47 protein-coding genes and 1 tRNA gene (1 of these 48 running past the window's edge) are annotated in these 57,671 nt (G+C 45.9%); 23 read left to right on the top strand and 25 right to left on the bottom strand.

The genetic code is table 11. From position 1 onward, the window contains the following. The 3 genes from ACN0W5_RS00240 to amt form a co-directional block, all read right to left on the bottom strand. Positions 1-1,705 carry the 5' portion of a DNA translocase FtsK gene (locus ACN0W5_RS00240; protein ID WP_417452285.1) on the bottom strand. The gene continues 680 nt to the left of window position 1, outside the view, so only the first 1,705 of its 2,385 coding nucleotides appear in the window; it begins with the start codon at positions 1,703-1,705; its stop codon lies beyond the left edge, outside the window. Then, positions 1,705-2,988, bottom strand: coding sequence for an aminotransferase class I/II-fold pyridoxal phosphate-dependent enzyme (locus ACN0W5_RS00235; protein ID WP_417452284.1), 1,284 nt, complete (start codon positions 2,986-2,988; stop codon positions 1,705-1,707). The genes ACN0W5_RS00240 and ACN0W5_RS00235 overlap by 1 nt, the downstream gene beginning before the upstream one ends. 310 nt (positions 2,989-3,298) lie before the next feature. Beyond that, complete coding sequence (gene amt, locus ACN0W5_RS00230; protein ID WP_417452283.1) at positions 3,299-4,687, bottom strand: ammonium transporter; 1,389 nt, start codon at positions 4,685-4,687, stop codon at positions 3,299-3,301. Positions 4,688-5,072: 385 nt separating this feature from the next. On the opposite strand from amt, the gene ACN0W5_RS00225 reads away from it, so the two are divergent. Both ACN0W5_RS00225 and ACN0W5_RS00220 read left to right on the top strand, forming a co-directional pair. Next, positions 5,073-6,923 (top strand): autotransporter assembly complex protein TamA, encoded by a 1,851-nt coding sequence (locus ACN0W5_RS00225; protein ID WP_417452282.1) that lies wholly within the window; start codon positions 5,073-5,075, stop codon positions 6,921-6,923. Between the two features lie 18 nt (positions 6,924-6,941). Next, positions 6,942-11,357, top strand: a complete 4,416-nt coding sequence (locus ACN0W5_RS00220) for a translocation/assembly module TamB domain-containing protein (protein WP_417452281.1) — start codon at positions 6,942-6,944, stop codon at positions 11,355-11,357. A 111-nt stretch (positions 11,358-11,468) separates the two neighbouring features. Here the strand turns inward: ACN0W5_RS00220 and ACN0W5_RS00215 are convergent, their stop codons facing one another. From ACN0W5_RS00215 to ACN0W5_RS00200, 4 genes are all read right to left on the bottom strand, one after another. Continuing rightward, on the bottom strand, positions 11,469-12,242 hold the full coding sequence (locus tag ACN0W5_RS00215; RefSeq protein ID WP_417452280.1) for a copper resistance protein B: 774 nt from the start codon (positions 12,240-12,242) through the stop codon (positions 11,469-11,471). A 3-nt stretch (positions 12,243-12,245) separates the two neighbouring features. Then, complete coding sequence (locus tag ACN0W5_RS00210) at positions 12,246-14,042, bottom strand: copper resistance system multicopper oxidase (protein ID WP_417452279.1); 1,797 nt, start codon at positions 14,040-14,042, stop codon at positions 12,246-12,248. A 152-nt stretch (positions 14,043-14,194) separates the two neighbouring features. Continuing rightward, positions 14,195-14,770 (bottom strand): cupredoxin domain-containing protein, encoded by a 576-nt coding sequence (locus tag ACN0W5_RS00205; RefSeq protein ID WP_417452278.1) that lies wholly within the window; start codon positions 14,768-14,770, stop codon positions 14,195-14,197. Positions 14,771-14,903: 133 nt separating this feature from the next. Continuing rightward, positions 14,904-15,281, bottom strand: a complete 378-nt coding sequence (locus tag ACN0W5_RS00200) for a hypothetical protein (RefSeq protein WP_417452277.1) — start codon at positions 15,279-15,281, stop codon at positions 14,904-14,906. 312 nt (positions 15,282-15,593) lie between these two features. Between ACN0W5_RS00200 and ACN0W5_RS00195 the strand changes: the two genes are divergently transcribed. From ACN0W5_RS00195 to ACN0W5_RS00185, 3 genes are all read left to right on the top strand, one after another. After that, a complete protein-coding gene (locus tag ACN0W5_RS00195; protein ID WP_417452276.1) occupies positions 15,594-16,844 on the top strand; it encodes a UbiH/UbiF/VisC/COQ6 family ubiquinone biosynthesis hydroxylase in 1,251 nt (416 codons plus the stop codon). Positions 16,845-17,070: 226 nt separating this feature from the next. Continuing rightward, positions 17,071-17,769, top strand: coding sequence for a hypothetical protein (locus tag ACN0W5_RS00190; protein WP_417452275.1), 699 nt, complete (start codon positions 17,071-17,073; stop codon positions 17,767-17,769). 18 nt (positions 17,770-17,787) lie between these two features. Continuing rightward, the gene (locus ACN0W5_RS00185; RefSeq protein ID WP_417452274.1) at positions 17,788-18,360 is read left to right on the top strand and encodes a TetR/AcrR family transcriptional regulator; all 573 of its coding nucleotides are present in this window, start codon (positions 17,788-17,790) and stop codon (positions 18,358-18,360) included. Between the two features lie 26 nt (positions 18,361-18,386). Here ACN0W5_RS00185 and ACN0W5_RS00180 read toward each other — a convergent pair whose 3' ends face one another. The 5 genes from ACN0W5_RS00180 to ACN0W5_RS00160 all read right to left on the bottom strand — a co-directional run bounded on the left by ACN0W5_RS00180 (position 18,387) and on the right by ACN0W5_RS00160 (position 21,398). After that, positions 18,387-18,785 carry a gamma-butyrobetaine hydroxylase-like domain-containing protein gene (locus ACN0W5_RS00180; protein WP_417452273.1) on the bottom strand — a complete coding sequence of 133 codons (399 nt, stop codon included), beginning with the start codon at positions 18,783-18,785 and terminating at the stop codon, positions 18,387-18,389. Positions 18,786-18,811: 26 nt separating this feature from the next. Then, positions 18,812-18,994, bottom strand: a complete 183-nt coding sequence (locus tag ACN0W5_RS00175) for a Trm112 family protein (protein WP_299379315.1) — start codon at positions 18,992-18,994, stop codon at positions 18,812-18,814. A gap of 45 nt (positions 18,995-19,039) precedes the next feature. Further along, a complete protein-coding gene (locus ACN0W5_RS00170) occupies positions 19,040-19,711 on the bottom strand; it encodes an LON peptidase substrate-binding domain-containing protein (RefSeq protein WP_417452272.1) in 672 nt (223 codons plus the stop codon). Positions 19,712-19,789: 78 nt separating this feature from the next. Further along, positions 19,790-20,704 carry a tetratricopeptide repeat protein gene (locus ACN0W5_RS00165; protein WP_417452271.1) on the bottom strand — a complete coding sequence of 305 codons (915 nt, stop codon included), beginning with the start codon at positions 20,702-20,704 and terminating at the stop codon, positions 19,790-19,792. A gap of 160 nt (positions 20,705-20,864) precedes the next feature. Further along, positions 20,865-21,398, bottom strand: a complete 534-nt coding sequence (locus ACN0W5_RS00160) for a prolyl-tRNA synthetase associated domain-containing protein (RefSeq protein WP_417452270.1) — start codon at positions 21,396-21,398, stop codon at positions 20,865-20,867. 166 nt (positions 21,399-21,564) lie between these two features. Here ACN0W5_RS00160 and ACN0W5_RS00155 point away from each other — a divergent pair. The 4 genes from ACN0W5_RS00155 to ACN0W5_RS00140 all read left to right on the top strand — a co-directional run bounded on the left by ACN0W5_RS00155 (position 21,565) and on the right by ACN0W5_RS00140 (position 28,493). Beyond that, positions 21,565-21,639, top strand: a tRNA-Gly gene (locus ACN0W5_RS00155). Positions 21,640-21,940: 301 nt separating this feature from the next. Further along, a complete protein-coding gene (locus tag ACN0W5_RS00150) occupies positions 21,941-22,147 on the top strand; it encodes a DUF2842 domain-containing protein (RefSeq protein WP_417452269.1) in 207 nt (68 codons plus the stop codon). Then, positions 22,147-22,542 carry a hypothetical protein gene (locus ACN0W5_RS00145; protein ID WP_417452268.1) on the top strand — a complete coding sequence of 132 codons (396 nt, stop codon included), beginning with the start codon at positions 22,147-22,149 and terminating at the stop codon, positions 22,540-22,542. The genes ACN0W5_RS00150 and ACN0W5_RS00145 overlap by 1 nt, the downstream gene beginning before the upstream one ends. Positions 22,543-23,657: 1,115 nt before the next feature. Continuing rightward, positions 23,658-28,493 (top strand): NAD-glutamate dehydrogenase, encoded by a 4,836-nt coding sequence (locus ACN0W5_RS00140; protein WP_417452267.1) that lies wholly within the window; start codon positions 23,658-23,660, stop codon positions 28,491-28,493. Positions 28,494-28,666: 173 nt separating this feature from the next. On the opposite strand, the gene ACN0W5_RS00135 is transcribed toward ACN0W5_RS00140, so the two are convergent. Continuing rightward, positions 28,667-28,987 (bottom strand): YbjQ family protein, encoded by a 321-nt coding sequence (locus ACN0W5_RS00135; RefSeq protein WP_417452266.1) that lies wholly within the window; start codon positions 28,985-28,987, stop codon positions 28,667-28,669. A 142-nt stretch (positions 28,988-29,129) separates the two neighbouring features. Beyond that, complete coding sequence (locus tag ACN0W5_RS00130) at positions 29,130-29,981, bottom strand: substrate-binding periplasmic protein (RefSeq protein ID WP_417452265.1); 852 nt, start codon at positions 29,979-29,981, stop codon at positions 29,130-29,132. A 198-nt stretch (positions 29,982-30,179) separates the two neighbouring features. Here ACN0W5_RS00130 and ACN0W5_RS00125 point away from each other — a divergent pair, with 198 nt between their 5' ends. Both ACN0W5_RS00125 and ACN0W5_RS00120 read left to right on the top strand, forming a co-directional pair. Continuing rightward, on the top strand, positions 30,180-30,809 hold the full coding sequence (locus ACN0W5_RS00125) for a YaeQ family protein (protein WP_417452264.1): 630 nt from the start codon (positions 30,180-30,182) through the stop codon (positions 30,807-30,809). 125 nt (positions 30,810-30,934) lie between these two features. Next, positions 30,935-31,519 (top strand): helix-turn-helix domain-containing protein, encoded by a 585-nt coding sequence (locus ACN0W5_RS00120; RefSeq protein ID WP_417452263.1) that lies wholly within the window; start codon positions 30,935-30,937, stop codon positions 31,517-31,519. A gap of 217 nt (positions 31,520-31,736) precedes the next feature. On the opposite strand, the gene ACN0W5_RS00115 is transcribed toward ACN0W5_RS00120, so the two are convergent. Next, a complete protein-coding gene (locus ACN0W5_RS00115; protein WP_417452262.1) occupies positions 31,737-32,138 on the bottom strand; it encodes a rhodanese-like domain-containing protein in 402 nt (133 codons plus the stop codon). 223 nt (positions 32,139-32,361) lie between these two features. Between ACN0W5_RS00115 and ftrA the strand changes: the two genes are divergently transcribed. Next, positions 32,362-33,315, top strand: a complete 954-nt coding sequence (ftrA, locus tag ACN0W5_RS00110; protein WP_417452261.1) for a transcriptional regulator FtrA — start codon at positions 32,362-32,364, stop codon at positions 33,313-33,315. Between the two features lie 338 nt (positions 33,316-33,653). Here ftrA and ACN0W5_RS00105 read toward each other — a convergent pair whose 3' ends face one another. Next, positions 33,654-34,052, bottom strand: a complete 399-nt coding sequence (locus tag ACN0W5_RS00105; protein ID WP_417452260.1) for a GFA family protein — start codon at positions 34,050-34,052, stop codon at positions 33,654-33,656. A gap of 232 nt (positions 34,053-34,284) precedes the next feature. Here ACN0W5_RS00105 and ACN0W5_RS00100 point away from each other — a divergent pair, with 232 nt between their 5' ends. The 8 genes from ACN0W5_RS00100 (at position 34,285) to ACN0W5_RS00065 (ending at position 43,188) form a co-directional block, all read left to right on the top strand. Then, positions 34,285-35,475, top strand: a complete 1,191-nt coding sequence (locus ACN0W5_RS00100) for a glycine C-acetyltransferase (RefSeq protein WP_417452259.1) — start codon at positions 34,285-34,287, stop codon at positions 35,473-35,475. 325 nt (positions 35,476-35,800) lie between these two features. Next, positions 35,801-36,829 carry an L-threonine 3-dehydrogenase gene (gene tdh, locus ACN0W5_RS00095; RefSeq protein ID WP_417452258.1) on the top strand — a complete coding sequence of 343 codons (1,029 nt, stop codon included), beginning with the start codon at positions 35,801-35,803 and terminating at the stop codon, positions 36,827-36,829. Between the two features lie 98 nt (positions 36,830-36,927). Next, positions 36,928-38,547 (top strand): AAA family ATPase, encoded by a 1,620-nt coding sequence (locus ACN0W5_RS00090; protein WP_417452257.1) that lies wholly within the window; start codon positions 36,928-36,930, stop codon positions 38,545-38,547. A gap of 4 nt (positions 38,548-38,551) precedes the next feature. Then, a complete protein-coding gene (locus ACN0W5_RS00085; protein ID WP_417452256.1) occupies positions 38,552-39,616 on the top strand; it encodes a hypothetical protein in 1,065 nt (354 codons plus the stop codon). Positions 39,617-39,728: 112 nt separating this feature from the next. After that, complete coding sequence (locus tag ACN0W5_RS00080; RefSeq protein ID WP_417452255.1) at positions 39,729-40,631, top strand: LysR family transcriptional regulator; 903 nt, start codon at positions 39,729-39,731, stop codon at positions 40,629-40,631. A gap of 298 nt (positions 40,632-40,929) precedes the next feature. Next, positions 40,930-41,493 (top strand): cysteine hydrolase family protein, encoded by a 564-nt coding sequence (locus ACN0W5_RS00075; RefSeq protein ID WP_417452254.1) that lies wholly within the window; start codon positions 40,930-40,932, stop codon positions 41,491-41,493. A 37-nt stretch (positions 41,494-41,530) separates the two neighbouring features. Continuing rightward, positions 41,531-42,016 carry a cupin domain-containing protein gene (locus tag ACN0W5_RS00070; RefSeq protein ID WP_417452253.1) on the top strand — a complete coding sequence of 162 codons (486 nt, stop codon included), beginning with the start codon at positions 41,531-41,533 and terminating at the stop codon, positions 42,014-42,016. A 266-nt stretch (positions 42,017-42,282) separates the two neighbouring features. Next, on the top strand, positions 42,283-43,188 hold the full coding sequence (locus tag ACN0W5_RS00065) for a hypothetical protein (RefSeq protein ID WP_417452252.1): 906 nt from the start codon (positions 42,283-42,285) through the stop codon (positions 43,186-43,188). 63 nt (positions 43,189-43,251) lie between these two features. Here the strand turns inward: ACN0W5_RS00065 and ACN0W5_RS00060 are convergent, their stop codons facing one another. Next, entirely contained in the window at positions 43,252-44,175 is a 924-nt protein-coding gene (locus ACN0W5_RS00060) for an AraC family transcriptional regulator (protein WP_417452251.1), read from the bottom strand. A 29-nt stretch (positions 44,176-44,204) separates the two neighbouring features. Here ACN0W5_RS00060 and ACN0W5_RS00055 point away from each other — a divergent pair, with 29 nt between their 5' ends. Continuing rightward, on the top strand, positions 44,205-44,612 hold the full coding sequence (locus ACN0W5_RS00055; protein ID WP_417452250.1) for a DUF2000 family protein: 408 nt from the start codon (positions 44,205-44,207) through the stop codon (positions 44,610-44,612). Positions 44,613-44,756: 144 nt separating this feature from the next. Beyond that, a complete protein-coding gene (locus ACN0W5_RS00050) occupies positions 44,757-45,131 on the top strand; it encodes a hypothetical protein (RefSeq protein ID WP_417452249.1) in 375 nt (124 codons plus the stop codon). Positions 45,132-45,212: 81 nt separating this feature from the next. On the opposite strand, the gene ACN0W5_RS00045 is transcribed toward ACN0W5_RS00050, so the two are convergent. After that, entirely contained in the window at positions 45,213-46,106 is an 894-nt protein-coding gene (locus ACN0W5_RS00045) for a LysR family transcriptional regulator (protein WP_417452248.1), read from the bottom strand. Positions 46,107-46,268: 162 nt separating this feature from the next. Here ACN0W5_RS00045 and ACN0W5_RS00040 point away from each other — a divergent pair, with 162 nt between their 5' ends. Next, positions 46,269-47,537, top strand: a complete 1,269-nt coding sequence (locus tag ACN0W5_RS00040) for an NAD(P)/FAD-dependent oxidoreductase (RefSeq protein ID WP_417452247.1) — start codon at positions 46,269-46,271, stop codon at positions 47,535-47,537. Positions 47,538-47,623: 86 nt separating this feature from the next. Here ACN0W5_RS00040 and purH read toward each other — a convergent pair whose 3' ends face one another. From purH to ACN0W5_RS00005, 7 genes are all read right to left on the bottom strand, one after another. After that, a complete protein-coding gene (gene purH, locus ACN0W5_RS00035; protein ID WP_417452246.1) occupies positions 47,624-49,198 on the bottom strand; it encodes a bifunctional phosphoribosylaminoimidazolecarboxamide formyltransferase/IMP cyclohydrolase in 1,575 nt (524 codons plus the stop codon). Positions 49,199-49,450: 252 nt separating this feature from the next. Then, on the bottom strand, positions 49,451-51,409 hold the full coding sequence (locus tag ACN0W5_RS00030; RefSeq protein WP_417452245.1) for a polysaccharide biosynthesis protein: 1,959 nt from the start codon (positions 51,407-51,409) through the stop codon (positions 49,451-49,453). A 125-nt stretch (positions 51,410-51,534) separates the two neighbouring features. Further along, complete coding sequence (locus ACN0W5_RS00025; RefSeq protein ID WP_417452244.1) at positions 51,535-52,545, bottom strand: MraY family glycosyltransferase; 1,011 nt, start codon at positions 52,543-52,545, stop codon at positions 51,535-51,537. Continuing rightward, positions 52,542-54,338: a heparinase II/III family protein gene (locus tag ACN0W5_RS00020; protein ID WP_417452243.1), complete on the bottom strand. Its 1,797-nt coding sequence runs from the start codon at positions 54,336-54,338 to the stop codon at positions 52,542-52,544. The genes ACN0W5_RS00025 and ACN0W5_RS00020 overlap by 4 nt, the downstream gene beginning before the upstream one ends. A 12-nt stretch (positions 54,339-54,350) precedes the next feature. Then, positions 54,351-55,013 (bottom strand): ribulose-phosphate 3-epimerase, encoded by a 663-nt coding sequence (rpe, locus tag ACN0W5_RS00015; protein WP_417452242.1) that lies wholly within the window; start codon positions 55,011-55,013, stop codon positions 54,351-54,353. A gap of 134 nt (positions 55,014-55,147) precedes the next feature. Further along, positions 55,148-56,329 carry a diaminopropionate ammonia-lyase gene (locus tag ACN0W5_RS00010; RefSeq protein WP_417452241.1) on the bottom strand — a complete coding sequence of 394 codons (1,182 nt, stop codon included), beginning with the start codon at positions 56,327-56,329 and terminating at the stop codon, positions 55,148-55,150. A gap of 45 nt (positions 56,330-56,374) precedes the next feature. After that, positions 56,375-57,544 (bottom strand): amidohydrolase, encoded by a 1,170-nt coding sequence (locus tag ACN0W5_RS00005; protein ID WP_417452240.1) that lies wholly within the window; start codon positions 57,542-57,544, stop codon positions 56,375-56,377. Positions 57,545-57,671 lie beyond the last annotated feature (127 nt).

Raw genomic sequence — 57,671 nt, 5'->3', positions numbered from 1 at the left:
CAAATGGCTGTTCTTCGTGAATTGGCTGCCCTGTATCCGGATCAAATCCAGTTTGAACCTTTCGTGTTAGAATCTCACCGTTCTTGCGTGCTTCTGACATGCGTGCGTTGTAGCCGTCGATATTCCGGACACCTAGCTTGGACATGGCGCGATATCTGTCTTCCATCTCACGCACCGTCCATTTCAGAGCAACTACAGCCTTTTTAGGTTCGGTTACCACTGGTGCCAACAAATGTGGAATATTGTCGTAAACGGAGAGTTCCAGCATTTTGGGGTCTATCATGATGAATTTACATTCATCAGGCGTAAAGCGGTATAACAGGGAAAGAATCATGGCATTTACAGCCACTGATTTACCTGATCCTGTTGTACCGGCAATAAGCAAGTGTGGCATTCGGGCAAGATCTACGATTGAAGGAATACCACCAATATCTTTCCCTAATATAATGGGCAACTTGCCTTTGTCTTTGTCGTAGTCGCTGGACCCCATCAGTTCTTGCAAATAGACGGTTTGCCGTTTGCTGTTTGGTAGCTCAATACCAATAGTCGTTGAGCCGGGAACAACAGCTACACGAACTGAAATTGCTGACATTGACCGGGCGACATCGTCTGCAAGACCAACAACCCGGCTGGTTTTTGTACCAGGGGCAGGTTCAAGTTCGTAGCGTGTGACAACTGGGCCGGGTCGGATTGTAACGATCTCGCCTTTGACGCCAAAGTCATCAAGAACGGTCTCTAGTAAACGGGCCGTTTTTTCCAATGCATCTTTGCTAAGGCTATTTTTGCCTGAATCTCCGGGGGGATCATTGAGCATGGAAATTGGCGGAAGTTCGTATTCACCATCAACGGTGTCCAGATTAAGTCTCCCCTGTTCTTCCGCTTTAATGCGTTTACTTGGCTTCGTGGATTTAACTGATGTTTCAACGCGTGCGTTGGTAATTTTTTCGTCTTCTAGGGTTGGTTCTATTCGATCTTTTTTGGCGCGTTTGCGAATAGCTTTATCTCTTTTCCCACGAATATCGGGCGTTTCATCATCTTCGTTTCGGTTTCTTTTGAAAGGGTTGGGCGCGTTGAAGACATATTTAAGCTGTCCGGTTGCGGAAAATCCAAACTTTAACCCCCGACCGATCGTTTGCCATTCTTCTTTTCTTAGGCCGATGGCAAAGAGAAAAAGAGGAACTGAGATGAGGAAAGATACGAGCGAAGCGACCCAGAATAGCCCGCCTAGGTAAGGCCGGGATTCTGTAACCGTTAATTGACCAAAAGTCCCGCCCAAATTTGATGTATGTCCTTGTCCTAACCATCCTTCGACTTGTGGTAAGCCAGCAAAGGCAATCACGAGAGCAATAATCACAAGGGGTAGGCTTATGACCCGAAGCCATGGGCGGTTAAGGCTGTGATCTTTGAAGCACCTCCAACACCAGCCTGCGAATATGAGAGGCATACAATAGACAGACAATCCGACAAATGGCAGCATAAAGCTTGCTGTTTGAGCTCCATAATTGCCTAACAAGTTTTCTACAGGCCCATCTGTGGCTCTGTTGAATCCTGGATCTGCGGGGCTATAGGTAATGAGAGAAAGAAATAATAAGACCCCACCTAGTAAGAGGAGGATACCCAAGCATTCAATCAGACGCTTTTGAAAAAATACACCTGTTCCCCGGGGAAGAAGTTGAACTTTATCTGATTTGGCGGATCTTGCCATTAACCATTAATCCCTACGTCTTGTTTTTCATCTAGTATGTTACGAATACTTATAAAGGCTTTTTTCATAAAGCTTGGATCATAAACCAAAGCAAGGCGGATATAGCGATCCCCCGGCGTAACGCCATCATCGTTAGCGTGACTCATAAAAGCTCCGGGCATGACGCGAATACCTGCATCTTTCCAAAGCTTTTTGGTAACCTCTATGCCGTTGCCAACATTTAACCATAAACAAAAACCACCTGCAGGTATTTCGACAGAAAGACTTGGACTAAGGATTTTTTGGGCGAGATTAAAATTTTGTTGATAAAGAGCCCTGTTAATATTGACGTGTTCTTCGTCTTGCCATAGTCGAGTACCTGCTGCTTGCACAGGTATAGGCACACCTGCACCGCCAACCTGACAGGTTGTGTTGATCATTGATATCCATTTTTCATCCCCGGCTATAAAGCCACAGCGAAGGCCCGCGGCACTTGATCGTTTGGAAAGGGAATGGAAAACCAGAATATTCGCAAGGGGGTCGTGTTGCGCATTATTCTTGGCCGCATCTGATTCAGCCTCCATTTCGCGAGCTATCTCCAAAGCCGACTGTGGTGCTGTGTCTGTGTATATTTCGGCATAACATTCATCAAAGACAACAACAAAGTCATGTTTGCGAGCTAGGGAAATAAGGTCTTTGATGCGCTGTGGTTCTGCGACGGCCCCTTCGGGGTTTGAGGGACTGCAAAGTACACAAAGTTCAGTACGTTCTAATATCTCTTCCGGTACTGTCGTATAATCTGGCAGGTAGCCGCTTTCTTTTGTCGCATTAACGGTTACAACCTCTGCCGCTGCGGCCGCTGCGGCCCCGGTGTATACATGATAGCAAGGGTTTGGGGTGAGAAATACTGGGGCTTCAGAATTTTTTTTTGGTGACGAAAGTACCGTGAGGGCTGTCATGAACAGTCCTTCCCGGGTGCCGGGTACTGCTAAAATATGTTTGGTTGGATTGATAAAATTTTCTGGTAATTTGTAGCGTTGTCCAAGCCAGTGAGCACAAGCCGCAAGGTAATCCGGCGTGCCTTTTGAAAGAGGGTATTTAGACCAGCCTTTTGCAGCCTTTTCTATCTCTTCAGCGACAAAAGCCGGGGGTTGTGTTTGTGGCTCACCAATAGAGAGGTTGATCACCTGCCCATCTTCCAGACATGAGCGGCCGGCCGGGATATCTTCGAGTAAGGTACGAAGACGAGTAAAGGGATGAAATTCCTGTAATTTTTGTCGGTCAACAAACTGGCGGGTAATCACGTGAACTCTTAACCTCGGACTCTTTTATTTTATGGTTGGCATGAATTGGTTTTCATTAATGTAACTAAATACCAATTCGGGCAAGAGCGTGGCTAGAGAAAAGAATTTTTTTTGAGCTTTCAATAAAAAAGACCGCCTATCACGTGATGTGATAGGCGGCAAGTTAAGACCCTACTAGGAAAGAGCTCGGATAGCGGTCTGTAGGGCCTAAGGAGGATGAGACGTACCGGAAAAGGGATTAACCAGTTTGTCTCAGGTGGTTTCACGATAATCTGTAAAACCACCAGTTTCAGTGGGGAGACTGAAATCGTTAGACGAGTTTCTGAGATCCTCGTCCAAATTCTGGGTAGGCTTCGAGACCGAGTTCGCTTACATCAAGTCCGTTGTATTCTTCGTCCTCGGAAATTCGGATGCCAATGGTGATCTTGAGAAGGAACCACAGGGCCGCACTACAGATAATTGTAAATGCACCAATTGCTATGATTCCTGTTAGCTGTGAAACGATGGTCCCTGAACCGAAAATGCCAACGGCTAGGGTTCCCCAGATACCTGCACAAAGGTGAACTGGGATGGCGCCGACAACATCATCAATCTGAAGGCTATCGAGCAAGGGAACTGCAAAGACGACAATCAGACCGCCAATACCGCCAATAATTATGGCCATATATGCGTGGGACACATCTGGTCCTGCGGTGATTGCGACCAACCCTGCAAGTGCACCGTTAAGGGCCATTGTAAGATCGACTTTTTTGTATAGAAGCTGTGTCAGGATCATGGCTGCAACAACGCCTGCTGCGGCTGCAATGTTTGTATTTACAAATACGATCGCCATGGCAACGGCATCTGCTGCTGACCCAAGGGCAAGTTGTGAGCCGCCATTAAATCCGAACCATCCCATCCAAAGAATAAAGGTTCCAAGTGTTGCAAGCGGAAGGTTAGCGCCTGGAATTGGTTTTACCCGACCTTCGGCTGTGAACTTGCCTTTGCGAGGGCCTAGGATGATAGCGCCAGTTAGGGCTGCCCAACCGCCGACGGAATGAACGATACTTGATCCGGCAAAGTCACTGAAACCAAGATCAGCCAACCAGCCGCCACCCCAGCTCCAAGAAGCTTGAATTGGATAGATGATGGCGGTCAATACAGCAATGAATAACATGAAAGGCCAGAATTTAATGCGTTCTGCCAAAGTGCCTGAAACGATAGAGGCAGTTGCAGCGACAAAGACCATTTGAAAGAACCAGTCAGACATAACGGAATAACCGTTTGAAGTGACGGCAGTAATCAACTCTTCGGTACTTGCATCTGCAGAAAGCAAGGCTACTTCTGCTTCGCCTGAATCATAGAAGAAGCTGAAAGTTCCTATAAAACCGCCCTCTTCTACGCCAACGTATAATAGATTATAACCGACGAGGTAGAACATCAGTCCTGCGATGGAATAGAGTGCTATGTTCTTTAGACATATCGCGGCGGTATTTTTACTGCGAACCAGGCCAGCCTCGAGCATAGCAAAACCAGCTGCCATCCACATCACGAGGACGCCATTTACCAAAAAAGAGAATGTGTTAAAAACAAAAGCGGTTTCTTCGGTTACTGCTGCTTGTGCTGGCGTAGGGGCCGTAAGCAATGAAACCGTTAGAATTGAAGCTGTAATCGCGGACAGTGCGATAGATTTTTTGTTGGAACTAAGAAAGCTGGACATTATTTCTTCCATTATTTGCGTTCTGGGACTGGTCTACTAGATCCAAGAAACGTGCCAACTTTTAAAAAATAAAATTACCATATATAACAATAGGATAGAAGTTGTATATGACACTTGGGGGTGGATTCAAATTGTGCAATGCAAAATAAATTATGCCTAAAAATTAATCATCAATGTATTGTTGATTAAAAAATGAGCTTTTGTGCTGTTCGGAAAAATTAAAGTAGGTAAAAGCCACGATTGAACAATAGACCATAAAGCTATAGTCATTAATACAGCAGCGTTTAAGCTGAACTGTTGTCCTTTTGTGCTGAGGCTAGGCTAAGGTATTCTTGGGTCAGGGATTAAGGTATCATCACGTAGATAAAAAATGGGTACGCCCTTTATGAGACGATTAAAATTTCTTGGGAACGCTCAAAAATCCCCAAGGATTAACATAGCTTTTGTTGCTTTTGCCCTGTTGTCTCTCGGGATGTTTAGCCGTGCAGGTGCGCAGGACTTGGGAGTGTCAGATACTGCTGAAGCCTATAAGTATGATATCTCTATCGTTGGTGACATACAAAATGATCTACTGAGCCTTATCGAAAAGTCATCGCGGTTGGAGCAGTTAAAGGATAAACTGCCCTCAAGCCTGGCGGCACTCAAGCGCAGAGTTAAGGAGGACAGCGAAGGTTTTGATAAGGTCCTGCGTTCTGAAGGGTATTACGATAATAAGATCTCTTATAGCATTGATGATAGCCAGAAGCCCATCGGCGTTGCTTTTGAAATTGAGGCAGGCCCTCAATTCCACCTCAATACATTCAGTGTTGTGTTCAAATCCGGAAAGCAGATCCCGGCAGCGTTAAATAATGCGAACTTAGGAATTTCAACTGGTGTTGCTGTCCGCTCAGAGGCGATTGTACAGGCAAAAAATCAAGCGATAGTCATTCTTGCGGATCATGGTTATCCCGATGCGAAATTAGCAGATCAGGAAGCGATAGTTGATTTTGCAACGCAGAAAATGGATGTAACGCTTATTCTGGATGAAGGCCCGAGACTGGTCGTCGGAAATTTGGAATTCGAAGGCTTAAAAGAAGTTGATTCCGTTTATCTACAGCAATTAAGTCAGTGGAAAGCAGGTATTCTCTACAACGCGAAGATCATAGATGAGCTGCGCCGTAAATATCTGCGTACCGGGTTGTTTGAAGCTGTCCGGATGAAGCCCTTGGACACAAGCAATGCGGCCAGGGATGGCACCTATGTAACCCCGATCACCATCGTTTTTGTTGAACGGGAACATAAATCTGTGGGGGTCGGCGCCAGTTATTCAACAAGTGAGGGCGCTGGTACCCAATTCTATTGGGAAAACAGGAATACCTTTGGTCAAGGCGAAAAGCTTCGGGCTGATTTAACGGTTGCAGAAATTCGACAGCAATTAAAATTGGGATTCACCAAGCCTAATTATCTTAGAAATGATCAAAATTTTAATGCCAATACAAATATAAAACATGAAGACACCGAAGCCTACGAAGAGAAGTCTGTTAGTGCTTTTGTTGGCATTGATCGTAAATGGGGCAACCATTGGACTGTTGGTGGTGGTCTTGAACTGGAACTGTCTGAGATCCAAGATGAAGACGATACAGAATCATATGCCTTTGCAAGCGTACCACTTAGCGCGCGGTATGATTCAACAAACGATTTGTTGGACCCTACATCAGGTTTTCGTTTCGGTGTGACAGCAACACCGTTTTACGGTTTAACAGCGGCTTCCCCGGATTTTTTCAAGACAGAAATTGATGGATCAACCTATTATTCAATTCTGGATGATGACAGGCTGGTCTTTGCGACGCGTGGCAAAATTGGTCTGTTGGCGGGGGATAGTGCCAGGGATATTCCTGCGACCAAACGGTTTTATGCTGGTGGTGGGGGATCAATTCGGGGCTATGAACACCAGACAGTTGGTCCGCTAAATTCCAGTGATGACCCAGTTGGGGGACGATCCCTTGTTGAGTTTGGCGCTGAAGCAAGGGTTCGGGTAACAGAAGACATTGGTCTGGTTCCTTTCATCGAAGGCGGTAACGTCTATGACAGTGCAGTCCCTGATTTTTCTGAAAACTTTCAGTGGGGTGCCGGTATTGGTCTTCGGTATTATACCGCCATTGGGCCGATCCGTTTGGATGTGGCCGTTCCTTTGAGCAGGCGGAAAGAAATTGATGACGCCTGGCAGTTCTACGTCAGTATAGGGCAGGCTTTTTAAGATGAAGATCAGCCCAAAATGAAAGTACGCAAGGGCAAGGTTATTGCCGCGATCATCTGTTCACCACTGATTTTTGTTCTGTTACTGATATTTGGTGGTTATATTTATCTGCAAACGGATAGCGGACGTGCGACCTTGTTGGCGCAGATAGAGTCAGCGGTAAATGACCCTGCTGGTTTGACGATCGATTTGCAGCAGCTTGATGGCAATGTTTTTTCAAGTGCCCACCTCGAAAGAATTATCCTGCGTGATCCCAAAGGAAACTGGTTTGAAGGGACCGATCTTGTTTTGGATTGGTCGCCGCTGGATTTGCTGTTTGGCCAGTTGAAGATAAACAAGATCTCTCTTGATTCTCTGGCTGTAACACGTAACCCAGAACTGCCATCCTCACCGGAAGAGGGACAAACCACATCATCGCTTCTGCCTTTGCCAATAGATATAAGTCTGGGTCAGCTTGATATTGCCAAGATTGACCTTGCCGAGAACATCGTGGGGCGAAAGGCTTTGTTGGCTTTGTCCATGAAGCTTTCTGCGCATGATGAATCAGGAATTCTAAGCGCGCTTAATATTGATCAGCTTGATGCTCACCAGGGATCTGTTAGCGCCAAGGTTAATTACCAGCCCGATGCAGATACGTTGTCCATTGATGCGCAGCTTACAGAACCTCAAGGCGGCCTGATTGCACGGGCATTGGATCTTCCCGGCTACCCCGAAGTTAATTTGACGATTAGCGGGCAGGGGCCCTTGGTGGATTGGCAGGGGCAGCTCAAAGGATATGCCGGAGAGTTATTTAAAACTGACCTTACCCTTTCTGGCCGGGGGCAGGATACGATCACTTTTGATCTATCTGGTAGCACAGAATTTTCGGATAAGTTAGCCGCTTCCCTTCCTTTGGTGGATAAGAACCCGATTGATCTTGCATCGACGGTTTTGTGGGACAGGGAAAATAACCTGATTAATTTGTCATCTCTGGATATCACCAATACAAACCTTAATGTCTCTGTCAGCGGTAACGTAGATCTGGATAATGAGAAGATTGATATCTCGGCCAGCACTGCGTTGTTAGAGGTTGGTGCTTTGAATCAGATGATTGCGCCAGCTTCCCTTGCTCGGGGAGTTGTTGATTTAGACGTTATCGGTGATTTTCAATCAATGAATATCAGCACAACTTTTCAGATGGGTGGGATAAAGATTAATCAGGCTGAACCGCTTGATACCGCTGCACAGGGTACTTTGAGTGTTGGGGACATCATCGGGAGTATCAGTTCTGATATCAACTTGATTCAGTTGGAGATGATTCCTGTTAATGCTTCTGCGGCTCTAACAGAAGTCATGGGGCTGCCTCCGCCAGCAGAAAAATTGCTGGGGCGCAACCTACGTCTAGAGCTTGAGAGTCATTATGTGCTCGAAAGTGGGCTCTTAAATGTTCCTATGTTCCGAGCGCGGGGGGCTTTTTTTAGCGCGGATATCAGGGCGGCGATGTCAACCCGTGACAACACAGCGAGCTCAAAGATTGCAATCGTTCTGGATGATTTATCCCAACTGGCGCCAGTAAAGGGAAAGCTTGTCACAGAGCTAAGCGTGCAAAGTCTGGATATTGCCAATCAAATGATGGGTAGTGTCACGATTACCGCTCAAAACCTTGATTTGGGTAATGCCGACCTTCAAGAGCTTGTGAGCACGGACCCCTCCTTGAGCGCGAATTTTAATTTGGATGATACGGCATTTAAGGTATCGGATATTGCTCTCCCCCTTCCGGTGGCACAAGTCGCTGGGTCGGCAGAACTTCCTGCCACGTTTGAAAGTCTTTTGGCAGATATAAAGATCGAGGCGCCGGATCTTTCGCAACTTAGTAAAGTTACCGGGCTTGCTCTATCTGGTTCTGCAAACTTTGAAACAGTTCTAAGTGGGGCAATTGCGGATCCGGGGGCAGAAGGAAAGTTAACCGTATCGGGTCTGAATCTAGATCAGAATGCAATTGGTAATCTGACAACAACCTTTAACGCGACAACATTAGCGATTGGGGCAAATGGTGTTTTTGACTCAGAGCTTCGCGGTGGAATTTTGCCTCTTGATCTGACGTTTGGTTTTTCTTTGCCAGACTATGCACAGCTCCAAGTCGACGATATTCTTTTGCAAACGGGTCAAAACAATATCTCGGGTACAGCAACAGTTCCATTCGATGGGACACCGCTTGTTGCTGATATTCGTGGGAACTTACGTGACCTTTCTTCTCTGGGGGCTGCCTTCGGGGCTGATATTGCGGGCCCAGTGTCTATCAACGCAATTCTGGGTGAAAAAGAGGGGACGCAACATCTGGCTTTGAGTTTGGTGGGAAATAATCTTTCCCCTGATTCAGGCGCCACTGTTATCAGAAATTTGGATGTTACGGCCACTTCGCAGGGGGCTTTCAATGATCCACAGTTGTCGATGACAGCCAATCTCGCTGATGTTTCTGTGCAGGACCGTTTGATTGAGCAGGCACGTTTGAACGTAGAGGGCGGACTGTCTAATGCTGATTTCACCTTTGCGCTGAACAGTTCAATGGCACCAGCTGTTGCATTGGGTGGCGGAGGTAGTTTGGCGTTTCCGGTGGCGGGCAAACCGTCATATACGCGTTTTCAATTGTCACAGCTCGATGGCACGATTGCAGAAAAGGTGATTACTTTACGCCAAGCTCTTGTCGTACTTCAGGATCAGGATAAAACCAGTATTGATCCTTTCGAGCTTTCATTTGATCGTGGATTGATTGCGGGTTCTGGTGAGCTGACAAAATCCAGTGCAGATGCGCAGATAGAAATAAAAACTTTTCCTGTGGATTTGGTCAGTTTGGTTGCCCCTGATCTAGAAATCAAGGGGATGCTGGCTGGACAAGCAAACCTGTCTCTACGCCCCGAAAATGCTCAGGGAAATCTTTTCTTTAAGGCTGAGAACATCAAATTTACAGATGACCCGAATTCAACGATGCCCCCTTTACAAACGACCTTATCCGGGACGTTAAGTAATAATCGATTTGACTTTCAAAACGATGTAACAGGGTTAGAGAAATCAACTGTACAAGCCAAAGGTTCCGTGCCTCTACAGGTTGGTTTTTCACCTTTCTCTGTTATTGTACCTGATAACCAACCTTTGACTGGGGACCTTTTAATCAATAGCGAAATTGAAAGCCTATGGTCAATTCTGGCGCTGGATACACAGGAAATGCGTGGGCAGCTCGCTACTGACCTCAAAGTTTCCGGTACGATAGCGACCCCACAAATAATTGGCTCGGCAACGATACGCGAAGGCCGTTATGAAAATATCGAATTGGGGACGTTGCTCAAAAATATCACTCTTGATGCCGGGTTGGAAAATAGTCAGTTGTTGCGATTGAACTTGCAGGCAAATGACAACAAGCAAGGCATCTTGAGATCTGAGGGGACTGTTCGCTTTGAAAATTTAAGTAATCCACTGATTGATTTGGCTATCCAGCTTGATAATCTCGCCGCTCTCGATCAGGATCAGATCGCGGTACAAACCGATGGTAACATCGTAATCAAGGGATCTCCGGCAAGTATGACTGTTGCGGGTGATATTACGACACGGGAAACAAATATTAATATTGGCAGTGCCGTTGCCCCAAGTGTTGTGGATCTTGAGGTAACTGAAATCAATCGTCCTAACCGTTTAGGGCAGCGGAACGCAGCGGATGTAAATGCTGAGAAGAAAGAAAAGCCCTCAAAAATTTCGCTGGATTTGCTGCTGAATATGCCACGTAAGGTATTCATTCGGGGCCGAGGGCTTGATTCTGAATGGGAAGGCAAGTTTACCATCAAGGGCGTTGCCAATGCTCCCGTGATTGAAGGTTACTTGAGCCCGGTCAGAGGGCAGTTCTCTTTTGCAGGTAAAAACTTTAATCTACGAAAGGGAAAGGTCGCGTTGCTGGGGGGCACACAAATTGATCCCGATCTCGATCTTTCCGCAGTTTATGAAGCTGACAATGTGACAGCGATTGTATCTATTCAGGGAACAGCATCTAATCCCAAGATTAGTTTTTCTTCTCCCGATGGGTTGCCAGAGGATGAGGTGCTTTCTCAGGTTCTGTTTGGGAAAGCTTCAGGTAAACTCTCTGCGGTAGAAGCTCTGCAACTGGCATCGGCGATTGCATCCTTGTCCGGGGCGATAGATTCCGGCGGTGGCGTTCTGGGGTTTGCCCGGGATTCTCTGGGTGTGGATGTTCTTACAGCCGGTACGAATTCTGATACGGGATCTCCCGAAGTCAGTGCCGGGAAATATATAACGGACAATATTTATATTGGCGTTGATCAGGGGGCTTCGGCGGACAGCACGAAGGCAAAAGTCCAAATTGACCTGACACCGAACATCACGCTAGAGAGCGAAACCGGACAAACGGCTGACAGTAAAGTGGGCGTTTTCTGGAAATGGGATTATTGACTGATTCTGTGCTCTCGTTGACGTATATCTATATCACTCATGTATTTATTCAAAAAAGCTCCACCTCGGAACGGGGTGAAGCTTTTTTATAGCGATTAATTTAATGAAATATTAGAATAGCAAACGAACTCCCATAACAAAGGTCGTTTGATCTGTGTCTTCACCATCTTCTCTGGCAAAATCCCGAGTTTGACCAAAACTACGTTCGTAGTTGACCCCAATATAAGGTGCAATGGTACGATCTACGAGATCATAGCTAAGGCGAAGACCTGTCTCGATAGAATTCAGACCTGCTCCAATACCTATATCTTCATCATCAGAAAAGGCCAGATCAATTTCAGCAGTTGGTATCAGGATCAGGCGATTGGTTAAAAGCAATTCATAATCTGCTTCTAATCGTGCGGATAGATCACCCTTCTCACTGAGGAATAGATCACCTTCAAGCTCAAACCATTGCGGGGCTAAACCTTGAAAACCAACAACGGCATAGCCTCTGTTCTTGCCATTAGGGCTGTCGTAGCGAAGACCGGCTTTAGCATCAAAGAAGTCTGATACAGGTGTTTGGACCAAAGCTTGATGTTCCAAATTCTCCAACAGACTCTCGTCCAGTGAATATTCCCCCGCTGATCGCAGGCGCAACTTTGCTTCATCTGTCCCTACAAAGGCATCACCATCCCAAACGAGGGAATGGCCGCTTTCTCCGATGCGGGTTTCCAGCTGCTCAATGCTTAATCCATAATAGATATAAGGATCTTTTCCTGGATTATCATACTTGAGTTCTTGTGAGGTGGCAGGTACTCCAGCTCCCAAAAAGGTAAAGAAGATAAGACTAGTCAGCACAAAGCGTTTGCTTGAGGCAAGAGTTATATTTCCAAGTTTTTTCATAATTTAACCCTTTTGCTCTAAGTCTGTTTCAGAAACAGGGTTCTCAACATCAGTTGTGCTTTGCGCAACATCTGGACCGCCCTCAACAATTACTTTGCGGAACATACCTGTTGCTGCGTGATAGGAGAGATGGCAATGAAACGCCCATTGGCCAGTAGCATCAACTTCAGTTTCGGAATAGACCGTTGTGCCGGGGGCGATAGAGATGGTGTGCTTTACCGGATTCCATTTGCCATTGCCGTTATCCAAAATGGACCACATACCATGTAGGTGCATAGGGTGAGTCATCATGGTTTCATTGACAAACTTGAAACGCACTCGTTCACCATATTTCAGACGGATAGGGTCGGCATCTTCATATTTAACCCCATTGATCGACCAGCTATATCGATTCATGTTACCCGTTAGTCGCAGCTCAATCTCTCGTGTTGCTTCCCGATCTTCATAAAGTGGTTTTTGAGCTTTCAAATCAGCATAGGACAAAACTTTCGCACCCTCAGAGATCTCAGGTTTTAGTCCACTGCCGTTGGCATAAAACGGATCTGTTTTGTTGCTCATGTTCTTCATGCTGGCAGCATGGGAATCAGGCATCTTGGAATGATCCATTCGCATCATTGTAGAGATACCTGATTCTGCGCTGGATAGTGTTGGAGCATGGTCTATGTTGGTGTCATCTGTCTTCTCTGCAGAATCTTCACCTGATGACATCATATTGTCATGCCCCATAGAGCGATGATCCATGCCCATATCAGCCATAGTCAGTAACGGCTTCTCTCGCATTTCAGGTGCTGCTGCTTTCATGCCTTTACGCGGTGCAAGTGTCCCGAGGCCGTATGAACTGCGACCCATGGATTCAGCGAAAATGCTGTAGGCTTTATTCTCTTTCGGTTGAACGATTACGTCGTATGTCTCGGCTACGGAAATTCGAAACTCATCAACTTTCACTGGCTGTACATTGTTGCCATCCGCACTGACAACGGTCATTTTCAAGCCGGGGATCCGTACATCAAAATAGGCCATTGCAGATGAATTGATAAAACGCAGCCTGATTCGCTCACCCGGTTTAAACAGACCAGTCCAGTTTGCCTCTGGGTCTTGCCCGTTAATCAAGGTGGTAAAGCCTTGCACATCTTCGATGTCAGTTGGTGTCATCCGCATTTGCCCCCAAGACATGCGCTCAGAAACTGTCTCGGAAAACCCTTTGCGTGAAACATCTGAGAAAAAATCGGCAAGAGTACGCTGGCTGCGATTGTAATAGTCATCCATCAGCTTGAGGTTACGCATGATGGTAGAACCCGATTGTGGATGTTTGTCCGTAAATTGAACAACATAATCATGATCATAACGGTAAGGTTCACGCTTTTTGGGCTCAATTACAATCGTCCCATAGGCGCCATCAGGCTCTTGAAAGCCAGAATGGCTGTGATACCAATAAGTCCCAGACTGTACCACAGGGAATTGGTAACTAAAGGTTTCGCCAGGTGCGATACCATCAAAACTAATCCCTGGAACACCATCCATATTGGCTGGTAAAATCAAACCATGCCAGTGGATGGAAGTGGGTTCGTCGAGATTGTTTGTCACATTAATGGTGACATCTTCGCCTTCGGTAAAGCGTAGTATTGGACCGGGTGAACTACCGTTATAACCGATACCTGTTTTGGTGAATTCTGCTGTTTCAATTTCAACCTTATCAACTGTAAGGTCATAGCTGGCGGCTTCTGCTTCTGTCATATAAGTTGCAGCCATAAAAGATATGACGCCAAGGACAGACGCAAGATAACGTATTTCTCGTTTCATAAAATTTTTCCTTACCAATGCACAGTCTCCCCGCAGGTAAACAACAATCGTACCTGCGGGTTTAACTATGTGATTGATATCAATATTAATTGGATGACAGCCTTATCTGCTCTCAAAATCCAATCGTAATGATTTGAAAATGTGGTGAGTATTTATTGGCCTTTTCCGACCTTGATCTCACCGACCATGCCACTCTCGTAATGTCCCGGCACATTACAGGCGAACTCCAGCTCTGCATCTTCGGGGAATTGCCAGATAATCTCGGCCGTCTCACCCGGTTCCAGTAATACAGAGTTAGGGTCGTCATGCGACATGGTTTCTCCGTTGCCCATATCCATCATCATCATATCCCTATTGATCTTATCCACTTCAAGAATGCCGTGGTCGATCATCATCATCATTTCTTCCTGATGCCCCGCGTGCATGGCAGCAGTCCCGATATTAAACTCGTGGACAAACTCACCGGTGTTTTTAATCACAAAACGCACGGTTTGATTTTTACTGACCGAAATTGTCTCTGGATTAAAGTAATTATCTTCCAAGTTAACCTCAACTGTACGGCTTATTTGAGAGGCTTTTCCTTCTTTACCTATGGTTGGCAGTTTGGCATCTCCATGGCCGGGGCTTGCTGCTGCTCCAGAAATCTGTGTGGAAATCAGGCCAAAGGATAAAACCAGACCAGATAATGTTGAGGTCAGGGATTTCGGGTTCGTAAATAGGTTAGTCATCTGCAACTCCAGCAGTAGTGTTCGTATCGATTTTGAATAAAAATAGAGATCTGGACGCTCTTCCTCACCTCACTGGTACGATAAAGACTTAGCATTACCAGAGGAGTTAAGAGTTTCTGATCTAAAAGAGGAATTACAGACGTCGCGGTGGGGGAAGATCTACTGCTGGAGATTGATCCAACAAACGTTGTTCACGCAGTAAGCTCCATAGGCTGTGCTGATAAAAACTGATCTGCTGTTGGTAATTTGCAGTTAAAAAATGGCTGCTTGGAGAGCTACAGTGCATAGCCTTCGTGCACTCTTTCAGGACTTGCTGCTCAGTGGGAAGAGATTTATCTTGTTGTGTTATTATGCCAAATACAGCAATGCCGGAAACACCAGCATCCATAGGCTGAAAGCTAGCTGTATTATGGTGATCGCCATCACTCCAATGCTCAGCGGCTTCGACAGACATAAGCGGTGTCGAAAGGGCAAAGGTCAAGGCCAACAAGATATGAAGAATGCGTTTCATACCCCTTAGATAGAGTTTCCTCCTAGGGGAAGGTCAAGAGAAATTTGATAAATATCCTTAAACCTTATTTTTAAAATGAATGATGTTTTTGTAGAAAGAACTCATACAAATCTGTAAATTTGAGCAGGGTGTTCTGATTCTCGTTACATCAGGTTAAATTGTCGCAAATACCCACTCATTGTCGGTTATCTTTTGGCAAAAGCGATAATCCCTCTTATATAACAATGAACAAGTCGGGCGTGATCAGGTCAACGCTATTCTGAAAAAGCTTATCTTGTGTAACGATTCTGAATACAAATGGCTTAAAATAATATGGCTCAAAAAGATCTAACGGTTGAAGTTCTCATTGTTGGTGGTGGCCTGGTTGGTCTTACCCTGGGTGTCGCTCTTGCTGGCGCAGGAATGGAGGTTGCGGTTGTTGATCGAGAAGAACCTTCTGATCAAAAAGCCACGCCTTTTGATGGGCGATCATCGGCCATTGCTTTGGGGTCTCAGCGGGTTTTTGATCAAGTTGGTCTGTGGGATGGTATGACATGGGCGGCAGAGGCAATTCGCTACATTGATATTACAGATGGTCAGATTGATCGGGGGGCGTCGCCGCTTTCTATGTCTTATGATTTTAGCGAAGTCGGTGATATGCCGATGGGATGGATTGTGGAAAATCGTGCGATCAGGCTTTCGACACATGCCAAGGCTGCGGAACTTGAAAACCTGCATCATTTGGCCCCGCATAGTTTGCAGGAATTAGAGCGGGACAAACGCGGCGTTGTTGCATCACTAGATGACGGCACAAATATCAAAGCGCGCTTGGTGATCGGTGCTGACGGGCGCGGTTCTCAGCTACGTAAAAATGCCGGGATTAAGGTATCGGGAACAGATTATCATCAGAACGGGATTGTCTGTACCGTTGTACATGAAAAACCGCATAACGGTGTTGCCTTTGAACATTTTCTGCCTTCTGGCCCCTTTGCCCTTTTACCACTGCCGGATAGTGAAGAGGGCGTACACCGTTCTTCACTGGTCTGGTCGGAAAAAAGGGATCTAGTTGATGGCTATATGTCCATGAGCAATGAAGATTTTGCCAATGAACTTCATCGACGCTTTGGCGAGAGCCTAGGTGCTTTTACCGTAACCGATATGCGATGGTCCTATCCTTTAAGCTCCTTACATGCAGAACGCTACACGGATACTCGCCTTGCCCTTGTGGGGGATGCTGCCCATGGGATGCATCCGATCGCCGGGCAGGGCCTGAACCTTGGTTTGCGCGATGTCGCGGCGCTGGCTCAAGTTGTCGTTGATGCCAGAAGAGTCGGGCTAGATGTTGGATCTCCTCAGGTTCTGGAAGATTATGCAAAATGGCGTCGGTTTGATAATGTGCTATTACTTGGTGCCATGGATGGTCTTGTGAAGCTGTTTTCCAATGATCTGGCACCTGTGAGGGTGGCACGTGATCTCGGCTTGGCGACCGTTGATAAAATCCCGCCTGTGAAGCGTTTTTTCATGAAACATGCGATGGGAATTGTTGGTGATCTTCCTCGTTTAATGCAGGGTCAAAAACTATAATCACGCTCGCTTCATCGACGCCTTTCTTTTGAAAAATCACAGCGGTCAATTGGCGAATAAATCGGATGATTTCCCCCTTTTGATCGTTGACATAAAATCGCCAGAGTTGGCTGTTATTTTTACACTAATGTTTGAGAGTATATTGTGATATCTCAAAGAAATGTTGAAAATAAAATCTTGGCTCAGGCTGAGGTGAATAAAGGTTGTTTGCGTTAGAGAGGTATCAGTGTCTTTCACTAAAGACGAAATTAAATGGTCTGAAAGTTTGTTATCAGGTTTATTCTTTCTGGCTGTCAGTTTGATGCCTCTGAGCAATGCTCATGCAGCAGGAGATTCCGTTATTGCCCAAGGGGGGAACGGAGAAGTTTTTTTTGCAGCTTTACCCGATCAGTGGCAGGCTTTGCCTCGAAATACGCAGGCGCAATCAACAACTGCGGAATGGTTACCGCCAGGACAAGACGTCAATAACTGGAAGGATATGATCACCGTTCAGGTATTTCCCGGCTGGGCTGGCGGAGACGTTGTCAGCTTTCTGGATGAATTGGCTGCAATCTATAAACAAAACTGTGAGGTTAGTGGGGCAACTCCGCCGCTAAAGGATCAGGTCAATGGCTTTCCAACGGGCTTTCGCCTAATCAACTGTACCCGTGATTTAACTCGGAATACTGGTGAAGTTGCCCTCTTTCGAGCAACGGTTGGTCAGAATGCTTTATATTTGATTCAGCATGTTTTTCGGGTGCCTGAGTTTGAGATCGGGGCACAACCTGTGACTAATGAGGCAATGAAACAAGCTTTTGAAGGTATTCGCACGGGGTGGGCATGTAATCAGAGTTCTAAAAAGCATCCTTGTCCGCCAAGTTGGCAAAGTTCATTGTCGAAATTGGATGGCAAGCCCTCAGTTGTTGTTATCAAGGCTCCAAATTAGTTGATCGAATGAAAAGCGATGCGACGGTCTAAGAAACGCGAACATCTTGTTGATATAGCACTCGGGCTTTTTTACGCTCAGGGGTTTCACGCCACTGGGATTGAGCAGATTGTTTCTGAGGCTGGCGTTGCGCGCATGACGCTTTATAAACACTTTCCATCCAAAGATGATTTGATCATCGCTGTACTGGAACGGCGTGATGAGCAGTTCAGGAGCTGGTTGTTAAACTTTATGACAGCGCAAAAAGAGCCAAAAGAACAAATTTTGGCAATGTTTGACGCGTTAGGGCAGTGGTTTAACGATGAAGCTTTTCCTGAACATCGTTTCTGTGGTTGCTTGTTTATAAATGCTGCTGCGGAATTTTCTGATTTTAAAGAATTGGCTCATCAGGTTGCTGCCCGTCATAAGGCTGTTTTAACCAAAGAAATTTTAAAAATTGTTCAAAAAACAGACCTTTCACACCCAGAAGACTTGGTGGCAGAGCTAATGCTTTTGAAAGAGGGGGCAATCGTTACGGCACAGGTCAGCGGTGACAAACAAGCTGCGGCAAGGGCAAAAAAGATTGCGATCAAACTTTTGGCTCAAGATTAATTTGCCACAAGAATAATGGTTAAACTTTATGGGTTTCGGGAAAGGCCACGTTTTTCCATTTCATCTAGATATGTTTGCCAGATAGTTTCTTGTTCTGTGGCCAGTTTATACAGATACTGCCACGAATAAATTCCCGTATCGTGTAAATCATCAAAGGATAATTTCACGGCATAGTTTCCAACAGGTTCGATTGCAATAATACCGACCATACGTCGCCCGGAAAGAATTTGTTTTTGGCTGGGATGGTGGCCCTGTACTTCCGCAGAAGGGCTTTCCACACGAAGATACTCTGCAGACAAAGCGAAGCTTTCTCCGTTTTCAAAGGTTATGTGAAGCGCCCGTTCGTCTGACTTATATTTCAGATCCGTCGGCCAGTGTTCTGTTCGAAAGCCCTGTGCATTATCTTCTTCAATTGATCCGGTCATTGATGCCTACCCAGAATCTGTTGGTTTTAATCAATTGATCTGGCTTCGTCAGTCAACATTACGGGAATACCATCACGTATTGGGTAAGCAAGCTTTGCCTGGCGCGAAATCAGTTCTTGATTCTGTGCATCGTATTCAAGGGGCCCTTTTGTTTCCGGGCATACAAGAATTTCGAGTAATTTTCTGTCGACGCGTGGTTCGTTGCTCATCATTCTATCCATAATATCCTGAGATATCTCTTTATCAGGGGTGTTTTATTGCTTGGCAAAGTTCTGGGTACTTTGGTGAACGGCCATATCCATAATCGTTTCCATGATGTCAGCACGTTGTACCAAAGTTGATGCCTCTAATATTGCTTGCTTTTCTGCTGATGAAAAGGGGCAAATCATCGCAAGAGTATTCACCAGTCGATGATTGTTTGTGTGCTCTATCGCTTTCCAGTCCGCATCAATGTTATTGACGTCGAAATAGCTTCGTAGGCATGACAATAGCCGATCACGGTCAAGGTCTTCTGACTCGGTGTTTTCTAGGTCAGGGCGATATGGGGTGTAGTCTGGAATGACTCGTCTATAACCAAAGTCAGATGATATTTCGTTGGCGACATTGTAGCGAACTAAACCTTGTAGAGAAATAAGGTAACGGCCGTCATCGGTTTCCATAAAGGAAGTAATCCTGCCAAGGCACCCGATTTTGTATAGGGGTGTATTGCTATCATCCAAAATGGTTTGCTCAGGTTTACTGTTCGGCTGGATCATGCCGATACACCGGCTTTGCCCCAGCGCGTGATCTATCATGGTAAGATAGCGGGGTTCAAAAATATTGAGTGGAAGCGTTCCCCCTGGAAGTAACAATGCGCCTTCCAACGGAAAAACAGGAAGTTCGTTCGGGAGCTCGTTAAACTTTGGATCGAAGATACCACCGGTCATAGCATACCCTTGCAAAATGTGTTTAGGGGAACACGCCTTGAATTTTTGCTCATTCTAATGAATAGGCAACAAACATTACTAGCTAAAGAGTAACGAAGATAATTTTCCACGCGCTTTCATTGTCATTGGATCCATCATGCCCCAGGCTTCAAAAAATTTCAAAAGCTGAATTCGGGCTGCATCATCGTTCCATTCACGATCATGCTTGATTATATATAACAAATGGTCTGCAGCTTCTTCGTGGCTACCTTCTGCTTGTAAAGCCAAAGCCAAATCAAACCGAGATTGATTATCCGCTTGATCCCCCTCGACTTTGTTTTTCAGGGCGATGATTTCTTCATTATCGAGACTTTGGCCTGCAAGTTCCAGCTTGGTTACAACACCTGAAAATTCAGGTTTTGATTTAACATCGTCTGGTAATTGATCAAACAGCGCCTGCGCTTCTTCAGTCATGTTAGCACTAATTTGGCATTCTAACATACCGATAAGTGCGGGTTGGTTATCAGGTACGTGTTCCAAAATTTGGCTGTAGATTGACATAGCCGCCATGTCATCTTCATTTTCTCGTGCAAGCGCGGCTTGTTCAAGGGCATCAGCGATCGGATCGCCTTTTACACCACCGGTTTTTTGGATCACTGTGTCAATGAATTTGGCGATTTCACTGGGGGGAAGCGCGCCGTTAAAGCCGTCAACAGGTTGCCCTTGAAAAAAAGCGTAAACCATTGGTACGGATTGAACACGTAGTTGTGACGCCAGCATTTGGTTTTCATCAATATTGACTTTAACCAGCTTTACAGCACCTTTCGCCGCCATGACGGCCTGTTCGAGGGCAGGCATCATTTGTTTACAGGGGCCACACCAAGGTGCCCAGAAATCGACAAGAACGGGCTGGTTCATGGATGCTTCCATGACATCTTTGGCAAAGTCTTGCTGATTAGTATCCTTTATCAGGTCAGCTTGTGATGTTGGGTTGCTGCCGATGAGTTCTTCCATTGTTCAATATCCGAGCTTTAAAATTTGTTCCTGAAGCACATAAATTTAGGAAGCATAAAATTTGGTATCCCAAACTTAAGCCTCAATTATAGAACCCCAATCCTAGATAATTTGCTTGCTACCTGACAAGATGAGGTTGATTGACCTGAACTGCAAGGGATCAAGTTGCATCATGCGCAAGTTGATCCAAATTATCTATATCCAGTTCTTCTGGCGGGTGATTAATGGCAATTAAAAACCGTACAAGATCAGCAGGTTTAATTGACGTAGTCATTGTATTCGTCAAGGGGTGTGAGTTAATCGGAGATATGTTCATTATTTGCGAATCAAGAACCACCTTTACGGCATTTTCTTTATCATTTAGGGCTGTAAAGGGAGATACCGATCCTGGCGTGATGCCAAGAAACTCCATCAATCGATCTGCACTGCCAAAAGAAAGCTTTCCTGCACCCAAGGCTTTACCCAATAACTTCATGTCGATTTTTCTGTCTTCAAGACAGACCAAAAGCCACATCTGCCCCTTTTTGTTACGCAAAAAAAGGTTCTTGGTGTGGGCACCAGGGATGTCACCGCAATGTTCTTTGGATTCTTCAACTGTATAAACAGCAGGATGGGTAATTGTTGTGGTTTCGATTCCAAGATCATCGAGTTTTTGAAAGAGATCATCTGGGGTGCAAGGGGTGATATCAGTCATATTTATTTGCCTGCGTATTTTTGCAAATTCTGTTTATAATTAAGGGTATGCCTCGCTTTTATTGCCTTTGAAACAAGAAAGAATCAAGATGCATTATTTTTTTGTGAAAAAAGATCTTGCAATGTCAAACTTCGTGACGTAAATACCCCTCCACCAACACAGAGACGCGGGCGTAGCTCAGTGGTAGAGCATCTCGTTGCCAACGAGAATGTCGTGAGTTCGAATCTCATCGCCCGCTCCAGTGTTGAATGAAAAAGACCCGGCTTTGGCTGGGTTTTTTCGTTTTAAATTGAATCTTTTCTATTTAAGCTTTTACTGACTGTTTTTCTTCAGCCTTTGTATTTTACAGAAGCGATCAAATCCTTTTTGTTAAATGCGATTTGCGGCCTTCATCTTTTTGCCATCTTTCTCGTTGATTAATCAAACGAACGAAGGAAGAGTTAAGGTCGGGCGATTTTTTTTGTGCTGGTTCTTGTTTGTCTGTCAGGATATAAATCTCAGGACTATCTGAGTTATCAACTATTGTTCAAAGAGTTACAGCCTTGGTTAAAAACCTTGTTGGGTATCTATTATTTTTCCTTTTTCTGGGACTCTATTCAGCGATGGTTATTTCTATCGGAACAGATTGGTTTCCGGATCATCCGCTTGTACATCTTGTATACTACCCCTTTGTTGGGCTTGTCTGGCTTTACCCTGTGATTAAGATAATGTTCTGGATGAAACGGCGGCGCGAAAGGCACGAAAATTAATGCGAATAAACAAGTTCTCGTGGATGTCATTATGCCTTTGTTTTGCAATTTTCATTGTCGCACCCGTTACTGTCAGGGCTTTTAATAATCTGGGTCACGAAGAAACACTTGATTTCTGTGTGACAGAGCTAGGTAAAAGAATAGGTGCTGAAAACGCTTTGAAGATGGAAGGTCACTGTTCTTGTGCTACTGACCTGGCCTTGAATAAGACGCCTGAAGCATTGAAAACACCTTTGGCCCGCCTGGTTCGGCACCAAGGTTTAAGGCCCGAAGACAGAGCCGCGCTCAAAGCTGAATCAGGTAACCTTTTTCTCTATATTGCGATGCTTGACAGTCACTGCCCGAAAATCTTGAGCGATCCGATGCTTCAAAAGCTTTTATTGCCAACACAATAAAGTTTGCATTCGGCGATAACGTCACCAGATTTATTTTCAAGTTTACTGTGAAGTAATTCTGGTTTTACTTGCTTCATGAACCATTTGCTAAAGGATGTAAGTTCTAGGGTGCTAACGTCTGCTTCTATGAGGAGACAATATCTTTCCTTGGTTCTCGAGGCGGATAAATCTGCGAGCACATCGTACTGATGCCGAATCAGGGTTTCTCTTATTTCGTCGACTGACAGCGATGTGGCAGAGAAATTTATTCTGATGAATTTGTAGGGATTATATAGTCTTGGACTAGATAGGCTATGTTGCTGTGGCAGCGCAGATGTATTCATGATCGGATCTCTTATGGCGAAGAATTGAACAAGCAGACGTGATGATGGTCGTTGACATTTTCATGCCCCCGGTCATTCGCGTGCTCGTATACATTCGCGCAAAAATTTCTGTGGTTATCCGATACATGCTCATAGAGTTACCTCGTCTCATGTTTTAATGCAAGTCGCAGATGACTAAGCCACAAAGGTGTCATTTTATTTTATGACCCCAACAGCACGCAGAGAATTTTTCGGCGTGATCGTTGTGAACTTTACCAAGTTGTCTCTTTTTTAGTGTTCGGCATGCCCACTTTCTATCTTTGAGACTCACAATCTGTTGGTATCATAGGAAGGGAAGATTGTGGATATTTTGCGGCTTGAAGGTGTTTCAAAAATAGAAATTGCTCATTAATTTTATTTTCCAGATAAAGTTAGCTGTATCAAAGGGCTATTGCAAAGAGGATGGTCACCCTTCCATTGGCGACTCTAAACGAATTTGTGCATTGATGATCGGCTTAAATAACTTAGGCCCATGGTATAAATAGATAAGATCAATGGACTGTTTTTGTTCTCTTCAATTTGGTGGTTTTACCATATATTTTTTAAACCTATTGGCGAAAATAATGTGGATAACTTTACTCTTTTGTAAGTATTGAAAAAATATCCTGTAGGCGACGCATTTTTTACTAACAAAGGTCCTGAAATAGGTTAACGTGGTTTGTCCTCCACCTTTAAGGGCGGACCTGGGGTGGGGACGTCGAATAGAGCAATATCCTAATAATTAAAAAGCGACAGCGGTCCGAGGAAAGAATAATGGCTATTCATGGCAATAGCAGTACATCTGAATGTATTGATAAAGTAGTCGAACTGATTCACAAAAAAATAAGTGCTGATAAAGCCCAGATGATTGAGCAGTTCGTACGTACTTTTTATGAAAACGTCCCACCGGATGATTTACGTGAAGAGACAGCAGATAACCTTTTTGGGGCCGCCTTGGCTCTTTGGGGGCAGTTGCAGCAACGTGCGAAAGACGAAACCAAAATAAGGGTCTATAACCCCAAACCCGAAGAACACGGGTGGAAATCGTCCCACACGATTATCGAAGTTGTTAACAATGACATGCCGTTTCTGGTGGATTCAGTTACGGCTGCGTTGGAACGATTGGATGTCGAAGTTCATCTGGTCGTGCACCCCGTCCTGAGTTGTATTCGCGATGCAAAGGGTAAGCTAAGCTGTATTAATGCGGTTGGTGGCGACAAGGGAATCCTGACAGAATCTGTGATGCACATACAGATCAGCGAGCAGGTGGTCGAAAGCCATACCCAGATTGCCCACGAATTGACCAAAGTTTTCGACGATGTGAAAGCGGCTGTGGAAGACTGGAAACCAATGCTTGGCAAAATGAGCGAAGTCATTGGTGAGCTTAAAAAATCTCCGCCATCACTATCCAAAACAGAAATTAGCGAGTCTATTTCTTTCCTAGAGTGGATGACTCAGGATAATTTCACTTTCCTTGGATATCGCGAATACAAGTTCGAAGGTGAAGGTACCAATGCAATTTTAAAGGTACACCCTGATTCTTTGGGCTTACTGCGCGATATTGATGTTCATGTTTTTGACGGTCTAAGAGACTTTGGGTCTTTGCCGGCAGAAGTCCGAGATTTCATGACCAAGCCTGTTCTGTTGCGAATAACAAAGGCTAACCGTCGTTCAACAGTTCATCGGGCTGTTCATCTTGATACAATTGCTGTGAAACGCTTTGATGCCAAGGGACGGGTGATCGGCGAAATTTTATTCGCGGGTCTTTTAACCTCGACGGCCTATGCCTGTTCACCAAGTGATATTCCGTTGTTACGTCATAAGGTTAAGAAGGTTCTGGACAAGTCCGGTTTTAAATCCGGCAGTCACGATAGCAAGGGATTAACCCATATCCTGGATACCTACCCCCGGGATGAGCTGTTCCAGATTTCCAGTGCTGAACTTTCGACGATATCTCACGGTATTCTTCATCTGCAAGAACGCCGCCGGATTGCGCTTTTTGTACGTAAGGATCCTTTTGAACGCTTTGTTTCCTGTTTGACATATATTCCACGTGACCGTTTTGATACGGCTCTGCGTCGTAAAATTGGGGAAATTCTTTGTAGTGCTTATAATGGTCAGATCAGTGCGTTTTTTACCCATTTGTCCGATACGGTTCTTGCGCGGGTTCATTTCATTGTAAAGACCACCCGCGGTCAGGTACCCGATGTGGATGTCAGTGAGTTAGAAGCACGTATTGCTGATGCTGGTCGTTCCTGGGAAGATCGCCTTGAACGAGTCTTGATAGAGGATCGGGGCGAGGAACAGGGTATCCGGGCCATGCGTCGCCTAGGGGCTGCTTTCCCAGTTAATTATCAGGAACATTTTAACGAAAACGATGCCGTTTTTGATATCACCCGGGCCGAAGAAGCGCTTGAGGGTGATGGCTTGTCCATGAACCTTTACCGTCCGCTTGGTGCTGATCCCGAGCAAGTTAGGTTCAAGATTTATTTACGCGATAATCCGGTTCCATTGTCTGATGTCTTGCCGATGTTGGAAAACATGGGGTTGAAAGTTTTCAGTGAGATCCCGTATCACTTCAGTTCTCATGAAACAGGTGAAAGCGTGTGGATGCACGATTTCAATATGGTGATTTCTGGTGATCAGGAAATTTCTATTTCCAGTTTACGTGAAGGATTTCACGAGGCCTTTGCCTCTGTCTGGCATGGGCAGATGGAAAATGATGGCTTTAACAGGCTGGTTCTGATTGCAGGTTTAAAAGTTCGCGAAGTCACTGTTTTGCGTGCCTATTGCAAGTACTTACTTCAGGCACAGATTCCTTTTTCTCAAAGCTATATGGAACAGACTCTGGCGAATAATCCGAACATTACCCGGATGCTTGTCGACCTTTTCCTTGTGCGCTTTATGGGCAAAGGGACAGAGCGGGACGAACAACTTGCGGATGATCTCAACAAAAAGATCAACGAAGCGTTGGATGGTGTCAGCAATCTTGATGAAGACAGAATTATTCGCCGTTTCCGTAATGTGATTGAATGCACGCTGCGGACAAACTTCCTGCAGAAAACAGAAGAAGGTGCGTTCAAGACTTATCTGTCGTTCAAGCTGAACTCGGAAAAGATTACTGATCTTCCCTTGCCAAGGCCGTATCGTGAAATCTTTGTTTACAGCCCTGACATAGAGGGTGTGCACCTTCGTTTTGGTCCTGTTGCCCGTGGTGGCTTGCGTTGGTCAGACCGTCGGGAAGACTTCAGAACTGAAGTTCTCGGCCTTGTGAAAGCGCAGCAGGTGAAGAACTCAGTTATCGTACCTGTGGGCTCCAAGGGTGGTTTTGTGGTTAAGAACCCACCGCCAGCGAGCGAAGGGCGCGAAGCTTTTATCGACTCAGGTATCGAGTGCTATAAAACCTTCATCCGTGGTTTGCTGGATCTAACCGATAATTTGGTCGCTGGTGACGTTGTACCACCGGAAAGATTGATCCGCCGTGATGGGGATGATCCTTATCTGGTTGTGGCGGCTGATAAGGGAACAGCAACCTTCTCTGACATCGCTAATGGCGTATCTGTTGATTATGGTTTCTGGCTTGATGATGCTTTTGCTTCTGGCGGTTCAGCTGGGTATGACCACAAAAAAATGGGTATTACAGCCAAAGGTGCGTGGGAATCTGTCAAACGTCACTTCCGCGAATTGGGCAAGGATATCCAGTCCGAACCTTTCACGGCAATTGGTGTGGGCGACATGTCTGGTGATGTTTTTGGCAACGGGATGCTGCTGTCTGATCAGACCAAGCTTGTCGGTGCCTTTAACCATCTTCATATTTTTGTCGATCCGGATCCCGATGTGGCGAAATCTTTTGCTGAACGCAAGCGCCTCTTTGATCTGCCGCGTTCGTCTTGGGCAGACTATAACGAGAAACTGATTTCCAAGGGGGGCGGGATCTTTGATCGTAGTGCCAAGTCACTGAAAATTGGTGCTGAAGTAAAAGCATTGTTTGATATTGCCGAAGACGAATTGGCACCCAATGACTTGCTCCGTGCCATGTTGAAATCCAAAGCTGAATTGCTTTGGTTTGGTGGCATTGGAACCTACGTGAAACATTCCAGTGAAACCAATGGCGATGCCGGGGACCGCGCGAATGATGCCCTGCGTCTCAATGGTAAGGAACTGCGTTGTAGCGTTGTCGGTGAGGGTGCCAATCTAGGCATGACCCACCGGGCACGTATTGAATACGCGCAAAACGGTGGTCGTGTGAATGCGGACTTCCTGGATAACTCTGCGGGTGTTGATTGTTCTGACCACGAGGTGAATATCAAAATTCTGCTCGGCGCTGTCGAACAGGACGGCGATATGACCCGTAAACAGCGTGACAAGCTGCTGGAATCCATGACCGATGAAGTTGGCGAACTGGTCTTGCGAGATAACTATCTACAAAGTCAGGCGATCTCGGTCACGGCCAATATCGGTGGGCGCTTGCTTGACCGAATTGCCCGTTATATGCGGTCATTGGAGAAACAGGGGCTGCTCAACCGTGTCATCGAATACCTGCCTGATGATGAAATGGTGCTCGAGCGCATGAAACAAGGTCTTGGCTTTGAAAGGCCAGAACTTGCGACCCTCATGTCCTATAGCAAGATCTCTCTTTATGATGAATTATTGGGCTCAAACTTGCCCGATGATTCCTATATGGAAGATACGCTGATTGATTATTTCCCAACGGCCTTGCGGAAAAAGTTTGCCAAGCAAATTGGCGAACACCGCCTGCGTCGTGAAATTATTGCCACGGCAGTGACCAATGACATGGTCAACCGTGTCGGGATTACCTTTGTCTATGAGGTAAAGGAAAAAACCGGCATGGCGTCCTGTGACATTGCACGGGCCTATACCATTGCCCGCGAAGTGTTCGATATGAACTCGTTGTTTGCGATGATCGAAGGGTTGGATAACAAAGCACCTGCGTCGCTTCAGGCAACGCTTTTGGCGGAATGTGGTCGATTGATTGAACAGGGAACCGTCTGGTTCCTGCGTCATGGCGCACACCCGCTGGATATCCGTAAAGAGGTTGATTCCTATGGCAAGGAAGTTGGTACTATTTCTGATCAGCTGGAAAAACTTCTGTCCAAGGAAAACACCGTGCTTCTGAAAAAGAAAATTGCTGATTTCAAGGCGCAGGGCGTTCCAGCAGATATTGCGAAGCGGATTGCGGGTCTGCGTCTTTTGACGCCAGCCTGTGATATCGTACGCCTTGCTCATACGTTGAAAATGCCAGTGGATACCGTTGGTAGCACCTATTTCTCTATCGGAGAACGCTATGGTTTTGACTGGTTGCGAAGTGCCGCGGGGCGTCTGCCGAGTGAATCTGCATGGGATAAACTGGCTGTGACGGCAATTGTCGATGATCTCTATGGGCATCAGGGGGAATTAACGTCCCGTGTGCTCGAAGCGGCGGGACAAACCGATCGTGTCGAAGCGGCCATCAAAGAGTGGGCTGAATCCAAACGGCCACTGGTAAACCGGACCGAACAGATCCTCGCGGAATTGAACGCTGCTGGAAAGCCAGACTATGCGATGCTGGCGGTTGCCAACCGCCAACTCAAGAACATGGTCTCTTCCTAAGCAACAGTGTTGCTCTGCTTTTTAAGGGCTTAAGTATAAAGGCCAGCTTCAATATAGAAGCTGGCCTTTATTATTGCTGATATCTATTTAAGCCGTGGCTCTCAAAAGAAAAAGGCCGATGCAACCGCACCGACCTCAATCAAAAACCATACAAAGTGTACATACGGCGTATATTAAGCGTCTTCGAGAACCACAGCCGTGCCATTAACGCTGACCATCAACATAGAGCCCCCGATTGATTCATAATCCAGGTCAACACCGATAACGGCATTGGCACCGACTTCTTCGGCTTGTTCGATCATGTCGTTCATGGCGTGATTTTTGGCAGCGCGCAGGGCTTTTTCATAGCCACCAGCGCGCCCACCGAGGACGTCGGTAATCTTGGCGAAAAAATCTTTGACAAAGTTAGCGCCGACAATGGCATCTCCGCTGACAATACCTTTATAGGCAACGATGCGTTTTCCTTCGATGGAATCAGTTGTGACGATTTGCATGAAAGCTCCCCGTTTCTAAAGTGATTTATTGAATAAAATTGCTTGTCTATTCATGCCTTCTCAGTAGACAGATGGCAATAATCTAAGGAAAATATTATAAATGGATATCAAATGTCTGAGAACTAAATGCACAGATATAAGCTCAACGTGTGGCGCCAACGTATTTTTCGATCACTAGGCGGTCTTTTCCGTCGGCGCGGTATTTTGCAAGTTGCTGGTTAAAGGAATCCCGAAGACTTTTGTCATTAAATCCCACCGCGGCCTCTACCTTGGGAAAGACATCGTGGTCATCAAACACGCTTAAATCTCTATTTTTATTTTCTTTTCTGTAAAAATAATAAAAAATATTCGCATCCAGAACAGCGGCTGAATACCTTTCCATCAACAAAAGTTCCGGCATCGCGCCAACGTTATTTATTTCGTTATAGGAAATCGCTTTTGCTGTGGCATTGGTGAAAATCGTTCCAAAATACCCCCCTGCACCGATAAAGGTTACAATTCTGTGATTACTCAAAGAGCTTAAGTCATAGATTTTGTCCTTGTTTTGGCTGAGGGTGAAAACGGTGGGCTTGTAATCGATGATAGCATTCGATGTGTAATAGCCCTCTCTGTCTGCTTCAAAAAAAACAGGCACGGCAACATCGGCATCGTCTTGGTTTACCATGCTTAACGCGCGTTTTGCTGGCACAAATCGGACCGTGGATATGAATCCCATTTCATCCAGAACACCGCGCAGGATGTCTAAGTCCATGCCGCCTTTTTCGGTGGCAATGACATGTGGCGGATAGTCTGTGGCGACAATGCGTATGGTTTGTCTTTTACGAATATCTTTTTTAGGGGGTACTTCCTGCGCAGAGACACTGGTTAAAAAGGAACCAAGAATCGGTCCCAAAAACAAAACCGCAAGCAAAGTCGAAAACGGGCCAATTAACAGGCCGACAAGCTGTCTCGTTAATACAGGGATGTTTTTTAACCAACTGTGATTCAAGGACAAGCTTTCCTCCCACGATCTACCTGTCTTTGGTCCAATCCTAGCGTAAGTTTGTCAACTATAGATTAAGGCAATTCCTGTTATCTTGCCGTCCATAAGGGTAATAATATCATCGCCTGTCGTTTCCCCTTTCACAAAGTCGTTAATCCCAGTAAAGAAAGCAGATAGATAAGGCAAAGAAACAGACAGAGTAAACGCACATTGCGGTTCCAAAGTAATACCCAGACTAATCACCGCTTATCATTCCGTTCCATCAAACCCCCAAAAACAAAACAGGCACACCCCATGGCAAAAAATGCCACCATTTATAAAGTCGAACTTTCCGTTACTGATATGGATCGCTCCTATTACGAGACCCATAATCTGACTATTGCCAAACACCCTTCGGAAACGGATGAACGTTTGATGGTGCGCGTGTTGAGCTTTGCCCTGAACGCCCATGAACAGCTGGAATTCACCCGTGGCCTTTCGACCGAGGATGAACCGGACCTTTGGCAGAAAAGCCTGAGTGGCGAGATTGATCTGTGGATTGCGCTGGGCATGCCGGGGGAAAAGATCGTGCGCCAGTCTTGCGGCAAAGCCAACAAGGTGATGATCTATTGCTATGGCGGTTCCACAGCCGAGATGTGGTGGGAGAAAATCAAAAACAGCACCACCCGCTTTGATAATCTGGAAGTGATAAACTTCTCACGAGAAGACACCCGCGCCTTGGCAGAGCTTGCCAACCGCTCCATGAGGCTCTCCGTGACCATTCAGGACGGCGATGTCATGGTCGCGATTGACGACAGTACGTTGCATGTGACGCCGATTAAGTGGAAAAACGTGGGTTAGGGAGTTTTGTTCTATTCGCGTGGTTGCATATCTTTCTTTTGTATTCTTCAAAACCTCTTCTATCTGGCGCCTTCTTTGAAAATCCACTATGGTGGAAATTCCACTAAAGGGGTTTTAGGCAAGGTATGAGTACAAAACGCAAGGGTGTTCCGCAGATTGGGGATAAGGTGCGGGATGCGCGCAAGGAAAAGAAATTGACGCTGGATCAGTTGGCGAAGCTTTCGGGGGTATCCAAATCCATGCTCTCGCAGATAGAGCGCGGACAGGCCAACCCGACCTTTGCGACGCTCTGGAGCCTGACGCAAAGCTTTGGCATGGATATTTATGAACTGTTAGAGGGCGCACCGCGTGAGCCGGAAGTGGTCAAGATAGAGGCCGTGCCCGCAAACCTGACGCCCACCATGTCCAGCCCGGACGGCAGTTGTGTGATGCGTATTCTCTCCCCCGTTGAAAACGCCGCGCTGTGCGAATGGTACGAACTGAGCTTCGAAGCCGCAGGGGCCTTGCGCTCTGATCCTCATGTCGAAGGGACCCGCGAACACCTGACGGTGTTGTCGGGTCGGATCGAAGTTGAATCAGCTGGTGATAGCGAAACCGTCGAAGCAGGCGGCACCGCCCGCTACCCCGCCGATTGCGACCATGCCTTGATCAATGTAGGCGATAGCGCCGCCGTTGCTTTGCTTGTGGTTGAGCGTCTTCAAGGGCTGTAATTTCGGGTTGAACGCTAAGGGCTAAACTATTTTTGATTAGGCATCTGCATCGACGTATTCGTGTCGGGCAGATGTCTTTTCTGTTTGTAAGTGCTGCAAATCTATATCTCGTGATTCAGGTCATTCCATGATCCACGCAATGATGTCTGTCGGGCTCTGATTCTGTCGTTAGTGATCTCTAGTTGACGTCAAAAATAATCAGCCCCCCAAAAAAACATCAGGTAATACCTGTGACCAGGTCAAAGCCTTCGTCTTTCCAGCCTTCGATGCCACCGATTAGCTCTTTGACCTGATAGCCCAGTTTGGCGAGGCGGATGGCGGCTTTGTTGGCACCGTTACAGTGCGGTCCTGCGCAATAGACGACGTACAGGGTGTCATTGGGATAGTCACGCATCTTGCGGGCAATGATCTTTCCGTGGGGCAGGTTGATCGCTTTGGGAATATGCCCGGCTGCGTAGAGATCTGGCGATCGCACATCTAGCAAGACAAAGTCCTGTTCCTGTTCGGTGAGGGCATAGTGGGTATCCCAGCAATCAGTTTCCACACGCAGGCGGCGTTCAAAATGTTCCAACGCTTCGTCAGGGGCTGCGGCGGGAACAAGGGCGACGTTAGAAGTCATTGATCTGTCTCCAAAATCTTCGTGTTCAATAAATGATGAAAATGATCATAGAGCCACTTTTTATGCTTGCCTATTGGCATAAATGACTATATTCATATAAATAATGCCAATTAATTCAAATGGTGAAAAATCTGCCATGCCACAAAAGTCACAAAAACCTCGCCAGAAGTCAGTCCAGAAAACGATCTCAAAAAAGAACCTGGAAGTGTCGCAGGAAGCGTCTGTGAAAAAGCCAAACCACCTTGTTGCTGCGGTGGTCTATGACGGCCTCTGTACCTTTGAGTACGGTATGGTTGTTGAGGCCTTTGGTCTGGATCGTCCTGAGTTTGACGAATGGTATGACTTCACAACTTGTTCGGCGGATAGTGGTCCTTGTCGTGCTCTTGGTGGGCTTCAGGTCTCGGCTGAAAAGGGGCTGGAAGTACTTGAAAAGGCGGACACCATCGTGGTGCCGGGTTGGCGTTCCGTGCACGAACGCCCGCCAGAAGCTTTGTTGGAAGCTATCTGGGCAGCCTACTATCGTGGGGCCAGAATTGTATCGATCTGTTCCGGTGTCTTTGTCTTGGCGGCGGCAGGAATCCTAAGAAATCAAAAGGTCACGACTCATTGGCGCTATGCGGACCTTTTGGCAGAAACCTATCCCGATCTGCACGTTGATCCCAATGTTCTCTTTATTGATGAGGGGCGAATCATGACCTCGGCGGGGTCAGCGGCGGGTCTTGACCTCTGTCTCAATATTATCCGCAGTGATTTTGGCCCAGCAATCGCCAATAAAGTTGCCAAGCGTCTGGTGCTTCCGGCACAACGCGATGGCGGACAGGCTCAGTTTATCGACCGTCCGCAAGTACGTCGCGAATTGGCGATGGATGACTTGCTGGCATGGATCAGAAAGCATCTGCACACACCGTTGCGGGTGGAAGAACTTGCTAAGCGCGCGCATATGAGTCTGCGCACCTTTATCCGGCGATTCAAGGAAGCAACAGGTTTGCCCCCAGCTAAGTGGATGATTCAAGAACGCCTGGCGCTGGCCTGTACCTGTCTGGAAGAAACCGCGATGTCTGTGGAAGAAATTGCCTCGCACTGTGGCTTTGGCCTTGCCGATACCCTGCGCCACCATTTCCGCGATCAAATGGGAATCAGCCCGACCCGATACCGCCAGAACTATCAGATTCTTTGATTCTACTAAGTGGTTTGTGGCAGCGCCACGGGTATTAGTCTAGAGCTTGAGGCTGAGAGCGTGATTCCTTTGGTGAAGTTCATACGCTTGTCATTGAAGCTCTTCTTATGATTCACGCTCTGGGTTGGAAGGTTACTGATTCAGTCCTTTTACATCAGGGATGAATCAAAGCTGATCCAGATTCATTGATTGAGGTGTGCTTGAAACACATTAAATGAAGGTGTTTGGCGGCAGTTTTTCAATTCAGATGTATCGCTATCAAAATAAGTAGGGCCTGAATCCTAATAGCACTTACTCAAGGCTTTGCCCTGAAGAGCGAACAAAAGAACAGAAGCGGCCTAGTCCCTATCCTCTGAGCGACCTGTGTCATCACGATCACGTTCGTATTGTTTTGCATGGGGAAAGGCGGGCAGAGAGGTTTCGCGACGAATGGTCCAGCTTTCATAGCTGGGAACCAACTGGTCAGGGGTATCCAGCGTTCCCAAATGCACTTCAATCTCATCATCCGTCTGTGCAAAAACAGATGACCCGCAGTCAGGGCAGAAATGCCGTCCCTTATAGTGATGTGTGTCGCCCTGAATCACCACGGCATCTTGTGGGAACACAGCGGCGGCATAAAAAAGCGCGCCATGGTGTTTGCGGCAATCCATACAGTGACAAACACCAACCCGATAGGGCTTCCCAGATGCCACAAGCCGAACCTTGCCGCACTGGCATCCTCCGGTGAACTGTTCCATGTTGAGCCTTCCTGAAAACCGTGATTTGTTTCGTGTGTTAGTTTGGTATGCTTCAAGATATGATAGTATTGCGTACAAAGACTATAAGGGGAAACAGGAGTTTTGTTATTCACAGGTTGCTGTTCTCGGATCTCGGGCAAAATTCCAAACAGTAAGTGACTTGACGAATCCCTTATACTAGATAATATATCTACTATATTGAACTTCCATTAAAACGGGATTGTGTCGCATTATGAGTAAGTCCATTATCAAGCATCTTACGGGTGAAATCGCCACCTTGAAGGAATCTGGCCTCTACAAGGCAGAGCGGGTGATTGAATCATCCCAGTCCTCGGCGATCAAGGTTCAGTCCTCGGGTGAAGTTCTGAACTTCTGCGCCAATAACTATCTTGGCCTGTCCAATGATTCAGGTTTGGTCACGGCGGCGCAAAAGGCACTGGATGCTTATGGCTTTGGGCTTTCTTCCGTGCGTTTTATCTGTGGTACGCAGGACATTCATAAAGAGCTTGAAGACCGTCTTTCCTGCTTTCTGGGACAGGAAGACACCATTCTCTATTCCTCTTGTTTTGATGCCAACGCTGGTCTGTTTGAAACGATCCTCGGGGCCGAAGATGCGGTGATCAGCGATGCCTTGAATCACGCCAGTATCATCGATGGGGTTCGCCTCTGCAAAGCCAAGCGCTACCGCTATGCCAACAGTGATATGGACGAGCTGGAACGCTGCCTGAAAGAGGCACAAGACCAGCGTTTCCGTTTGATCGTGACAGACGGTGTTTTCTCGATGGATGGTTATATTGCCAACCTGCCCGCAATCTGTGATCTGGCGGACAAGTACGACGCACTGGTGATGGTGGACGACAGCCATTCCGTCGGTTTTATGGGACCAAACGGTGCCGGTACGCCGGATTACTGGGGTCTGCGTGACCGTGTTGATATTATCACAGGCACATTGGGTAAGGCTCTGGGCGGGGCATCCGGTGGCTATACCTCTGCGAAAAAAGAGATCGTGGATTGGCTGCGCCAGCGCTCACGCCCCTATCTCTTCTCCAACTCTCTGGCCCCTGTGATCACAGCGACCACTCTAGCGGTGCTTGATTTGGTGGAAAACGGGCAAGACCTGCGCGCCAAGTTGGTTGAAAACAGCAACCACTTCCGCAAAGGCATGACCGAGCTAGGCTTTGATTTGCTCCCCGGCGAGCATCCGATTATTCCAGTAATGATCGGCGACGCGGCCCTTGCAACCAAGTTGGCAGATGCGCTGTTACAGCGTGGCATTTATGTCATCGGCTTCTCGTTCCCCGTGGTGCCAAAAGGACAGGCGCGCATCCGCACCCAAATGTCGGCAGCCCACACGAAAGAACAGATCGACCGTGCCATAAAAGCCTTCGGCGAAGCCGGAAAAGAAGTGGGAATAATAAGTTAACTAGGTTTTGTGCGCTCAAGCGTCGCTGAGACTTTCCTCGCTCCGCTGCGGGCGCCCGGTCGGGCTTGCCAGATCCGTTATAGGATCTGGTTGGAGCTAAACTAAGCAAGCAGGAGCTATCTCCAAATTGCTTACCGCAATTTGGCAAGCCCAAGTGGGCGCCCGAGTTAATACGAGGACAAGCATGCGCGGCGCTTGAGCGCAATACGCTTTCTTGAGAAGCGGTACAAACCTTCTCAGTGGCGCTTGAACGATAGAGAAGTTCTCTACTTAGAGAACGGAGCGATAATCATATACCAGCCTCTGGCTGGTTGGAGTTAAAAACATGAAAACCTTGGCAAAGTTAAAGGCAGAACCTGGCATCTGGATGCGCGATGAAGCCAAACCGGAAATCGGTCCCAATGATGTCCTGATCAAGATCCGCAAGTCGTCGATCTGTGGCACTGATGTGCATATCTACAATTGGGATGATTGGGCCAAGGCGACCATTCCTGTGGGCATGACCGTGGGTCACGAATACGTTGGTACAATCGAAGAGGTTGGCAGTCAGGTCTCGCATCTGGAAATCGGACAGCGTGTCTCTGGCGAAGGCCATTTGACCTGTGGGCATTGCCGCAACTGTCGGGCGGGGCGGCGTCATCTCTGTCGCAATACCGAAGGCGTTGGTGTTAACCGCACAGGCTCGTTTGCCGAATATCTCTGCCTGCCTGCCAGTAACGTCTTTATCCTGCCCGATGATATTTCTGACGATATCGCGGCAATCCTTGACCCCTTTGGCAATGCTGCCCATACGGCTCTGTCCTTTGATGTGGTTGGCGAAGACGTGCTGATCACAGGCGCTGGTCCCATCGGCATTATGGCGGCGGCAATCTGTCGTCATGTCGGCGCCCGCCACGTGGTGATTACCGATATCAATCCCTACCGGCTGGAACTGGCCAAAAAGATGGGCATCAAGCATGCCGTCAATGTAACGGAAAGTTCAATCGAAGAAGTTATGGCCGACCTTGGCATGACAGAGGGTTTTGACGTCGGTCTCGAAATGTCCGGTAGCGAACCCGCCTTTAATGGGATGCTTGGCGCCATGAATCACGGTGGTCGCATCGCCATGCTGGGTATTCCCCCCGGCCGCATGGGTATTGACTGGAACGAAGTGATCTTCAAAGGTCTCGTGATCAAGGGCATCTATGGTCGCGAAATGTTCGAAACCTGGTACAAAATGGCCGCCCTGATCCAAGGCGGCCTCGACCTGACCCCGATCATCACCCACCACTTCAGCATCGACGACTTCCAACAAGGCTTCGACATCATGTGTTCCGGCAATTCTGGTAAAGTGATTCTGGATTGGGGATGTTAGAATAAAATTTGACAACCAAAAGATGATTATTAATGTAAGTGTTATTACTATAGAAGTATTTGACTTCTAATTATCTGTATGTAAATCGAAAGCTTACTATGAAATTATCTTACTCAGTCAAAAACCTTAGGCGGCTTTCTGGTTCAAAAAGTGTCGAAATTAGGCCGATTACAATTCTTTTGGGAAGAAATAGTGTAGGTAAAAGCACTTTTTTAAGGTCCTTTCCCTTACTTCGTCAATCAATAGAGACAAAATCTAGCGCCCCAATCCTTTGGTACGGTGATTATGTTGATTTTGGAAATTTTGAGTCAGCTGTAAAGAATCAAGATATTGATAAAGTTATAGAGTTTTCTTTTGAAATAAAAGAATCAGAAGTGATTTACCGCCAAGATCAATTTGATAGAAGGCCGCGATTTTTTCGTGGAAGTAGAATTCAATCATATTATTTTGATGATGCAAATATTACTTACGGATTAAGTTCTCATATCAGAAATACGGTCCGAAAATTTATTAAAATTTATGTACCTCAGTTTGGTAGCTTACTTAAAATTGATTTTGATAAAACTGGGGCTGAAGTCCAAAGGATACTAATAGATAATTTGGACATACAGGAAGTATTTCCTGATATAAAGTTGAGATTTTCATCAAGTGATTTGTTTGGCTATCCTGACTTTACGATTAAAGATGTTCATGAAAAAAGAGAAATTTATAGGCCATTTCCTTTCCAATATTACGTTCGACAAAAGCTCCGAAAGTTACTTCGAGAAGATGTTGGTATGCGAGTTGGTGATGAAACTCTTAATGAAGAAGTGAATAGAATTTTAAAGCATAAACAAATAGATAATTCTAGTCTTGATTCCTTAAAGCTTGCAAAGACACAGACCTTTAAGAAATTTTATGAGCGTTTATTAAACGGAAAAAGGGAAAACCTTAAAGGGGTACTTAATAATGTGTGTAAAGCGACTTATTTTTTCAAATTATTCGAAGCAGTAAGTATTAGTTTGTCTCAACATTTTAGTGCAGTTGAATATATTGGCCCTGCCCGCGCAAGAAGTGAGAGATATTATAGACAACAAGAATTAGAAATATCAGATATATCTTTGGATGGTAAAAACTTACCTATGTTTTTAGCGTCGTTAACAAGTACCCGTCAGGATAATTTTTCTGAATGGGTAAAAAAGATTTTCGGATATGGTGTCAAAGTTCATAAAACCGAAGGGCACATAAGTATTAATTTAGAGCAAGATGACCAATTCATTAATGTTGTTGATACGGGGTATGGAGTATCTCAAGTATTACCAGTATTAGCTCAAATTTGGTGGATGCGTCGAGAGAATAGAGGGAGTAGGAGTCAAAGGTCACGTTATGAGGCCAGAAGAGACAATGGTATTAAAACTCTTGCTATTGAACAGCCTGAACTTCATCTACACCCCGCTCATCAAGCCCTGTTGGCAGATGTGTTTGTAGAATCTCTTACATATAAAAGCGGATCTGACAGAGAGTTTGAACAACACTTCCTTGTTGAAACCCATAGTGAAGCATTAATCAATCGGTTAGGGGAGCTAATTGAAGACGGGGATGTTGATGCAAAACATGTTCAAATACTTATTTTCGGCGAAACAAATGAAGGGCAGTCTTCAGAGGAAATTGTAGAAGCTGAATTTAATGAAAAAGGTGTATTGAAAAACTGGCCGTTTGGCTTTTTTAACTACGTGTGAATTTATGCTGATTATATTTGATGTACCTCGTTTGGAACTCGAGCGTGAGAACCTTGATATTATTGAGAATTTATATTCAGAACTTCTTCGAGCAAGTATAAATGGGATTCATCTAGTTGTTATGACTAGAGAAGTTTCGAATTGGGGACTTGAAAATCTTTCCTTAAATAGAAGGGAAACAGCCCATTTGAAATTGATTAAGCAAATTTATACCCAGAATGCGGGTTTGATAGAAATCTCTTTTTGCTCGTTATCCATAGAAATAGGAGAAGATGGACTAACAGAACCCACACCACATAATTACAGGATTAGTCATAAAGAATTACTCGAAGGCAATTATTTATCTGAATCAATATTACTCGTAGAAAATATAGAGAATGATGGTCAACTTTATAAGCATATACTCGGAGAGGTAAAAAATAGCCATAAAGTCAAAAGTTTCAATTTTTCATTGAGAAATGGAGGAGGTTCAACAATTGTTTCCGTTTTTCAGCATGAAATACAGAATGAGAAAGTTGTTGTTTGCATCTGCGATAGTGATAAATATGCACCAAATGATACTATATCTAGTACTTATAGGAACTTGAAAGGCTTATCAAGGCGTCATAAATTTATAGGGCTGTTGAGTGAAACGATAGGTAGGGAAGCTGAAAATATTATTCCACTTGATATAATAAAAGATACATATCTTTGTCCTAACTATGAAAATTACGACCAATTAGAAGAGTTGCTAGAATTACAAAATACTGCAATTCATAATGATTGTTTATGGCTTTTTTTGGATATAAAGAATGGGTTGAATGGGGAGGAATTGCTACAAAGGGGTAAGCTTCCAGCTACGCTACAGTGGATACAAAGTAAATATCTGAGAGATAATAACTCTGAGATACTAAATATTGATGTTCCAGGGTTTGGTGATGCGGTTATTGGGCAATTTCTTAATTCTTGGGAAGCTAAATCTGCTTTCCACTCATTTTTTCGTTCGAATTATTGGACGCTTCACTTTAAAGAGTTTTTTGAACAAATTTATTGGTATTTTGTTTCAAACAAAATCCAAGCAGTAAATTAGATGAATTAATATTTAGATAGAAAATATTAATTCCAAAACAACATTACACGTCTTGAATTTTCTGTTACCTATTCCCCTTTGTCACAAATAAACTCTGACTTAGGGCAGGTATATGGATAATCTTTCGGCGATGGGCATCTTTGTGAAGGTGGTGAACGAGGGCAGCTTTTCGGCGGCGGCGCGGGCGGCATCCCTGACGCCTTCGGCGGTAAGCAAGCAGGTCGGGCGATTGGAAGATCGCCTTGGGGCACGGCTTTTTAATCGCACGACGCGTCATCTTTCCCTGACCGAAGTCGGCAAGGGCTTCTATGAGCGTTGTTGTCAGATTCTGGCGGACGTGGAAGAGGCCGAGGATGCGGTGGCAAATCTGCATGCCGCGCCGCGTGGAACCTTGAAAATCAACGTACCCGTGGCTTTCGGACGCCTGTGGATTACCGGGCTTATTCCTGAATTTATGAGCCTCTATCCCGAAATCAAGCTGGATCTCAATTTACAGGACCGCTTTGTGGATCTGTTGAGTGAAGGCTATGACCTTGCCGTGCGCATTGGCGATCTGGAAGATTCCAGCCTGATCGCGCGCAAGCTGGCGGCCAATCGTCGTGTGGTCTGTGCTTCGCCGGAATACCTCAAAAAGCACGGGGCACCAAAACATCCGAAGGATTTGGAAAATCACGATTGCCTGATCTATGCTTCCCGTGCCTTTCGTAACGACTGGCGCTTTGAAGGACCAGACGGCGCAGAGCTGGTTCATGTCAGTGGCGCAGTAGAAACCAACAATCCCGAAGTCATTATGGATCTGACCTGCAAGAATATGGGCATCAGTCTGTTGCCTCTCTGGCTGGTTGGCCCCGCAATCCGCAAAGCTCATATCGTCGAAGTTCTGCCCGACTACCACGTCCCCGACAGCGCCATCTACGCCATCTACCCCCCAGGCCGACACCTGTCCCCCAAAGTCCGTGTCTTTGTAGATTTCATGGTCGAAAAATTCAACCTACCGGAAAACCATTTTATCTAGGAGACATTGTCTCCTTTTCTGCTGGAGTGGGTTGAAATTACTGTCCTTAAGTAACAAACTGCGTACCTCCAAATCAAATCCTTGATTTGGCAAGCGTGACCACGCGCCCGAGCGCAATACGTCCTCTTAAGGGACGGTATTAATCAAAACCAGATTGATTTCCTCAATCTGGCAAGTCCGACCGGACGCCCGCAGCAAAGCGAGGATCAGCATGCGCGGCGCTTGAGCGTAATACGCCCTCTCTTAAGGGGCGGTACAAACCCCTCAGTGGCGTTTGAACGATTATAAAGGCTCTTTGATGAAACTCCCCACAAACACGGCACTTGTTGTTATCGATGTGCAGCGGGCCATTGATGAAGCTTTCTGGTCTCAGCATGGGCCGAGAAACAATCCCGATGCGGAACAGAATATGGCGGTGGTGTTGAAACACTGGCGCGATACCAAGCGTCCTATTTTTCATATTCGACACGATAGCGTAAATACTGATTCTACCTATGCACCGGGAGCAGAAACTCATGCTTTTAAACCCGAAGTTATGCCTCTATCCGGTGAAGTGATCATTGGGAAGGGCGCAAATTCTGCTTTTATCAACACAACACTAGAACAAACGCTCCGAGATCAGGGAATTGATCACGTTGTGATGATGGGTGTGATTACCAACAATTCTGTCGAAGCAACAGTGCGCCATGCTGGTAATCTCGGTTTTACGACCTATCTTATAGAAGACGCCTGTTTTACCTTTGCCTTTCCTGATTATAGCGGCACCCTGCGATCAGCGCAGGAGGTCCACGATATGTCTCTTGCCAATATGGATGGTGAGTACTGTCAGGTTATAACGACAGCGCAGGTATTGGGCGTCTAAACGGGAGTATTTAAAACAAAAATAAAGTGGGAGAGTTATGAAAAACTATCTAATCAAAAAGCATGAAGTCGAACAGATGCAGGGCACGGAAAAAGGCCATTTTCTCAATTCCAATGCACTGCGCACCAACAAATCACTGGGTGATCTTACTGGACTGACGGGCTTTGGTTTTCATATCATAGAAGTTGAACCGGGTCGGGATACAACGGAATATCATGTACACTATCACGAAGATGAGTGTGTCTATGTTCTGTCTGGCACAGCCACTGCCTATATCGGTGATGAAGAATATCAAATTAACGAAGGTGATTTTATCGGTTACCGTGCGGGCGGTGAAGCCCACGGGATCACGAATACAGGCACAGAAACCTTTAAATGTATCGTCGTGGGTCAACGGCTCGCTTTTGACATGGCTGATTACCCTCACAAGGACAAACGGATCTTTCGCGAAGACGGCAAGCCATGGCAGTTGGTGGATAAAGAAAACATTGAAACCCCCACTGGTCCTCTCGGTAAAAAGTAACAATCTTGATTGTTTCTAATTAGATCTGGATACTCTTCCAAATTGCTTACCGTAATTTGGCAAGTCCAAGTGGACGCCCGAGTTAATACGAGGACAAGCATGCGCGGCGTTTGAGCGCAATACGTCCTCTTGAGGGGCGGTACTAAATTTAAAATATTTTCTTATCGCGGGAATAAAATGCGTTCTGCGTTGTAACCCTGACAGGACAAGGATTTCCAATGTCCTGTCAGGGTTATTTATTTTTACCGCATAAGGAACAGTCGGGTATGTATTACGACCAAAACTTTAAGACATTATCACTTACAAAAAATGGTTTTTCAAAAGGCACATTTTTAAGCACGTTACTTTTGGTTGGTGCGCTTGCGGCTTCAGGAACAGCCGAAGCATCGGGAAGCCTGTTTCAGAAGCTTAAGAACAATCTGGAAAATGAAGCCACGGAAGAGGTTACAAAAGAAGCGACCAAGCTGCTCGGAACCGCGAAAAAAGAAGTTATAACCGAGACAACTAAGAAAAGTGCAGCTCAACCAACTACGTCAACTTCCACTGAGGTGGCAGCGGCAGGACAGACGCCTGAGCTGGGGACACCGTCTGCTGATCTGATCAGTATGACTAAATGTACGGATTTAAAACCGGAAAATATCACCATCGGAACGCTGGGGGACTATACGTTTCAAAAGGGCTTTAGCAATGAAAAGCGGTCTGGTTTGATCAATCGTCGCACAGGGGCTTTGAGTAATGGTTGTATTCTGCCGTCGCTCAATTCCCGCGAGATTGCTTATATGGAAGTTGACGAAAAATCCTTCGATGCTTTGGGCAGTTCCAATGATTGGGAAATGCAGTGCATTAAATCAGGTAATCCGGGTGCGGGTGTTGTGGGGGCGAGTGAGCCAAAAACCGAATACCCTTACACCGTGAACGTACTAAGTGGCAAAGACATGATGCTTCATTGCGGTAATTCAGAAAATGTTGCGGAATGTGCTGAGGGCAGTAACAGTAGCCGTAGTTCCGCGTGGAAGAAAAATTTGGACGGGCGTGGCAAAACAATGCTGAGCGTCATGGCCAATACCAGTACGCTTGCTCCGGCACAGGGTGAAAAGCTCTACTGCCAATACTATAACAAAAAATCTGGTAATAGCCTCTTTGCTTTTGAATATCTAAGGCTGCAAAACTAAAACCTGATTTACTAACGAGCTGAATATGAAAAGGGTTTTGATATTTGTTTATCAGAGCCCTTTTTATGGGATGACTAAAGAACTAGCTAATAGGGTATGAGAGTTATCGCGCAAGCTTTTTTTATTGTTGCAATAACGTCCCCATTGTCCGGGGCTGATGCCATAAGCCTTTTTAAAATGGCGATTGAGGTGGCTTTGATCGGCAAAACCAACGGTGAAAGCGACATCGGCAAGGGGCTGTGCTTCTTCAATCAACTTACGGGCAAATTCCAAGCGACGCATAAGTAAAAATCGGTGTGGGCTTGTACCAAATGCGCGTCTGAAATGGCGCGAAAGGGTAAAGCGGTCCATATCCGTTACCTTTTCCAATTCCTCAGAATGCACATTGCGGCAAGCATTCTCATAGAGAAAATCTTTGGCTTTATCGACTGCGGCGTTATTCGTTTTAAGGGCAGAGGGCTTTGGGCCTTTGGCGTGCCGGACAAGACAATGGGCAACTTGACTGATCGTATCGTCTCTTGCCAAGTCGCTCAGGTTATTTTCAAGCTCACCCAAGGCCGTAACCATAGCTGTTTGTAAGTCTGGGTCATCAAGGATAGGAGTCTCGACAAAGGGTAGGGTAATGAAGTTTTCTCCCAATGCCTCACGAATCAAAGATGGTTCGAGATAAAGCATGCGATACAGCAGTCCTTCGTCAGTCCCGGACCCACCATCGTGCAATTCATCTGGGTGGAGCACGATAATCTGCCCCGGCTGACTGTACCGTCGATCCCCGCGATAGCCAAAGGCTTGGATGCCTTGCATCGTTAGACCTAATGCATAGGTGTCATGGCGATGTGGCTCGAAAAAATCGCCAACAAAACGCGCTTGGATGCGGGACAAACCAGACACGACAGGTGCCGAGATTATTTGCGCAGATGCAGAAGATTTGCACGAACGTTCAAGACGTAGATTTATACTTTCATTTATCTGGTTGTCTTTGTTCACATCAAGAACCCTGAATCAGAGAGACCATTATGTTTGATACTAAAATTGCTGTTGTTTTGCGAGATGATTTACAAACCTGGCAGGCTTTGAACGTTACCGCGTTTCTAAGTGGCGGGCTTGCGGGCGAAAATCAGACGATCATTGGCGAGGCATATCGTGATCGGATGGGGAATAACTATAACGCCCTGATCCGCCAGCCGATTATTGTTTTATCTGCTTGTGAAAACACCATACAAAAAATCCATCAGCGATCACTTACGCGCGGCGTCAAATCCTCACTTTATATTGAAGAAATGTTCTCGACGGGTCATGACGCCGCTAACCGTGCTGTTTTTGCAGAATATGACCCTGAAGATGCCAAAGTAGTGGGGATTGCCCTACACAGTGATAAAAAGATCGTCGATAAAATTACAAAAGGCGCAAAGATGTATAGCTAAATAAAAATGTGTGCGTAGATACTGACACGACGTGATCGCTTCAAAATCAAAGATCACTTTGTATTTGTCAGTTCTTCGTCAGCTTAAAACGATAATGTCTTTTCAGTTTGTATCTAAAAGCAGAGGACGCAGAAAATGAGGGGCATGAACCGTTGGGCAGGCCTGTTATCCTTGGGGGTTACAGTTTTTTTCTTGAATGGGTGCAGTAACACTGGCGCGGATTATCGACCGATAGTCGATGGTGGTGACAGTGCAGCATATGAAAGTGATCTGAATGAGTGCGCAGCAGTTGCGGACCAACGTGGGTACCTAAACGGAGATGTTCAAAATGCCGCCCTACTTGGCACTGGTCTTGGTGCAATTGTCGGTGGATTGAGTGATGGCTGGGGCGGTGCTTTGGTTGGCGGTGTTATTGGTGCGGCGGGTGGTGCCGGAGCCGAGGCATGGGATACACAAGACGAACGTAAGCAAATTGTAAAGAACTGTATGAAGGGGCGTGGCCATAACGTTGTTGGCTAAACCTTCATCCCTTCTCGGGCTCTTTTAGAGACGCTGTATTACCTCGAGCAGTGTTATTCTGGCAGGCTAAATTGTGGTGTTTCAGTTTTCCCCCTGAAACAGGTGTCGATCTCCCGTAGCTGCGTTAGCCAGATGATCTAAAAGGGCCCGAACCCGAGCGTTTCTTTGCAAGTCTTTGTGAGTGACAAGCCAAAGCTCCCCTTCTACATCTGGTAGGGGCGAAAAGACGGGAACTAATTCATGCCAATTTTGTCCTGTTAAGCAGGGTAAAAGGATAAGATTATGACTATTGATCGCGAGTTGGGCGTTGGTCAGCATACTACTGCTTTCATACGCAATATGAACATCGGGAATAGTTTTGCGTAACCAGTCTGTTGTTTGTTGGGCGAGTGAGCCGCCTGTCCATGCAATAAAGGACTTTTCACTAAGGTCGCTTAATTTTTGAATTTGTCCTGATTCATAATGAGCGCTGGATCCATATATTCCCCATTTCAAAGTCGACAGCTTTCGACCTATCAAGCTTTCTTCTGTGGGCCGCGCGGGACGGAGTGCAATATCTGCTTCGCGTTCTGTCAGGCTCAGGCGCTGATTATCGCTGATAATTTCGATATATAAACCGGGGTATTTTTCCGCAAACGGGGGAATGTGCCGACTTAAGAAAGAAGCTGCAAGGCTTTCTGTGGACGTGATTCGCAATCTTCCCGTAAGTTTTTGATCTTTGCCTGTTAAGGCACGTTCGGCATTGAACGTTTCCTGTTCAATGCGTTCCGCAGCAATGATTATTTCTCTGCCCGCTTCGGTTGGAACATATCCGTGGCGATGCCTTTCAAAAAGTTTCAGATTGTAAATTGTTTCGATTTTTTCTAATCGCCTGAAGACAGTAGATGTGTTGACTTTCAAATGTTTTGCCGCGTTGGGGATGTTCCTCGCGCGAAAAATAGCTAACACATATTGGTAATCGTTCCAGGAAATCATAGTTGCTTTTTCGCAAGTTAAAATCGCAAAGTCACAACTTTTATCTCATAAATGCATATGCTTTTCTAATGATAAATGAAGATTAGAGGCACGGTAATTGGCAGTGATGTGGCGCAAGAGCCTTGTTCTTTAGAAAACTATTGATGGTATAGGGAACATAAAATGAAACAGTTGGTTATTCTTGGAGGTGGTTTTGCTGGACTATGGGCGGCAATGTCGGCTGCCGGAGAGCGGGTTGATGCTGATGCCGATGCAGGAAAAATTGACATTACCCTGATCTCCAAAGATGCACATCTGGTGATCAGACCTCGCCTTTATGAAGGTGGCGGTGAAGACAAACGCGTTCCCTTAAAGCCTTTGTTGGATAAAATTGGTGTTCGATTTATTCAGGCGACAATAGGATCAATTGATCCGCAGGATAAGAGTGTTTTCTTTTCAGATCATACCCACGCTAAAATTTCATATGATGCGGTTATTCTTGCGACTGGCAGCTACCTCAAACAGCTAAATATTACGGGGGTTAAACAGTACGGGTTCTCAGCAGATACCTATGAAGAAACCGAAAAGCTGGATCAGCAATTAACCCGTATAGTTGCTGTACAGGAAGAATCAGCAAAAACACTTGTGGTGATCGGCGCTGGTTTTACAGGCCTAGAGCTTGCTACAGAATTACGTAGCCGTTTGAAGAAAAAATCTGACAAAACCTGTCGTATTATTTTAGTTGATAAAGAAGAAATAGCGGGCGCAGAATTGGGTGTTAATCCAAAACCTTATATCGATGAGGCCCTTCGACTGCACAATATTGAGCTACGTCTGGGGACATCAGTCAAAGAGCTCACAGAAAACAGTGTCACTCTTACTGATGGCGAGGTAATCGCGACCCAGACGGTTGTTTTTGCCAACGGAATAGAAGCAAATAAGCTGACCAGTAGTTTTGGAAAACCAGACGCAGGGGCACAAGGGCGGTTAGCGGTTGCTCAGGATCTTAGCATTCCCGGCTATGACAATGCCTTTGGAGCAGGGGATGTTGTCTGGGCTTATACCGAACCTTTGGTGCCTTCAGATGATTCTGAACTTATGACGTCCTCTGAAAAGAGTTTGGCTTACAACTCAGATCGGCCGCGGACGCTTTTTTCCTGTCAGCACGCCATCCAGCTTGGGCGTTTTGCTGGGTATAATGCGATTAAAAAGCTTCGGGGTCAGCCGGGTAAAGATTACGAGCAGACCTTTTATGCGACTTGCCTTGATCTTGGTGATTGGGGGGCGCTTTTTACCACAGGCTGGGACAGGGTCGCGGATAAAACCGGTGTTGAAGGAAAAGAAATGAAAAAGATGATCAACACTCAGTGGATCTATCCACCTTCGTCTGAATCATCCGCAGAAGAGATTTATGCTTTTGTTGCTTTTGACGAGGAAGAGACCGCAGCGTAATCAAGGCGGTCTATTTTGAAATTAAAAAGGCTGCCAGTTTATTTTGGCAGCCTTTTTGATTTGTCTCGTTGCTAGTTTGGGCCGCCTTAATGACGGAAATGACGCATGCCTGTATAAACCATGGCAAGACCTGCTTTATCAGCAGCGGCAATAACTTCGTCGTCACGCATGGACCCGCCTGGTTGGATAACAGCTGTAGCGCCGGCATCGGCAGCGGCGAGCAAGCCATCTGCGAAAGGGAAGAAGGCATCGGAAGAAACAACAGAACCAATTGTTCCTGCTTCGCTTAACCCAGCGGCTTCAGCGGCTTCTTTACTTTTCCAAGCAGCAATTCTGGATGAATCAACCCGGCTCATCTGTCCGGCCCCGATGCCAACGATCGCACCGTTTTTGGCATAGACGATGGCGTTCGATTTTACATGTTTGCCAACTCTGAAAGCGAAGATCATATCGGCAATCTCTTGCTCGGTTGGTTGGCGTTTTGTCACAACCTTGAGGTCTGCGGCAGTAATGCGACCATTATCGCGGCCTTGTAATAGGAAGCCACCAGATATGGTCTTCATGTTCATGCCGGTATCTGCCGGATTTGGCATTTCACCGGTGACAAGAACACGCAAATTTTTCTTGGCCGCGAAGATCGCCTTGGCGTCATCATCAATCGCGGGCGCAATAACAACTTCTGCAAAAAGATCGGCGACCTGTGTGGCTGTCGCTGCATCCATGGTTTTATTGGTGGCGATAATACCGCCAAAAGCACTGGTCGGATCACACGCGAGGGCTGCTTTGTAAGCATCACTGAGGTTATCTGCCGTTGCTACACCGCAGGGGTTCGCGTGTTTGATGATCGCGATGGTAGGGGCATCAAATTCCGAGACCAGTTCAAAAGCTGCGTCGGTGTCGTTCAGGTTGTTGTAGCTCAGTTCTTTGCCTTGTAGCTGTTGTGCTGTGACAACGCCGGGACGCGCATCAATAGACTTGTAGACTGCGGCTACCTGATGAGGGTTCTCTCCATAGCGTAGAGACTGTTTGATCTTGCCACCGAGAGTGGTTTCGCGCGGGAAATCGACATTGCATTCGCCTTGAAGCCAATTTGAAATCATCGAATCATAACGCGCCGTGTGGCTGTAGGCTGTTGCTGCTAGTTTGCGACGGGTTTCTTTGGTCGTCGCGCCGCCATTGGCTTTCATCTCTTCTTGTACCAATGCATAGTCACTTGGGTCAGTGACAATCGTTACAAAGCCATGGTTTTTGGCGGCAGCACGAACCATCCCTGGACCACCGATATCAATGTTTTCAACACATGTATCGTAGTCTGCCCCGGACTTGAGCGTTGCTTCAAAGGGGTAGAGATTCACAACTACCAGATCAATTGGCGCAATGTCATGTTCTGCCATGGCGTCTGTATGTGTCTTGAGATCGCGTCTGGCTAGAATACCGCCGTGAATTTTCGGGTGCAGCGTTTTTACGCGCCCGTCCATAATTTCCGGAAAGCCTGTGTGGCTAGAAACTTCTTTTACGGGAACGCCTGCTTCGCTTAGTGCGCGTGCGGAGCCTCCTGTAGAAAGAATCTCAATACCTTGATCCGTTAAAAACTTACCGAATTCAACGAGATCCGTTTTATCAGATACGGAAACGAGAGCACGACGGATGGTGTCAGACATAGCAGTTCCTTGCAGCTGTCTTCCACCCCGGTTGCCCGCCGGGGCGGGAAGTATGTATCATTTTAGTTCGTTTTTTACGTCAAAAATGATCAATGTTGGCCGAAATTTTCTTAGGCAAGGGCACTAATAAACCGAAGGATCATCGGATGCAATGTATATCGTGTTTTAGGATGAACGAGGCACAAATTTATTACGTGTGTCGTTCAAAATTAAGGTGAATGCATTTCGTCCAAGATACTCAGTCAGTAAAATTTACTGGGAAAGAGCTTCGTTGAACTGTTTGTCCTGATGTTTGTTTAATGCCAAATCAGGCCTTAAACGTCCATTATACTCAGGAACAAGGTGACACAATTGTTCAATGACTCTTTCCCGATCTCTTTGGTCGATCAGGGTGGATAAATGATCGAGATCGCGGTTAAGGATATCCCGATCTGTAATTCTTGGTGTTGCCAACTTCAAGCTGCCGTGTGTTGTGGGCAGAAGAGGTTCTGTTTCATGAAATAATTCTTCGTATAGCTTCTCGCCGGGGCGGAGACCTGTGTACTGAATTTTGATGTCTTTTTCTGGTTCGAACCCTCCAAGCCGGATGACCTGTTTGGCGAGATCAGCAATTTTCACGGGGTCGCCCATATCCAGTACATAAATTTTACCCGCATCTTCTCGGGCCATAGCCGCGCCGAGCGTCATGGTTTGAAGCACCAGTTCTACAGCTTCTTTTATTGTCATAAAATACCGGGTGATGTCTGGATGAGTCACAGTCAGTGGTCCCCCAGATTTCAGTTGCCGTTCAAACAAGGGCACAACAGATCCTGTTGAACCAAGAACGTTACCAAATCTTACGGTAACAAAGCGGGTTTTGTTCTCTTGTTTACCTGCCAAGTCCATGGTTTGGCAGTAGCTTTCAGCTAATCGTTTGCTAGCACCCATAATATTTGGTGGGTTAATGGCTTTGTCAGTAGAAATCAAAACCATTGTTTGTACACCAACTCGACGACAGGCATCGGCAGTGTTTTTGGTGCCTATTACATTGGTGTGGATACCTTCAATGGGGTTTGCCTCGACAAGGGGGACATGTTTTAAAGCAGCAGCATGGAATACGAGTTCTGGCTTGAAGCGATCAAATATTTGATTTAGGCGCGATTGGTCCCGAACATCACCGAGAACGGCATCTCGTTCCAATTCGGGATAGTCTTCAGATAATTCCATATCGATGGAATAGAGATTGAATTCAGAACTATCTAGCAGAATTATATGAGATGGTGTAAACGAGGCAATTTGTCGGGAAAGCTCGGACCCGATTGAACCACCACAACCTGTGATCAGAACGCGTTTTCCAGATATTAGTTTTGCCATGGCTGGGCGATCTAGCTTGGCCTGTTGGCGACCGAGCAGATCTTCAATCGCAATTGGTTTAACTTCGATTTCATTGCCAAAATTGCTTTTGAATTCAGTTGGGTTGGGCAAGCGTTCGATAAGTAAATTATTATGGGCGGCAACATCATTAATGTGTTGCATACCGTCCCTGTCGATGACTTTTGACATTATAATTCGTTGGGGAAGCCTGTTGCTGGAAGCTACCTTATCCAAGGCATCCTGTAATTTGTCCAGCGGCCCCATAATGGGCAGATCATGCATGCGTCGGCCTGCTTCTTGACCTGTTGGATCTAGGATGCCGACAACTTCGTAGGCGCTTGTGGGGTCTCTTGTTATATGTCTGAGAAAGGCTTCGGCAATATCGTCAAAACCGATAAGGAATACGGGTACCCTAAGATGGCTATCCTTTTCCATGAGTCTTCGTACGCCCTGATCTTTCCATATTCGGTAGACCATACGTGGACCACCGAGGAGAAAGATGAGGACGAACCAGTTGATAATCAGAGAGCTTCTTGGGATGTCTTCAAGGCGATTCCAAAAAAAGAGGATTGGAAGGAATAACAACATAACAAGGCTAGAAGCCTTTATTATGTTGAGTAAATCATTCATTGAGGCGTAACGCCAGGTGCCCCTATAGAAATCAAGCATCCAGAAGGTACCAATTCCTATCAGGATAAAGAGGGCCCAAGCAGGAAACAAGCTGAGGGGGGGGATTGCCGCCGCGTCGTTGACATCCATACGGAGCGCCAGGGAAAGAGCAAACGAAATCGCAAGCATGAAAAGGTCATGCGAAAATGCGATCAATGATTTGCTACGTGAAGTTCTAAGAAACTTCATTTGATAATTTTCCTGACGGCAATGTAGTGAATAGAATGACTTACTTAATTTGGTTTCACTTTACTGGCAATGTCTAAAGTTGACCAGTAAGCTTTCACATGTATCTGTTAATAATCTTTGTTTTCCTACTGTGCTTGTTTCTTTTTCAACACCTTCATTGTACTGAATACAATAATTAGAGCAATGATCAGGCTATACCATGGGTAATCAGCACTTAGGAAAAGTGCTAAGGCAATTAAGACGATGTTACAGGCTAAAATAGTCAAGGAAACCGCTTTGTGGCTGAGGCCATTTTGCACACCAATTTGGTAACAATGTTCTTTATGGGCTTCCCAGATTTTTTGTTTTCGTACTGCGCGTTTTAACAGTGTAATTGTCGCGTCACATAGATAATAGAGCGGTAGAATAAAAGCCGCTGCCCACATACCTTTTATAATCAAGAAAATCATAAACCATCCGAGAATATATCCCAGTGGAATGGAACCGACATCACCAAGAAAAATTGCTGCTGGTTCCCAGTTCCAAATTAAGAAGCCCAATGTTGCCGCAAGGACAAACAGCGGTAAATAAAAAGCATCAGTTTGCCAGGAAAAATAGGACGCAATAAGAACTACCCCCAGGGTAATTGTGGACGTTTCTACACCTGTTATGCCGTCAATGCCGTCCATAAAGTTATAGAGATTAATAAACCACACCCATGATAGGCCAATGAAGATATAATCAATCCACTGCGGGATAATCGCTGGGAATAGTTTGATTTCTTGTCCGTCATGGTTAATCCCCCAAAGGCTGGTCACCACCACAATAATTTGTATCAACAAGCGGAATTTCGGGGAAAGATCTTTTAAATCGTCCAACCATGAAATTGCCATCAAGACAATCGAGCCGGTAAATATAAACCAAAACCCCGGTAGAGAGGTCAATGACGCAGACCCATGGCCAGCCCATCCAAGAAGGATGATCCCCATCAAAGCAAGCCCACCGCCTCTGGGTGTCGGGATGGTGTGACTACTCCGTTCATTCGGATTATCGAGAATACTCTTGTTAATCAGAACTTTCCGAAGCATCGCAGTTGCTACACAAGATGCAAGTAGGGAAATAGCGAATATTGTCAGGACGTGGAGTAACTCTGTCATTGATCCCATAGGTTAGATTGGTTGTTTTTTGATGTGGATTTTTTCGCGTTTACTCTGACAAGTGACCATTTTATTTTTGTATCACTGGTGCTTGTTATCCCCGACAGGACAATTTGTTGACTTCGACGTATTTCGCCTGCTTTTCCAAGATAGATACTTGGCTCTAATGATAGGTTGGCCCCTTCGCAGGAAAATTGCCAACCGCCCCCTTTTTGCAGGCTTAATAATACAACGTTGCCACCACTTATGGGGGACGCTTTGACATCAGAATGCAAGTGAAAACGAATAGAAAATTCGTGCCGATCTCTTTCGTCTAAGCTTTCCGAGAAACGTAATATGTCGTTACCTTTAATTCCTTCGCCCTTGGGAAGTGCGATCAAAGTGCGATCATGAAGTATGCCTGATTTGTTCAAATATCCATCGTGAGACATTTCCAAACGAATCTCGCCGTTGCTGTCTTCTTCTCTACGACAAGTGACGTTATCGGGGCGTTTGGCAAGTCCCCCACGAGGCGTCAGGTGCGCAGAATTTGTTTCCGCAAGTGTTACTGTCGTGTGTGCTGCTGTTGCCCGGGGAATCCACCGCCATTGCGGATGGTTTCTATGGACACCACAATTTGTGATTAATCGTTCCCGCCCGACAGATAATTCAAAGCTAAGCGTACCAGCGTGTGCGGTGAGGTCATATCCCGGTGGTGGTGGTGCCCCAGCATCCACGATCACTGTGATGCGGCCAGACTGCAATCGTTGAAAGCCACTTTGTGGTGCAGCTAATAGCGGTTGCTTTCTTCCCTCTGCTCGCCGAAGAACCATGTCAATTTGCCAGCCATGGTCTTCGTTAGAATCGTTGAAAAGGGCTAAACCCCCATCCCCGTGAAGGAACATTCTCAAAACGGGAGACATAGATTCAATTGCTGAAATTATAGAACCGGGAACGTGCTTTTTTCCTGTGTGTAAGGTTGCTCTAATATCAATCAGATGGCGCAATACTTCCAAATGGATGTGAGGACTTCGTTGTATATGGCCACCGTCAGGCAAGATTTGGCGGGTGAGTTCCTGGCTAAGTAAGTCTAAAGCGCGTTTAAGCCATACGTCGCCTTCTGGTAAACAAACGCCGGCGTATAATAGCCCTTTAATCGCACGAATAAGCTCTACCCCTGTAAGACCTGCGGGTAAGGTTGAAGAAAGGTAGCGGGCCTGTTTTGCGATGCTGTCGTGGATACTTTGGCGAAGATTGATATCGGCAGAACTACCAATAAATTCGTAATGTCCTAACCAGTTATAGAGCCTACATCCTGTTATCGAAGGTTCCCATGTTAGGGGACGCCAACGGTTATTATCTCTTATCCATTGGTTCAGCATTTCTCGTGCTGTTCGTCGTGCCTGATCCCCCGCTGCGGCACGTAAGGATCTTAACCAAATGAAAGAATGTAATTCTTTAACCCAATCCAGCTCTGCCCCCACAGGATTCCATAGCGGGGAGGGATTGTTAATGACTTGCCCGGACAGTTCAATCTGTCCTGACAGAATTGCCCTGCCTTGATTTGTATCACCCAGCCAAGGATCGGTAGGTGTGAAAACCAGATTCGGAATGGCTTTACGGCTTATTGCCCAATCATAAAGTGGGCTGATAAGCAGAGGGTATTTTAACTTGTACCTGATTTTCTGGAAAATTAATGAATTGGGCAGCCTAAGGAAGGAAGCCAAGCGTTCAGACACATTGCTCTGGCCATTGATCCAACGACCAGTGCTTTTGTTCGTATCTCTTTTCTCGGTTTGGCGCTGGCCTTCCATAGGCGGATGCTCTTATTGCCCTTTTAGTTTTTTGATGTTGTTCGCATAGTTGTCAGGGCCCCCGTGAAAGGTTGCCGTGCCCGCGACAAGTAGATCAGCACCAGCTTCGATGGCTTGTGGCGCGGTATCAAAATTGATGCCGCCGTCAACCTCTAGATCAATATCTTTGCCAAGAGCATCAATTTTGTTTCTCAGGGCTGAAATTTTTCCAAGAGCACCGGGTATGAAAGATTGTCCCCCAAAACCGGGGTTCACTGACATGACTAACAAAAGATCAAGATCTTCAATAACGTGATCAACGATATCAATCGGGGTACCGGGGTTGAGCGCAAGCCCGGCTTTTACACCAAGTGATTTGATAAGTTGGATTGTGCGGTGAAAGTGTGGACCAGCTTCAGGATGAATTGTTATTATATCTGCGCCAGCATTTACAAAAGCTTCGATGTAGAGATCGATGGGTGAAATCATCAAATGAACATCAAATGGCTTCTTTGTTACTGGGCGAACCGCTTTGGTTATGGAAGGGCCAAACGAGATATTGGGTACGAAGTGCCCGTCCATAATATCGACATGTATATAATCTGCACCAGCCTGATCCAGGCGTTGAATTTCTTGTCCTAATTGAGAAAAATCTGCGGCAAGGATTGAGGGGGCGATACGTGTAGTTTTTTGCATTTATCCGGTTCTTTTATCCAAGGAAGCGAGGCTCTGCTAACAGAGATAATTTTCTCCACTTTGGTAGCAGTATAGCCTCGTCTTCGCAAGCAATTGCCAGATAATGTCTTGTTGTGAATTAGATGGAATACGAATTATCCTGATATGATTTTGTCATAGAGGGCTTTGTCCGTTGCACCTTCTGACCCAATAAGCAAAACTCTTGATGTTTTATCTATCCGAAGGTCGTTACGAAGAGCAGTATCCTGAGCAACGGTAATAATTGCAGCTAGTCCAGCAACCGCAGATTCCCCGGCTTCGATAGCAGGATCATTACCTATCGGTTTTGCAAGTAACTTCATAGCCGGCGCAATAAACATATCTGGTATAGACAGAAAGTCTGACGCTTCTTCACGTAAGATATTCCACGCGAGAGGCGAGGGTTCACCGCAGGATAAACCTGCCATGATGGTTTCTTGGGTTATTCGAACTGATGTTAGTGTATCTTTCACTGCACTTGCATAAAGGCAACTGGCCAAGTCGGGTTCGACAATGATAACGCGCGGAGAAGCTTTTCCCCACTTTTGCCGTAAGGCGGCACAAACGGATGCCGCGAGACCCCCGACCCCGCCTTGTAGGAATACATGGCTGGGCGGTGCAGAGAGTTCATGTGTGATTTCATTTGTCATAACGCCATAGCCAGCCATAACGTCTGTTGGTGGTTGTATGTAGTTATCCCATGATGTGTCTGAGACAATGCTCCAGTCGTTTTCTTCGGCATTGGTTTTTGCAATGCGAACAGAATCATCGTAATCGCCATCTATGCGAATAACGTCGGCCCCAAAATATCTCATCGCTTTGGCGCGTTCTTCACTGACTTCTGCATGGATGTATATCTTGCAATCAGCACCAAATTTTTTGGCGCCCCAAGCTAAGGAACGTCCATGATTTCCATCTGTCGCAGAAACAAGTGTGATTGCTTTTGTCAAAGAAGCGTATTTTCCCGAGCGAAGATCTGAAAGAGATATAATTTTATCGAATTTATTATATAGCTCTCGCTGTAATACTCTTGCAGCTGCATAGGCACCGCCCAAGGCCTTGAAAGATCCAAGGTCAAACCTTGGTCCTTCGTCCTTATAAAAAATATTATCCAGATTAAGTTGCTGAGCGAGGCTTTTTAAAGGATGAAGCGGTGTCGCTGTGTATCCCTCCCACGACATAATTTCGTTGGATGCATCAGCAAAATCCTGTGGTGTGATAACGCTTTTGAAGGCTTCCCCAGTGTGTCGGGCGTAAGATACGTGCTTAATAGTATCGGCAGAAAAAGTATCTAACATAAAATTTATCCTACTTGTGGTAAAGGCGTGGGGAAAACTTGATAATTATTCAGGTAAACGAGTTTTCACAAGCTGCGCCCAATAGGCGGCGCCGATTGTAAGTGCATCGTCATTGAAGTCATAATCAGAAGCATGAAGAGGCTTGCCATGGGTACCTTCTGTACCGTTGCCCATTAAGATAAAACAACCTGGTTTCTTTTGGGAAAACAACGCGAAGTCTTCCGAGAAGGACATTGGTTCCCGTTCACCTTGAACGTTGTCACTAATCCGTCTTGCCGCTTGAAGTGCGATTTGGGTCTGTTCGACTGTATTAATGGTTTCAATAAATTCGGTGTTGAAGCTGAACTTTGCTTCGACATCGTGACCTTGAGCTATACCGAACAAGAGCCGCTGCATATGAGCTTTGATTTGCTTTCGATCATCTGGTGTTCGGGCGCGCACATCTCCTTTAAGTATTGCAGAACCGGGAAGGACGTTTCTGCGTCCGTCAGTTATGAATTCGGTAATGGAGACGACAGCACCACATCCTGGGTCCATTTTACGTGCAACGATAGATTGGAGCGCTTGGACAATTTCAGAGCCAACAAGAATTGCATCGACCCCTTTTTGCGGCATGGCCGAATGACCGCCGCGCGCGTTTATCGCGATTTCAAACAAGCTCTCGCTGGAACAAATAGTGCCGGGTCTTGTGGAAAACTCTCCAAGGGGAGCACCAGGTAAATTATGGAGTCCGTATATTTCGTCGATTTGAAATTTTTCGAAAATACCATCTTTGACCATTGCAGCGGCACCCAGACCATTCTCTTCGTTGGGCTGGAATATAAAAACAACTGTACCGTTGAAGTTTTGTTTTTCTGATAAAAATTGGGCTGCGCCGAGAAGCATTGCGGTATGGCCATCGTGCCCACAGGCGTGCATTTTTCCCTCTGTCGTTGAGCAATATTCATGACTACTGGTTTCTTGTATGGGGAGTGCATCCATGTCGGCTCTCAATGCAATTGCTTGATTTCCGCGACCTTTTTTTAGAATGCCGACAACGCCAGTACCGCCGACTCCTTCATGAACTTCCAAACCATAAGATTTCAGTTCAAAAGCAATTTTCTGGGCTGTTCTTTGTTCTTCGAACCCGAGTTCAGGGTTGCGATGTAAATCATGACGTAAGTCGATCAGTTTTTGTTTTTGATACTGAAATGCATCTGGTGTGACATCGGTCATCATTAACTCCTTTAACTCTTGTGAATAAGAATATATTGAAAATATTATTAAATTTATTGAATTATTATTTTATAAGGATTAATTTAATCAAAATAATCCTTATGATACATGGGAATAAGAATGGAGT

This window comes from Kiloniella sp. (genome assembly GCF_048270245.1).
In the GTDB taxonomy this organism is placed as follows: domain Bacteria; phylum Pseudomonadota; class Alphaproteobacteria; order Kiloniellales; family Kiloniellaceae; genus Kiloniella.
The sequence above is the reverse complement of the archived record's forward strand: the minus strand, read 5'-3'. Positions and strand labels throughout refer to the sequence as shown.

Bases quoted from the DNA above. Each gene is read 5' to 3' on its own strand.
- ACN0W5_RS00160 (WP_417452270.1), bottom strand. From the start codon at position 21,398: ATGACTGATATCACCCCTTGCACCCCAGATGATCTCTTTCAAAAACTC.
- purH (WP_417452246.1), bottom strand. From the start codon at position 49,198: ATGTCTGACACCATCCGTCGTGCTCTCGTTTCCGTATCTGATAAAACG.
- ACN0W5_RS00050 (WP_417452249.1), top strand. From the start codon at position 44,757: ATGAACCGTTGGGCAGGCCTGTTATCCTTGGGGGTTACAGTTTTTTTC.
- ACN0W5_RS00090 (WP_417452257.1), top strand. From the start codon at position 36,928: ATGAAATTATCTTACTCAGTCAAAAACCTTAGGCGGCTTTCTGGTTCA.
- ACN0W5_RS00045 (WP_417452248.1), bottom strand. From the start codon at position 46,106: ATGATTTCCTGGAACGATTACCAATATGTGTTAGCTATTTTTCGCGCG.
- ACN0W5_RS00145 (WP_417452268.1), top strand. From the start codon at position 22,147: ATGCGAATAAACAAGTTCTCGTGGATGTCATTATGCCTTTGTTTTGCA.
- ACN0W5_RS00070 (WP_417452253.1), top strand. From the start codon at position 41,531: ATGAAAAACTATCTAATCAAAAAGCATGAAGTCGAACAGATGCAGGGC.
- ACN0W5_RS00135 (WP_417452266.1), bottom strand. From the start codon at position 28,987: ATGCAAATCGTCACAACTGATTCCATCGAAGGAAAACGCATCGTTGCC.
- ACN0W5_RS00085 (WP_417452256.1), top strand. From the start codon at position 38,552: ATGCTGATTATATTTGATGTACCTCGTTTGGAACTCGAGCGTGAGAAC.
- ACN0W5_RS00195 (WP_417452276.1), top strand. From the start codon at position 15,594: ATGGCTCAAAAAGATCTAACGGTTGAAGTTCTCATTGTTGGTGGTGGC.
- rpe (WP_417452242.1), bottom strand. From the start codon at position 55,013: ATGCAAAAAACTACACGTATCGCCCCCTCAATCCTTGCCGCAGATTTT.
- ACN0W5_RS00065 (WP_417452252.1), top strand. From the start codon at position 42,283: ATGTATTACGACCAAAACTTTAAGACATTATCACTTACAAAAAATGGT.
- ACN0W5_RS00005 (WP_417452240.1), bottom strand. From the start codon at position 57,544: ATGACCGATGTCACACCAGATGCATTTCAGTATCAAAAACAAAAACTG.
- ACN0W5_RS00210 (WP_417452279.1), bottom strand. From the start codon at position 14,042: ATGAAACGAGAAATACGTTATCTTGCGTCTGTCCTTGGCGTCATATCT.
- ACN0W5_RS00200 (WP_417452277.1), bottom strand. From the start codon at position 15,281: ATGAAACGCATTCTTCATATCTTGTTGGCCTTGACCTTTGCCCTTTCG.
- ACN0W5_RS00120 (WP_417452263.1), top strand. From the start codon at position 30,935: ATGAGTACAAAACGCAAGGGTGTTCCGCAGATTGGGGATAAGGTGCGG.
- tdh (WP_417452258.1), top strand. From the start codon at position 35,801: ATGAAAACCTTGGCAAAGTTAAAGGCAGAACCTGGCATCTGGATGCGC.
- ACN0W5_RS00170 (WP_417452272.1), bottom strand. From the start codon at position 19,711: ATGACCGGTGGTATCTTCGATCCAAAGTTTAACGAGCTCCCGAACGAA.
- ACN0W5_RS00040 (WP_417452247.1), top strand. From the start codon at position 46,269: ATGAAACAGTTGGTTATTCTTGGAGGTGGTTTTGCTGGACTATGGGCG.
- ACN0W5_RS00025 (WP_417452244.1), bottom strand. From the start codon at position 52,545: ATGACAGAGTTACTCCACGTCCTGACAATATTCGCTATTTCCCTACTT.
- ACN0W5_RS00030 (WP_417452245.1), bottom strand. From the start codon at position 51,409: ATGAAGTTTCTTAGAACTTCACGTAGCAAATCATTGATCGCATTTTCG.
- ACN0W5_RS00215 (WP_417452280.1), bottom strand. From the start codon at position 12,242: ATGAAAAAACTTGGAAATATAACTCTTGCCTCAAGCAAACGCTTTGTG.
- ACN0W5_RS00075 (WP_417452254.1), top strand. From the start codon at position 40,930: ATGAAACTCCCCACAAACACGGCACTTGTTGTTATCGATGTGCAGCGG.
- ACN0W5_RS00020 (WP_417452243.1), bottom strand. From the start codon at position 54,338: ATGGAAGGCCAGCGCCAAACCGAGAAAAGAGATACGAACAAAAGCACT.
- amt (WP_417452283.1), bottom strand. From the start codon at position 4,687: ATGTCCAGCTTTCTTAGTTCCAACAAAAAATCTATCGCACTGTCCGCG.
- ACN0W5_RS00185 (WP_417452274.1), top strand. From the start codon at position 17,788: ATGCGACGGTCTAAGAAACGCGAACATCTTGTTGATATAGCACTCGGG.
- ACN0W5_RS00165 (WP_417452271.1), bottom strand. From the start codon at position 20,704: ATGGAAGAACTCATCGGCAGCAACCCAACATCACAAGCTGACCTGATA.
- ACN0W5_RS00175 (WP_299379315.1), bottom strand. From the start codon at position 18,994: ATGAGCAACGAACCACGCGTCGACAGAAAATTACTCGAAATTCTTGTA.
- ACN0W5_RS00100 (WP_417452259.1), top strand. From the start codon at position 34,285: ATGAGTAAGTCCATTATCAAGCATCTTACGGGTGAAATCGCCACCTTG.
- ACN0W5_RS00140 (WP_417452267.1), top strand. From the start codon at position 23,658: ATGGCTATTCATGGCAATAGCAGTACATCTGAATGTATTGATAAAGTA.
- ACN0W5_RS00180 (WP_417452273.1), bottom strand. From the start codon at position 18,785: ATGACCGGATCAATTGAAGAAGATAATGCACAGGGCTTTCGAACAGAA.
- ACN0W5_RS00080 (WP_417452255.1), top strand. From the start codon at position 39,729: ATGGATAATCTTTCGGCGATGGGCATCTTTGTGAAGGTGGTGAACGAG.
- ACN0W5_RS00115 (WP_417452262.1), bottom strand. From the start codon at position 32,138: ATGACTTCTAACGTCGCCCTTGTTCCCGCCGCAGCCCCTGACGAAGCG.
- ACN0W5_RS00225 (WP_417452282.1), top strand. From the start codon at position 5,073: ATGAGACGATTAAAATTTCTTGGGAACGCTCAAAAATCCCCAAGGATT.
- ACN0W5_RS00010 (WP_417452241.1), bottom strand. From the start codon at position 56,329: ATGTTAGATACTTTTTCTGCCGATACTATTAAGCACGTATCTTACGCC.
- ACN0W5_RS00220 (WP_417452281.1), top strand. From the start codon at position 6,942: ATGAAAGTACGCAAGGGCAAGGTTATTGCCGCGATCATCTGTTCACCA.
- ACN0W5_RS00055 (WP_417452250.1), top strand. From the start codon at position 44,205: ATGTTTGATACTAAAATTGCTGTTGTTTTGCGAGATGATTTACAAACC.
- ACN0W5_RS00105 (WP_417452260.1), bottom strand. From the start codon at position 34,052: ATGGAACAGTTCACCGGAGGATGCCAGTGCGGCAAGGTTCGGCTTGTG.
- ACN0W5_RS00205 (WP_417452278.1), bottom strand. From the start codon at position 14,770: ATGACTAACCTATTTACGAACCCGAAATCCCTGACCTCAACATTATCT.